The organism is Siccirubricoccus deserti, assembly GCF_014283215.1.
Lineage (GTDB): Bacteria > Pseudomonadota > Alphaproteobacteria > Acetobacterales > Acetobacteraceae > Siccirubricoccus > Siccirubricoccus deserti.
In genome coordinates, this window is the sequence record NZ_JACOMF010000013.1 from 1 (window position 1) to 54,320 (window position 54,320).

56 protein-coding genes, 1 tRNA gene and 2 pseudogenes (1 of these 59 running past the window's edge) are annotated in these 54,320 nt (G+C 69.0%); 36 read left to right on the forward strand and 23 right to left on the reverse strand.

From position 1 onward, the window contains the following. A partial coding sequence (locus tag H7965_RS12565) for an IS5 family transposase (protein WP_186770933.1) occupies positions 1 to 754 on the reverse strand: 754 nt, incomplete at its 3' end. A gap of 373 nt (positions 755 to 1,127) precedes the next feature. Here H7965_RS12565 and H7965_RS12570 point away from each other — a divergent pair. Beyond that, positions 1,128 to 1,952, forward strand: a complete 825-nt coding sequence (locus tag H7965_RS12570; RefSeq protein ID WP_186770934.1) for a class I SAM-dependent methyltransferase — start codon at positions 1,128 to 1,130, stop codon at positions 1,950 to 1,952. Between the two features lie 44 nt (positions 1,953 to 1,996). Here H7965_RS12570 and H7965_RS12575 read toward each other — a convergent pair. Beyond that, positions 1,997 to 2,206 (reverse strand): annotated as a pseudogene (locus H7965_RS12575) (transposase); the annotation flags it as partial. On the opposite strand from H7965_RS12575, the gene H7965_RS30350 reads away from it, so the two are divergent. Next, the gene (locus H7965_RS30350) at positions 2,192 to 2,710 is read left to right on the forward strand and encodes a hypothetical protein (protein ID WP_222440585.1); all 519 of its coding nucleotides are present in this window, start codon (positions 2,192 to 2,194) and stop codon (positions 2,708 to 2,710) included. The pseudogene H7965_RS12575 and the gene H7965_RS30350 overlap by 15 nt on opposite strands. Before the next feature lie 1,334 nt (positions 2,711 to 4,044). On the opposite strand, the gene H7965_RS30355 is transcribed toward H7965_RS30350, so the two are convergent. Together H7965_RS30355 and H7965_RS12590 are read right to left on the reverse strand one after the other, a co-directional pair. After that, a complete protein-coding gene (locus H7965_RS30355; protein WP_222440586.1) occupies positions 4,045 to 4,254 on the reverse strand; it encodes a hypothetical protein in 210 nt (69 codons plus the stop codon). An 819-nt stretch (positions 4,255 to 5,073) separates the two neighbouring features. Further along, positions 5,074 to 6,021 carry an aldolase/citrate lyase family protein gene (locus H7965_RS12590; RefSeq protein WP_186770935.1) on the reverse strand — a complete coding sequence of 316 codons (948 nt, stop codon included), beginning with the start codon at positions 6,019 to 6,021 and terminating at the stop codon, positions 5,074 to 5,076. Between the two features lie 135 nt (positions 6,022 to 6,156). On the opposite strand from H7965_RS12590, the gene H7965_RS12595 reads away from it, so the two are divergent. Further along, positions 6,157 to 6,618, forward strand: a complete 462-nt coding sequence (locus H7965_RS12595; RefSeq protein ID WP_186770936.1) for a nitroreductase family deazaflavin-dependent oxidoreductase — start codon at positions 6,157 to 6,159, stop codon at positions 6,616 to 6,618. 200 nt (positions 6,619 to 6,818) lie between these two features. Here the strand turns inward: H7965_RS12595 and H7965_RS12600 are convergent, their stop codons facing one another. Continuing rightward, positions 6,819 to 7,814: a Bug family tripartite tricarboxylate transporter substrate binding protein gene (locus H7965_RS12600; RefSeq protein WP_186770937.1), complete on the reverse strand. Its 996-nt coding sequence runs from the start codon at positions 7,812 to 7,814 to the stop codon at positions 6,819 to 6,821. A gap of 528 nt (positions 7,815 to 8,342) precedes the next feature. Continuing rightward, on the reverse strand, positions 8,343 to 9,608 hold the full coding sequence (locus H7965_RS12605) for a family 1 glycosylhydrolase (protein WP_186770938.1): 1,266 nt from the start codon (positions 9,606 to 9,608) through the stop codon (positions 8,343 to 8,345). 133 nt (positions 9,609 to 9,741) lie between these two features. Here H7965_RS12605 and H7965_RS12610 point away from each other — a divergent pair, with 133 nt between their 5' ends. From H7965_RS12610 to H7965_RS12625, 4 genes are all read left to right on the forward strand, one after another. Beyond that, the gene (locus H7965_RS12610; protein WP_186770939.1) at positions 9,742 to 10,146 is read left to right on the forward strand and encodes an AtzH-like domain-containing protein; all 405 of its coding nucleotides are present in this window, start codon (positions 9,742 to 9,744) and stop codon (positions 10,144 to 10,146) included. Further along, complete coding sequence (locus H7965_RS12615; protein ID WP_186770940.1) at positions 10,143 to 11,423, forward strand: NAD(P)/FAD-dependent oxidoreductase; 1,281 nt, start codon at positions 10,143 to 10,145, stop codon at positions 11,421 to 11,423. The genes H7965_RS12610 and H7965_RS12615 overlap by 4 nt, the downstream gene beginning before the upstream one ends. Positions 11,424 to 11,520: 97 nt before the next feature. After that, positions 11,521 to 12,282, forward strand: coding sequence for a cold-shock protein (locus H7965_RS12620; RefSeq protein ID WP_186770941.1), 762 nt, complete (start codon positions 11,521 to 11,523; stop codon positions 12,280 to 12,282). A gap of 99 nt (positions 12,283 to 12,381) precedes the next feature. Beyond that, positions 12,382 to 12,666: a hypothetical protein gene (locus H7965_RS12625; RefSeq protein ID WP_186770942.1), complete on the forward strand. Its 285-nt coding sequence runs from the start codon at positions 12,382 to 12,384 to the stop codon at positions 12,664 to 12,666. Here the strand turns inward: H7965_RS12625 and H7965_RS30870 are convergent. Together H7965_RS30870 and H7965_RS30875 are read right to left on the reverse strand one after the other, a co-directional pair. Beyond that, positions 12,656 to 13,087 carry an aspartate/glutamate racemase family protein gene (locus H7965_RS30870; RefSeq protein WP_229682604.1) on the reverse strand — a complete coding sequence of 144 codons (432 nt, stop codon included), beginning with the start codon at positions 13,085 to 13,087 and terminating at the stop codon, positions 12,656 to 12,658. The two genes, H7965_RS12625 and H7965_RS30870, sit on opposite strands and share 11 nt — an antisense overlap. Further along, the gene (locus tag H7965_RS30875) at positions 13,069 to 13,413 is read right to left on the reverse strand and encodes an aspartate/glutamate racemase family protein (protein ID WP_229682605.1); all 345 of its coding nucleotides are present in this window, start codon (positions 13,411 to 13,413) and stop codon (positions 13,069 to 13,071) included. Before H7965_RS30875 ends, H7965_RS30870 begins: the two co-directional genes overlap by 19 nt. 151 nt (positions 13,414 to 13,564) lie before the next feature. Here H7965_RS30875 and H7965_RS12635 point away from each other — a divergent pair, with 151 nt between their 5' ends. From H7965_RS12635 to H7965_RS12645, 4 genes are all read left to right on the forward strand, one after another. Continuing rightward, the gene (locus H7965_RS12635) at positions 13,565 to 14,542 is read left to right on the forward strand and encodes a Bug family tripartite tricarboxylate transporter substrate binding protein (protein WP_186770943.1); all 978 of its coding nucleotides are present in this window, start codon (positions 13,565 to 13,567) and stop codon (positions 14,540 to 14,542) included. A gap of 72 nt (positions 14,543 to 14,614) precedes the next feature. Continuing rightward, a complete protein-coding gene (locus tag H7965_RS12640; protein ID WP_315898690.1) occupies positions 14,615 to 14,794 on the forward strand; it encodes an FAD-dependent oxidoreductase in 180 nt (59 codons plus the stop codon). A 27-nt stretch (positions 14,795 to 14,821) separates the two neighbouring features. Next, positions 14,822 to 14,947, forward strand: coding sequence for a hypothetical protein (locus tag H7965_RS31715; protein ID WP_315898691.1), 126 nt, complete (start codon positions 14,822 to 14,824; stop codon positions 14,945 to 14,947). A gap of 26 nt (positions 14,948 to 14,973) precedes the next feature. Further along, positions 14,974 to 15,276 (forward strand): hypothetical protein, encoded by a 303-nt coding sequence (locus tag H7965_RS12645; RefSeq protein ID WP_186770944.1) that lies wholly within the window; start codon positions 14,974 to 14,976, stop codon positions 15,274 to 15,276. A 230-nt stretch (positions 15,277 to 15,506) separates the two neighbouring features. Here H7965_RS12645 and H7965_RS12650 read toward each other — a convergent pair whose 3' ends face one another. The 7 genes from H7965_RS12650 to H7965_RS12680 form a co-directional block, all read right to left on the reverse strand. Beyond that, the gene (locus H7965_RS12650) at positions 15,507 to 16,166 is read right to left on the reverse strand and encodes a TetR/AcrR family transcriptional regulator (protein ID WP_186770945.1); all 660 of its coding nucleotides are present in this window, start codon (positions 16,164 to 16,166) and stop codon (positions 15,507 to 15,509) included. 39 nt (positions 16,167 to 16,205) lie between these two features. Next, on the reverse strand, positions 16,206 to 16,925 hold the full coding sequence (locus H7965_RS12655; protein WP_186770946.1) for an alpha/beta fold hydrolase: 720 nt from the start codon (positions 16,923 to 16,925) through the stop codon (positions 16,206 to 16,208). Positions 16,926 to 17,092: 167 nt separating this feature from the next. Beyond that, positions 17,093 to 17,515 (reverse strand): PaaI family thioesterase, encoded by a 423-nt coding sequence (locus H7965_RS12660; protein WP_186770947.1) that lies wholly within the window; start codon positions 17,513 to 17,515, stop codon positions 17,093 to 17,095. Positions 17,516 to 17,603: 88 nt separating this feature from the next. Then, entirely contained in the window at positions 17,604 to 19,103 is a 1,500-nt protein-coding gene (hutH, locus tag H7965_RS12665; protein WP_186770948.1) for a histidine ammonia-lyase, read from the reverse strand. Next, on the reverse strand, positions 19,100 to 20,767 hold the full coding sequence (gene hutU / locus H7965_RS12670; protein ID WP_186770949.1) for a urocanate hydratase: 1,668 nt from the start codon (positions 20,765 to 20,767) through the stop codon (positions 19,100 to 19,102). The genes hutH and hutU overlap by 4 nt, the downstream gene beginning before the upstream one ends. Beyond that, positions 20,764 to 21,657 carry an alpha/beta fold hydrolase gene (locus tag H7965_RS12675; protein WP_186770950.1) on the reverse strand — a complete coding sequence of 298 codons (894 nt, stop codon included), beginning with the start codon at positions 21,655 to 21,657 and terminating at the stop codon, positions 20,764 to 20,766. Before H7965_RS12675 ends, hutU begins: the two co-directional genes overlap by 4 nt. 62 nt (positions 21,658 to 21,719) lie before the next feature. Continuing rightward, positions 21,720 to 22,412, reverse strand: a complete 693-nt coding sequence (locus tag H7965_RS12680) for a phosphatase PAP2 family protein (RefSeq protein WP_222440587.1) — start codon at positions 22,410 to 22,412, stop codon at positions 21,720 to 21,722. Between the two features lie 45 nt (positions 22,413 to 22,457). On the opposite strand from H7965_RS12680, the gene H7965_RS12685 reads away from it, so the two are divergent. From H7965_RS12685 to H7965_RS12695, 4 genes and pseudogenes are all read left to right on the forward strand, one after another. After that, positions 22,458 to 23,369 (forward strand): lipid kinase, encoded by a 912-nt coding sequence (locus tag H7965_RS12685; protein WP_222440602.1) that lies wholly within the window; start codon positions 22,458 to 22,460, stop codon positions 23,367 to 23,369. 185 nt (positions 23,370 to 23,554) lie between these two features. Next, positions 23,555 to 24,196 (forward strand): annotated as a pseudogene (locus H7965_RS12690) (Bug family tripartite tricarboxylate transporter substrate binding protein); the annotation flags it as partial. A 76-nt stretch (positions 24,197 to 24,272) separates the two neighbouring features. Next, positions 24,273 to 24,503, forward strand: a complete 231-nt coding sequence (locus H7965_RS31945) for a hypothetical protein (protein ID WP_390624565.1) — start codon at positions 24,273 to 24,275, stop codon at positions 24,501 to 24,503. Positions 24,504 to 24,587: 84 nt separating this feature from the next. After that, the gene (locus H7965_RS12695) at positions 24,588 to 25,391 is read left to right on the forward strand and encodes a class II aldolase/adducin family protein (protein WP_229682606.1); all 804 of its coding nucleotides are present in this window, start codon (positions 24,588 to 24,590) and stop codon (positions 25,389 to 25,391) included. Here the strand turns inward: H7965_RS12695 and H7965_RS12700 are convergent. After that, entirely contained in the window at positions 25,379 to 26,275 is an 897-nt protein-coding gene (locus H7965_RS12700) for an alpha/beta fold hydrolase (RefSeq protein ID WP_186770953.1), read from the reverse strand. The two genes, H7965_RS12695 and H7965_RS12700, sit on opposite strands and share 13 nt — an antisense overlap. A 135-nt stretch (positions 26,276 to 26,410) precedes the next feature. Here H7965_RS12700 and H7965_RS12705 point away from each other — a divergent pair, with 135 nt between their 5' ends. The 3 genes from H7965_RS12705 (at position 26,411) to H7965_RS12715 (ending at position 29,210) form a co-directional block, all read left to right on the forward strand. After that, the gene (locus H7965_RS12705; protein WP_186770954.1) at positions 26,411 to 27,202 is read left to right on the forward strand and encodes an SDR family NAD(P)-dependent oxidoreductase; all 792 of its coding nucleotides are present in this window, start codon (positions 26,411 to 26,413) and stop codon (positions 27,200 to 27,202) included. A 143-nt stretch (positions 27,203 to 27,345) separates the two neighbouring features. After that, the gene (locus H7965_RS12710) at positions 27,346 to 28,302 is read left to right on the forward strand and encodes an ABC transporter permease (protein ID WP_186770955.1); all 957 of its coding nucleotides are present in this window, start codon (positions 27,346 to 27,348) and stop codon (positions 28,300 to 28,302) included. After that, positions 28,299 to 29,210 carry an ABC transporter permease gene (locus H7965_RS12715; RefSeq protein WP_186770956.1) on the forward strand — a complete coding sequence of 304 codons (912 nt, stop codon included), beginning with the start codon at positions 28,299 to 28,301 and terminating at the stop codon, positions 29,208 to 29,210. Before H7965_RS12710 ends, H7965_RS12715 begins: the two co-directional genes overlap by 4 nt. A 6-nt stretch (positions 29,211 to 29,216) precedes the next feature. On the opposite strand, the gene H7965_RS12720 is transcribed toward H7965_RS12715, so the two are convergent. Beyond that, entirely contained in the window at positions 29,217 to 30,218 is a 1,002-nt protein-coding gene (locus H7965_RS12720) for an ABC transporter ATP-binding protein (protein WP_186770957.1), read from the reverse strand. Beyond that, positions 30,215 to 31,267 carry an ABC transporter ATP-binding protein gene (locus H7965_RS12725; RefSeq protein WP_261394177.1) on the reverse strand — a complete coding sequence of 351 codons (1,053 nt, stop codon included), beginning with the start codon at positions 31,265 to 31,267 and terminating at the stop codon, positions 30,215 to 30,217. Before H7965_RS12725 ends, H7965_RS12720 begins: the two co-directional genes overlap by 4 nt. A 154-nt stretch (positions 31,268 to 31,421) precedes the next feature. Here H7965_RS12725 and H7965_RS12730 point away from each other — a divergent pair, with 154 nt between their 5' ends. The 9 genes from H7965_RS12730 to H7965_RS12770 all read left to right on the forward strand — a co-directional run bounded on the left by H7965_RS12730 (position 31,422) and on the right by H7965_RS12770 (position 41,259). Then, positions 31,422 to 33,107 (forward strand): ABC transporter substrate-binding protein, encoded by a 1,686-nt coding sequence (locus H7965_RS12730; RefSeq protein ID WP_186770959.1) that lies wholly within the window; start codon positions 31,422 to 31,424, stop codon positions 33,105 to 33,107. 94 nt (positions 33,108 to 33,201) lie between these two features. Continuing rightward, a complete protein-coding gene (locus H7965_RS12735) occupies positions 33,202 to 33,615 on the forward strand; it encodes a Rieske (2Fe-2S) protein (protein ID WP_186770960.1) in 414 nt (137 codons plus the stop codon). Positions 33,616 to 33,663: 48 nt separating this feature from the next. After that, positions 33,664 to 34,602, forward strand: a complete 939-nt coding sequence (locus tag H7965_RS12740; RefSeq protein WP_186770961.1) for a carbohydrate ABC transporter permease — start codon at positions 33,664 to 33,666, stop codon at positions 34,600 to 34,602. After that, entirely contained in the window at positions 34,602 to 35,450 is an 849-nt protein-coding gene (locus H7965_RS12745; protein WP_186770962.1) for a carbohydrate ABC transporter permease, read from the forward strand. The genes H7965_RS12740 and H7965_RS12745 overlap by 1 nt, the downstream gene beginning before the upstream one ends. A gap of 39 nt (positions 35,451 to 35,489) precedes the next feature. Beyond that, entirely contained in the window at positions 35,490 to 36,791 is a 1,302-nt protein-coding gene (locus H7965_RS12750) for an extracellular solute-binding protein (RefSeq protein ID WP_186770963.1), read from the forward strand. A 9-nt stretch (positions 36,792 to 36,800) separates the two neighbouring features. Then, a complete protein-coding gene (locus H7965_RS12755) occupies positions 36,801 to 37,904 on the forward strand; it encodes an amidohydrolase family protein (RefSeq protein ID WP_186770964.1) in 1,104 nt (367 codons plus the stop codon). Beyond that, positions 37,901 to 39,001 (forward strand): amidohydrolase family protein, encoded by a 1,101-nt coding sequence (locus H7965_RS12760; protein ID WP_186770965.1) that lies wholly within the window; start codon positions 37,901 to 37,903, stop codon positions 38,999 to 39,001. The genes H7965_RS12755 and H7965_RS12760 overlap by 4 nt, the downstream gene beginning before the upstream one ends. Positions 39,002 to 39,079: 78 nt before the next feature. Then, a complete protein-coding gene (locus H7965_RS12765) occupies positions 39,080 to 39,832 on the forward strand; it encodes an SDR family NAD(P)-dependent oxidoreductase (protein ID WP_186770966.1) in 753 nt (250 codons plus the stop codon). Positions 39,833 to 39,936: 104 nt separating this feature from the next. Beyond that, positions 39,937 to 41,259, forward strand: a complete 1,323-nt coding sequence (locus H7965_RS12770; RefSeq protein ID WP_186770967.1) for an LLM class flavin-dependent oxidoreductase — start codon at positions 39,937 to 39,939, stop codon at positions 41,257 to 41,259. 79 nt (positions 41,260 to 41,338) lie between these two features. Here H7965_RS12770 and glnA read toward each other — a convergent pair whose 3' ends face one another. Next, a complete protein-coding gene (gene glnA, locus H7965_RS12775) occupies positions 41,339 to 42,760 on the reverse strand; it encodes a type I glutamate--ammonia ligase (RefSeq protein WP_186770968.1) in 1,422 nt (473 codons plus the stop codon). 240 nt (positions 42,761 to 43,000) lie between these two features. Further along, positions 43,001 to 43,339, reverse strand: coding sequence for a P-II family nitrogen regulator (locus H7965_RS12780; protein WP_186771042.1), 339 nt, complete (start codon positions 43,337 to 43,339; stop codon positions 43,001 to 43,003). A gap of 380 nt (positions 43,340 to 43,719) precedes the next feature. On the opposite strand from H7965_RS12780, the gene H7965_RS12785 reads away from it, so the two are divergent. From H7965_RS12785 to H7965_RS12795, 3 genes are all read left to right on the forward strand, one after another. After that, complete coding sequence (locus H7965_RS12785; protein ID WP_186770969.1) at positions 43,720 to 44,940, forward strand: aminotransferase; 1,221 nt, start codon at positions 43,720 to 43,722, stop codon at positions 44,938 to 44,940. A 90-nt stretch (positions 44,941 to 45,030) separates the two neighbouring features. After that, positions 45,031 to 45,106 (forward strand) — tRNA-His (locus H7965_RS12790). Positions 45,107 to 45,177: 71 nt separating this feature from the next. After that, positions 45,178 to 45,963, forward strand: a complete 786-nt coding sequence (locus tag H7965_RS12795) for an SDR family oxidoreductase (RefSeq protein ID WP_186770970.1) — start codon at positions 45,178 to 45,180, stop codon at positions 45,961 to 45,963. Between the two features lie 69 nt (positions 45,964 to 46,032). Here the strand turns inward: H7965_RS12795 and H7965_RS12800 are convergent, their stop codons facing one another. Next, complete coding sequence (locus tag H7965_RS12800; protein WP_186770971.1) at positions 46,033 to 46,386, reverse strand: hypothetical protein; 354 nt, start codon at positions 46,384 to 46,386, stop codon at positions 46,033 to 46,035. Between the two features lie 146 nt (positions 46,387 to 46,532). Here H7965_RS12800 and H7965_RS12805 point away from each other — a divergent pair, with 146 nt between their 5' ends. The 3 genes from H7965_RS12805 to H7965_RS12815 all read left to right on the forward strand — a co-directional run bounded on the left by H7965_RS12805 (position 46,533) and on the right by H7965_RS12815 (position 49,697). Continuing rightward, complete coding sequence (locus tag H7965_RS12805) at positions 46,533 to 47,345, forward strand: aspartate dehydrogenase (RefSeq protein ID WP_222440589.1); 813 nt, start codon at positions 46,533 to 46,535, stop codon at positions 47,343 to 47,345. A gap of 120 nt (positions 47,346 to 47,465) precedes the next feature. After that, positions 47,466 to 48,566 (forward strand): MFS transporter, encoded by a 1,101-nt coding sequence (locus tag H7965_RS12810; RefSeq protein WP_186770972.1) that lies wholly within the window; start codon positions 47,466 to 47,468, stop codon positions 48,564 to 48,566. A 216-nt stretch (positions 48,567 to 48,782) separates the two neighbouring features. Further along, positions 48,783 to 49,697 (forward strand): Bug family tripartite tricarboxylate transporter substrate binding protein, encoded by a 915-nt coding sequence (locus H7965_RS12815; RefSeq protein ID WP_186770973.1) that lies wholly within the window; start codon positions 48,783 to 48,785, stop codon positions 49,695 to 49,697. A gap of 108 nt (positions 49,698 to 49,805) precedes the next feature. Here the strand turns inward: H7965_RS12815 and H7965_RS12820 are convergent, their stop codons facing one another. Further along, a complete protein-coding gene (locus H7965_RS12820; RefSeq protein ID WP_186770974.1) occupies positions 49,806 to 50,981 on the reverse strand; it encodes a M20 aminoacylase family protein in 1,176 nt (391 codons plus the stop codon). A 373-nt stretch (positions 50,982 to 51,354) separates the two neighbouring features. Here H7965_RS12820 and H7965_RS12825 point away from each other — a divergent pair, with 373 nt between their 5' ends. Then, positions 51,355 to 51,573, forward strand: coding sequence for a hypothetical protein (locus H7965_RS12825; RefSeq protein WP_186770975.1), 219 nt, complete (start codon positions 51,355 to 51,357; stop codon positions 51,571 to 51,573). A gap of 63 nt (positions 51,574 to 51,636) precedes the next feature. Here the strand turns inward: H7965_RS12825 and H7965_RS12830 are convergent, their stop codons facing one another. Further along, entirely contained in the window at positions 51,637 to 51,780 is a 144-nt protein-coding gene (locus tag H7965_RS12830) for a hypothetical protein (RefSeq protein WP_186770976.1), read from the reverse strand. A 294-nt stretch (positions 51,781 to 52,074) separates the two neighbouring features. On the opposite strand from H7965_RS12830, the gene H7965_RS12835 reads away from it, so the two are divergent. Continuing rightward, positions 52,075 to 52,338 carry a hypothetical protein gene (locus tag H7965_RS12835; protein WP_186770977.1) on the forward strand — a complete coding sequence of 88 codons (264 nt, stop codon included), beginning with the start codon at positions 52,075 to 52,077 and terminating at the stop codon, positions 52,336 to 52,338. A 543-nt stretch (positions 52,339 to 52,881) separates the two neighbouring features. Continuing rightward, positions 52,882 to 54,320, forward strand: partial view of an acyl--CoA ligase gene (locus H7965_RS12840; protein ID WP_186770978.1) — the 5' portion only. 79 nt of this gene lie beyond the right edge of the window; 1,439 of the gene's 1,518 nt are visible here — the first part of the coding sequence; the start codon lies at positions 52,882 to 52,884; its stop codon lies off the right edge, out of view.

Below are 54,320 nucleotides of genomic sequence, written 5' to 3' on the forward strand. Positions count from 1 at the left end.
GGGCGATGAGCCCGAGTGGCCCGGCGACGGCAGCCTGGATGGCCGCATTGTGCGCGATCTTGCGGCCGATGTCGCGGACCAGGCGCCCCAACCAGGTGCGGAGGTGTCGGACCTGCCGCTCGGCCTGACGGCGGCGGCCAGCGTGGATCAGCTTGGCGGCCTCGCGCCTCGCCCGCTTCGCCACCCGCAGATAGGACTGGCGCAGCCGGACCCCATGCCGCCGGGCCAGGCGCACCAGGGTCTCGATGCCGCGCTGCAGCAGCTTGCTGTCGGTCGGGTGCGTCACCGCCTTGGGCTGAACGGTGGTGTCGATGCTCACCCGCCGCAGGTGCTTCTCCTGGACCGCGCCGCCGCGCTGCGCGGCAGCCAGGCTCTCAGCCAGCAGCAGCTCCAGCCGCTCGGGCCCGATGCGCTGGCGCCAGCGCGTCATCGAGGAGCGGTCCAGCGGCAGGGCATGCTGGAAGAACGCCTCGCCGCAGAACAGCTGGACATAGGGGCTGTCGAGATATCGCGCACAGGTGGCTTCGTCGGACAGCCCGTCCATGTGCTTCAGCAGGTGCAGGCCGACCATGAGGCGCGTCGGCAGCCCGGGACGGCCACCGTCCGTGTAGAGCGGCCCGAACTCGGCCTCGAACCGGCCCCAGTCGATCAGCCCGGCAAGGCGCACCAGCGCATGCCGCGGGTCTACCAAGTTCTCCAGCCGAGCGCGGAAGAGGTCCTCCTGCGGTTCGGCCTTGGGCTGCTTGGGGCGCATCGGCAGGCTCCCGTCTAGGGCGCCGCCGAGCGAATCACGCTCCCTCCCGGGCCGCAACCAACATGCCAGTTTGCAAGGTTTTCGCCCCCAACCCTGGCCGATCTTGCAAATCCGGATACTTCCCAAGCACCCAAAAACCGCGGAACGCTGCCCCATTCAGCCAATTTCACGGCCGACTCCGTAGGCTCGGCCGGGGAGGTCTCCGCTCGGCGTTGACCGGGCCGGCCTCCGAGGCGCAACCTGGCACCGCCGCCGAGGTAGAGGCTGGGACCAGCCCCGCCGGAACGATCGGCCGCGCGGCTCTCTGGGGGGTGCCCGACACCGCCCGCCCGTGCCGCGCGCCCGCCCCGGCGCGAGGACAGGAGGGTGTCGCATGGACGACAACGCGGCCGGCTTCATCGGCAGCATCCCCGAGGAGTACGACCGGGGCCTCGGCCCGATAATCTTCGCCGATTACGCGGCCGACCTGGCGCGCCGCGTGGCGGCATCCCGACCGTCGCGGGTACTGGAGACGGCGGCGGGTACCGGCATCGTCACGCGGCTCCTGCGCGACCTCCTGCCCGCCGACGCGCACCTGACCGCGACCGACCTCAACTCGCCGATGCTCGCGGTGGCGCGGGGCAAGTTCCGGCCCGACGAGCTGGTCGAGTTCCGCCCCGCCGACGCCACCGCGCTGCCCTTCCCGGACGGCGCCTTCGACGCGGTAGCATGCCAGTTCGGGGTGATGTTCTTCCCCGACAAGGCGGCCTCCTTCCGTGAGGCGCGCCGCGTGCTGGCCCCGGGTGGGCGGTACCTGTTCAGCGTCTGGGACGCGCACGCGCACAATCCCTTCGGGCGAATCGTGCACGAGGTGGCGGGCTCCTTCTTCCCCTCCGACCCGCCGGGCTTCCATGCGGTGCCGTTCAGCTACCATCGCATCGACCCGGTAAAGGAGGCACTGGAGGGGACGGGCTTCGGCGGGATCAGGGTGGACGTCGTACGGCTGGAGAAGGAGATCCCGAGCACCGCGGCCTTCGCGCGCGGGCTCGTCCTCGGCAACCCGCTGGTCGAGCAGATCAGGGCGCGCGGCGGCGACCCGGATCGCGTGGTCGAGGCGGTGGTCGAGGCGCTGCGGCGGGAATTCGGACCCGACCCGGGGCGGATGCTGCTCCAGGCGATCGTCTTCGAAGCCGGGCGCGGCCCAGGGGCCGGAGGCTGACGCGGAGCGAACTCCCGGCTCGCCGGCGGCGCTCGCTCATCGGCTCTGAGCCAGTCCATTGTCGCCGCCATGCAGAGCACGCCGAGGAAGGGGCGGGCGGTCTTTTCGTAGCGGGTCGCGACGGCGCGCCATTCCTTCAGCCGTGCCCAGAGGGTCTCGACGAGGCGGCGGTTGGCGTAGATCCAATCCGGGCTGACGACCAGCGGATCGGTGCGCTTGAGCCTCACCATGTTGGGCCGATGTCGCGCACCAGCCTACGCAGCACTGCCAACCTGCCTCCGCCTTTTGACCGCCGTGTGCCCCGCCCCAGCCGTGGTGACGGCTGGAACGCGCTGGCCGACATCGAGGTCTTCGTCTACGCAATCGAGGCTGAGTTGGAGGCCATGGATCGCAAGCGGACCGGCGTGCACCGCCGCGGCCGCAAGCCGGACCTCACGCTGCGCCGGCGGCTGATCGGGCTGATTTGGACCCTGACCTTCGGCGGCCTGAAGTGGCGCGTCGCCGGCTGGCTCTCGGGTGTTCCATTCACCACCCTGCACAGCACTTTCGCGCGCTGGACCCGCCTGGGGCTGTGGCGCCGGCTGGGCCAAGATCTCGCGCTCGACGGGCGGCTGGCCTGCGGCGACGAGGTGCTGCCCTCGGCGGTGGTGGCCGACAGCCGCTCCCTGCGGTCAACGCCTCCTGCACACCAAAGGCCAAAATCAGGCCTGTTTCGCAGGGGTCTCCAGAGGAAAACCACCGGTTGTGCGTCAGCGTGAGCGTGAGCAGACCTGTTGTGTCTCGTTAGCAATGCTTGATGCCGCGGATGTGGTCCCAGGGGCTTGCCATACCTATGTCAAATGCCCGCCATGATCCGGCGGGACAATGCAGACAGTTGAGACTTTGCCTGGGAGCACGGCTATGCGGATGTTGAAGGCAGCATTTGCTCTGGGCGGCGCGCTGGGCCTGGTGCTTGCGGCCGCTCCCGCCAAGGCGCACTGGGATCGTTGGGGGTGGGGGCCACCGGTCTACGGTTATGCCCCGCCGCCACCCCCGGCCTACTATGTACCGCCTCCGCGGGTAATCTATGGCCCACCACCTTTGGTGTACGTGCCGCCGCCTGTGGTCTACGCCCCGCCGCCGGCGTTCTATCCGCCGCCACTGCCCCCGCCTGTCTACAGGCCGGGCTTCAGCATCGGCTTCAGCTTCCGCTGAGGCGCTCGAAGTGGCCAAGTGCTACCGCATACCACCGGGTCTAACGGGCAACTCCCGAAAGGGCAGATTGCGAGCAATGTGGGGCTGAATGCGGGGTGGATGATTATGCTGCGCCAGAAGCAGGTATTTCTGTGCATGTTGGGCTGACATCCCCTCCGCCAGTTCCCATGCGACCCGTGCTCTCCGCCTGACCGAGCGGCACGTTGATCGGCAGATTTCCCAGGGTTTTCGGGGCTGACCTGTTGACTGGCTTGGCGCGAAGACGCTCAAGAGGCGCTCTCCGGAGGCCCATTCTCTCCGAACCTGTTGACCCGTCTGATTCAGGGCGCCCGAAAACTTTGAGGTTTAACAAGAACTTGCGGCAGGTCGAGCAGAGGGCAGTTCGTGTTTCCACTCGGCATCCGAGTAATCAGGATGACCAACTCCGCGCCTCACGCTAACGGCAAGGCCGCGATCAGTGCAAGGGTCGGTCTGCTCCAAGCCCGTCTGCCATGTCCGCGGGCCCCGATAAATCAAGTTCGCCCGTCACTACCAGGATCCAGCCCTCCACATGGCCCACAGCCAATTCAGGCGCGGACAGCTTGGGCTGAAGGAACCCGCCGCGGGTCCCGTTGCGGTCTGCCATCGCAAGCCAAACAGCGATGCTGAAGGAGTCATGCTGAATCGCCGGTCCGCTCTGCCCGAGCGAAGCCGCAGCTCCAGAGGACGGGATAGACTTCGGTGATCGCAGACCTGCCGGGCGGGAGCTGCCACCCGTCGAACGGCCAGAAATGCACGCGCCACCCGAGGTGCTGGCGCAGAAAGCGGAGCCATGGGATGCTGGGATGCGTGGATTTGGCCACCGAGCCCTGCACGTCGAAATGGAGCACGGACTTTGCGCTGCCGGCCCGCAACTCCGTCATTCGCCGCCATCGCGCACCCCCATCCGCGCGGCGCCGTTTCCAGCGCCGCCATCGCGGACGAAATTGATATAGGTGTGATCCTCATCGGTCAGCCAGTGCCGCTGGAAGTCGTCGAGGAAGCTCGGCCAGTTCAGCGGGAGGCCGTGCGCCTCGAAGTAGCGCATCGGGAAGGAGAAACCGTGGCCGATGCCGACCAGCGTCGGCACATCCTCGGCCAGGCGCTCAACGAGCCATTCCGCAATGCCGCGCCGGGTCCAGTATTTGCGGGGGGGGGCTCGGCGCCGGTAGGACTTCCACCGGCGCGGCGTTGCCTCGGCCAGATAGACGGCGCAGCCCCTTCAGGCTGGAGGTCGGGATCTCGGCACCGGAGTAGTCGATGCCGATGGTTCGCCGGAAAGCACACATGCTCTGGTCGTGCCGATCACGCTGACCTAGCGCCGCCGGCCTTCCTCCTCTGTAGTCGGGCGGTCCGGGATCGCAGATGAAGCTCGTTATGGTTCGTCTTTAATTCGTTCCACGGCCTCTTCAATCGCAAACAACGGCACCAGGAACCATTCGCGTGGGATCACCGATGCGCCGGACAGCCTGTGGGGCGTGACCTGGAGGGCGCCCAACATGGCTGCCAGCCATGCCCGGCTGGAGGCGACGGGGGTGCCGGTCTCTCCCTGCGGGTAGGGCGCAAGCCGGGCACTCGGCTCTTCACCATCCGTGACGATGCAGCCGGAGTGCCTACTGCCTTCATCGGGGCTTAAAGCTCCTTGCGGAACCGCTTCGCGGTTTTGCCGGGGAGGGGGGGCGATAATCCCTCCCGATCGGTGCTGCGGCTCGCCTTCCACGGCGCAGCCACGGAAGGACACCAGCAACTGCCCGGATCTGGTAGGCCCTGATCAAGCAAACTCCGATCAGGTGGAACCGCCAGACCGGAGTAATCCGCTCGTCCAAACAGAAGGCTGGGGTGGCTTCCATGAGCAAAGGCGAATGAAAGCCGCTGCGGCAAGGGGCCAATTCTCGCCTGCCGCCGAGTGTCAGACCGGCATCGCGCGGCGCTGATGCAGCCGCCCAGCGCGTGCGGTGTCCTCCCGTCCGCCGGCGATCACGCGCACGCCTTCGTCGATGCGGGCAGCGACATTCTCCGGCGTACAGGATTCCAGGAAGGCGACTCTGTTCTTCCGGCAGGCGGCGAGGACGCGGTCGCGTGCCTCCTGCATCTCCGGCGGATAGGGGGAAAGTGACAGGCGGGTGCGGCCGAGGAGCGAAAGCCCGAGGTCGCCCGGCCCCATTTCCGCGAAGCCGATCCCAGGTACCGCCAGGATCTCCTCGCAGCGCGCCACGCCCTCCGGGCTTTCGATCTTCACCCCGAGCAGCAACTCGCCTTCGGGGTTGAGCGGCCAGGGCTCGCAGCGGCGAAAATATGCCTCCTCGTCGATGCCCCAGACCGGCGCGGCCGAACGCTCCGAGCCACGCCCGCGGGTGCCGGGGCCGAGCAGCCCCCGCGCCGGCCTGGCGGGCGCTGCTCCGCGCATCCGCGCGATGGTTGAGGGCAGCGACGGATCCATCCCGAGCGTGTGGTGCGGGTAGCGGCAGGACTCGACGAAGGCGCGCACCGCATCGGCGGCCTCGGCCTGGCACAGCAGCACGCCATGAACGCCGCGGCCGAGGATCTGGCGGAACTGCCAGGCGTTGTGGCGGAGGTGCGCTTCATCGATGCCATTCACCGGCGCTTCGACGATCACGGCCGGCGTGCGGTGGCCGGACCGGGTCGGCCCGCCATCGGCCAGGCCGCGCATGTACGAGGCCAAGCCGGCCATGTCGAAGGCGCCATGCTCCATGCCGATGTTGATGTAGTCCGCCCAGCTCCGCGCATCCTCGCGCCCCTGTGCATCGTCCAGGATGTGGCCGGTATGATGGCCGGTGTAGTAAATTGCCTGGTCCTGACTCAGCAATTCGATCGCCCTGTTGATCCGGCTTGCCATGGATTCTCCTCCCGCACCGGGTGTCCGCGGCACATCATTCGCCCGAACGGGACCGGGCCGTGCTCGCGTGGCACAGCCCACCATACCCGGCCTGTTTCGTGATATGCTTTCATTGGCTGAATGGGAGACGCAACGATGACCGAGGCAAAGCTCGCTCCGAACCTTCCAGAATGGATGGTGGAGCACGCGAACCGCTACCTCTCCAGCGGCGGCACGGACGGCCATATGTACAAGATAAGCCAGCCAGACCGGCCGGAGATGACGGTGCCGTCGCTGCTGTTGACGACGACCGGCCGGAAGTCCGGAGAGAAGTTCATATTCCCGCTGTTCTACGGCAAGGACGGGGACAGCTACATCATCGTCGCGTCGAAGGGTGGTGCGCCTGAGCACCCGGGCTGGTACCGGAACATCCTTGCCAACGCCGATGTCGAGGTTCAGGTCGGCACCTTGAAGACGAAGGCGCGGGCCAGGACCGCAACCGGCGCGGAGCGCGCCCGGCTCTGGGAAAAGGCGCTGGAATTCTGGCCCCCCTACGCCGACTACCAGCGCAAGACCGAACGCGAGATCCCGGTGGTCGTGCTCGATCCCGTGCGATAGAGCGGATCGCGAAGAGGCGCGATCGCCTTGGAGTGTGAATCCTCTCTACAAACAACCGGCTGCAGCGGGGCATGGCCGCAATCGGCCGTGCCTCTTGCAATGCTGTCCGGCTCCTGGTCACTGGCCGGATGGCGCAGCACGACCTGCAAATGCAGAATGGCGGCGGTGCTATCTGTCGTGCCGCCGTGGCGCAATGAGGGTCAGTCCACCGTCACATTGGCCTTCCGGATGACCTCGGCCCAGCGCGTGATCTCGCGATCAATATAGGCCTGGAACTGCGCTGGCGTGTCGCCGACGGGCTCGGCGCCCTGTTCCTCGATCTTCGCGCGCACCGCGGGATCACGTACGATCGCCTGGATCTCGGTTGCCAGCTGCTCGATCACCAGAGGCGGCATGCTGGCCGGCGCCTGGATACCGAACCAAGCCACCGCATCCACGGTCGGGAACCCTGCCTCCCGTGTCGTTGGCACGTCCGGCAGGGCTGGACTCCGCCGTTCACTGGTCACCGCCAGCGCGCGAAGCCGGCCATCGCGGATATGGCCGAGCGAGGACGGTAGATTATCGACGGCGATGTCGACCCGGCCGGCTATCACATCGATCAGCATGGGGCCGGAGCCGCGGAACGGCACATGGATCATGTCGATGCCGGTCGCCTGCCTCAGCAACTCGCCCGTCAGGTGCAGGCTGCTGCCATTGCCTGAACTGCCGATGGTCAAGCCGTCCCGCCGGCGCCTGGCCAATGCCACCACCTCCTGCAAGGTCTTCGCCTCGAGCCGCGGCGTCGAGATGAAGACGTTCGGCACCACCGCCATGTTCGAGACCGCCACCAGATCCGTTGCCTTGTAAGGCATGGTGCTGCGGTAGAGCCCGTAGTTGATGGCGGCAGTCCCGATCGTGGTCATGAGGATGGTGTGGCCGTCGGTCGACTTGGCCACGACATCGGCGCCAATGTTGCCGCCCGCGCCCCCCCGATTCTCGACCACCACAGGCTGGCCGAGCCTTGCGCCCAGCGGATCGGCCAGGATGCGGGCCAGGAGGTCGGTCGTGCCGCCCGCCGGAAAAGGCACGATGAAGCGCACCGGCCGGCTCGGCCAGGCCGCGGCACCCTGGGCGAGCGCAACGCCACTTCCTGTTGCGGCGGCGGCCCCCAGGGCAACGGCACCCAGCAAGGCATGGCGGCGTGACAGGGCATCCATGGCGTGTTCCCGCTTCCGATAGACCGCCGACGCTGCCGCTGATGAACGGATGCTCGGCCAGGGTCGAGCGGTTGAGGGCGCAGGAAGTTCCAGCTACGGCGCTGGCAAGCGGGCCGTCCAGCCGTCATGGCCGGGATCGGTGCTGCACCTGTCGCACCGTTGGCATGACCACCAGGCCTGATCCGTTCCGCAAGCCCGGTGAATTGCCAGGCCAGGGCGAGGCGCAACGCTTTTGGCGGAACCGTTCAATGCTCGCTTCTGCACGGTGGCTGCCTTCAGCGGCAGCTGGCGGCGACCGTGGAGTTGCCCGTGGAGACGCCGTGGCCTCGCCGGATGGCGGAGCGGGTCGGCCACGGCCATGTCGTGTCGGTGACCCCGGCGTTATCGCGGCTTAGGGCCCAGCGGGCCGGGTGGACGCCCGCAGCGCGAGCGTCGACCCGGTGGCGGGGGCAGGGGGCCTCATCCGCATCTTGGCGGCAGTCGCAGTCCGGGCGGGACGAGCACGGAGGGGTGCCTGGGCAGCCGAGCCTACTGCGCCGTGACCGGCAGCCGGAGGCAATGCCCCTGCTGCGCCAGCACCGGCTGCCAGGTGGCGATCAGCCGCTGATAGGCCTTGCCCACCGTGCGGATGTTGCGGTCCAGGTCGAACAGCCCACGCGGGTTCACCCGGCCGTTGCGCTCGCGCAGCGCGCTGTCCCAGTCGATCTGGTCGGTCAGCGAATACCAGGTGAAGCCCAGCACCGGCACGCCGTCCTGCCGCAGCCGCATCAGCCCTGACCACTGCTTCCAGAGCCAGCGCTCGCTCTCATCGCCGCGCGGGCCCTCGTCCATGTTGGTCTCGGTGTGCATGACCGGCAGGCCGTAGCGGGCGTGGTAGTCGCGGGTGACGGTGTCATAGCCGAACACCTCTCCGGCCCAGCGGCTGTGGCCGTCGGCGCCGATCAGGTGCTCGTTGGTGACATACCAGTCATTGCCCATGACGCAATGGCGCTTCAGATCCTGCCGCAGGAAGAAATGGTACTCCTCCCGCGTCATGCCGTTGTCCATGAGGTATTCGTACATGGAGGAGCAGACGCGCCGGCCGTAATTCAGGTCGAGGGTCAGGAAGCGCTCGGCGTTGCGGTGCTCGGCATGCGGCAGGGAGAGCGGGCATTCCGGGTGGAAATGCTCGGTCGATTCCGATTGGATGAAGATGGCGTCGGGCCGGATGCGCAGGATCGCCTGCATCGCCAGCACATTGGCGCGGACGATGTTCTTGATGGCGGTGATGTAGCTGCGGTCGTCGTGCCGCTGCTCGTTCCACCAGCCGTATTTCGCGCTGAAGACGGCGGTGATGAACATCTCGTTCACCGGGGTGTAGAGTTGCACCCATGGGAAGCGGGCGGCGAAGGCGCCGGCGTAGTCGGCGAAGAGCTGAGGGAAATCCGGGTTCTGGAAATCGCCGATGAAATCGGGCACGCCGAAATGGCAGAGATCGACCACCGGCAGGATGCCGAGGCGCCGGATCTCGGCGAAGCTTTCATCAGCGAAGGACCAGTCGTGCACGCCAGGGGCGCGCAGCGTGGTGTGCAGTTGCGGGCCATAGCGCAGCACGCCGCAGCCGATCGCCTTCACCAGGGCGAGATCCTCCCGCCAGCGGTCGTAATGACCGCATTCGGCCATCTGGTCGCGGCGGAACCGGCCCCCCTCGATCCGCGGGGCGCTGTTCTCGATTCCGGTAGCGAAGAGGAACCCCTCGGCAGCCAAGTTGTGTAGGGCGAAAGGCGCGGCGGAGGGGGTAAGGGCGTCCAGCATCTGCGTCGGTCCAACGAAAGCGTGATGGAGAACGTATTCAGTATTTCGTGATCGTCAACGTGAACTCGGTGTCATTTTTGCGGTCGGCCCGGCAACGCGGCATTCTTGTCACGCTCCCGACCGGAGGCTTCCCATGGACATCGACGACCCCGCTGTGATCGCCGAAGCGCGTGCCGTTTTCGACCGTTACGAAGCAGCCATCGCGGCCAACGACTCCGCTGTCCTGGACGATAGCTTCTGGGCAGACCCCCGCACCGTGCGCTTCGGCACCACGGAGATCCTCTACGGGATAGAGGCGATCCGCGGCTTCCGCGCCTCGGTGGCGCGCTACGCGCCGCGGGCGACCCGCAAGGTGCACATCACCACCTTCGGGCGGGATTTCGCCTGCACCCATCTGGAGTACCAGCGCACCGACAGCGGGCTGATCGGGCGGGAGACAAAGATCATGGTCCGGCTGCCGGAGGTCGGCTGGAAGGTGGTCTCGGCGCATGTCTCGCTGCTGGCGCCGAGCGACCCTGGCAGGGTGCAGAAGGCGTGAGTGCCTCGGATGCCCCTGGCCTCCACACCGTCGTCATCGGCGCCGGCGTCGTCGGCGCCTGCACGGCGCTGGAACTGCTGAAGGCCGGCCACCGGGTCACCATCCTCGAGCCCGGCCCGCCCGGCGGCGAGCAGGCCGCCAGCTATGGCAATGGCTGCTGGCTCAGCCCGATGTCGGTGATCCCGCCGGCCGTCCCTGGCCTGTGGAAGAAGGTGCCGGGGTTCATCGCCGACCCGCTCGGGCCGCTGGCGATCCGCTGGTCCTACCTGCCGCGGGTGCTGCCCTGGCTGGCGCGGTACCTCGCCTCCGGCTGGACCGAGGCGCGGGTGCTGCGCACCGCCCGGGCGTTGCGGGCGCTGCTGGAGGACGCCCCGGCGCTGCATGCGTCCCTGGCCGGGGAGGCCGGCGTCGGCGCCCTGATCGAGCGGCGCGGGCTGATGTACATCTATCCCTCCCGCGCCGAATTCGAAACCGAGGCGATGGCCTGGCGCATCCGCCGCCAGGTCGGCATCGACTGGATCGAGCTTTCGGCCGATGAACTCCGCCAGCGCGAGCCCGCGCTGGACCGGCGCTATGGCTTCGCCGCGCTGGTGGAGGAGGGCGGCCACTGCCGCGATCCCGGCGCCTATGTCGCGGCGCTTGTGGCGTTGGCCGAAATGCAGGGCGCCAGGCGCGTCACCGCCCGCGCCTCCGGCTTCCGCATCGAGGCCGGGCGGCTGCGCGCGGTGCGGACCGAGACGGGCGAGATCGCCGCCGACCGCGCCGTCATCGCGGCAGGGGCGCATTCCCGGGTGCTGGCGGCGGCGGCCGGCGACCGCGTGCCGCTTGAGACCGAGCGCGGCTACCACGCGATGATCGAGGGGGCCGAGATCGGGCCACGCACGCCGATGATGCCCTCGGACGGCAAGATGTCCATCACCTGGACCAACCGCGGCCTGCGCTGCGCCGGGCAGGTGGAGATCGCGGGCCTGGAGGCGATGCCGAACTGGCGGCGGGCGGAAATCCTGCGCGACCACCTCCTGCGCAGTTTCCCAGGCCTGCCGCGTGACCTACCGGCGGAGCGGGTGCGGTTCTGGATGGGCCATCGGCCGAGCATGCCGGACGGGCTGCCCTGCCTCGGCCCGGCGAGCGCCACTGCGGATATCGTGCACGCCTTCGGGCATGGCCATGTCGGGCTGGTGGCGGCGCCGCGCTCCGCCCGGGTCGTCGCGCAATTCCTGGCGGAGGTTGCACCGGAGATTGATACCAAACCGTATGATGCGCGCCGATTCCACTGATTTAGCACTCGCCTTGCGACAAGCAGGGTGCCAAACTAAGGTGTAGTGGCCCACCATCCCGTCGGGTCGCGCGACACTGGTACGGATTATTCAGCAAGTGCCTTCCGACATCGATCCGCAGGGCGGAACCGGGCCCATAGAGGCCCAGGTGAAGTGGTACAATGCCCGCAAGGGATTCGGCTTTGTGCTGGGTCCGGACGGACAGGACGTGTTCTTCCACGCCTCGGCGCTGACCGAAGCGGGAATCGAGCCGCCCGAAACCGGCGACACGCTGGTCTGCGAGATCGGCTCGGACCGCCAGGGCAGGCGTCTTGTCACCCGCATCACCGAACGCAAGCTGGGCGATGGCGGCGGCGCGCGGCCGCCACGGCGCGACTTCGGTGGCGCGCCGGGTGGCTTCGGCGACCGCCCGCCGCGGCGCGACTTCGGTGGCGGTGGCTTCGGCGACCGTCCGCCGCGGCGCGACTTCGGCGGCGGTGGCTTCGGCGACCGCCCGCCGCGGCGTGACTTCGGCGGCCCTCCGGGAGGAGGCTTCGGTGCGCCGCGGCGCGACTTCGGCGGCCCCCCGGGGGGCGGCGGCTTCGGTGGCCCGCGGCCGGCCTTCGGCGACCGTCCGCCGCGGCGTGACTTCGGCGACCGTGATGCGGGTGGCCCGACCTATGGGCTGACCGGCACGGTGAAGTGGTTCGACCAGGTGCGCGGCTTCGGCTTCGTCACCCCGGATGATGGCGGCCAGGACGTCTTCCTGCATTCCTCCGTGCTGCAGCGCGCCGGCCGGCAGGATGTGCAGCAGGGCGAGAAGGTCGACCTCGACGTGCGTGACGGGCAGCGTGGCCGCCAGGCCGTAAACCTGAAATAGGCTGCGGCGACCGGCGACGGTTTGCGGGGGCTCCGGCCGATGGCCGGGGCCCCTTTGTACTTCAGGCTTTCTTCACCGCCCGTGGTGCAGGCTGCAGCGATGCGCCTGCTGCTGCTCCTCGGTCTGCTGCTCGCCGCGTCTGCCACCAGGGCGCAGGAGACACCGCGCGGCTGCGTCTTGGAGCGCGAGGGCACGACCGCATGCTTCGGGGAGAAGCTCTGCCTCTGCCGCTTCGTCCCGGGCGGGCAACTCAGCGTGCGGCCGGCCGGGCATCACTGGGATTGCGGCGCGCTGCGGCCGGGCTGCGGGATCGCCCCGGCCGGGCCACCGCCGGTGATGCCGGATTACCTGCCCTACCTGCCGCAGCGCCGGTTCAGCCGGTGAATCGCTGTGGCCGCAGCCCGGCGTGGAACCAACCGATCATGCTGTAGATATCATACACCGGCAGCTCCAGCGCCGCCCGTAGCGCCGCCGCATAGGGCGGCATGTTGGTGCATTCCAGCACGATAGCGCCCACCTCCGGGTGCGCCGCCACCAGGGCGCGGCCGGCGTCGAGGATGTCCTGCTCGGCCAGGACTACATCCATGTCCACCGCCTCGGCCTTGATGAGCACACGGAAGAACTCGCGCCCGCTCTCGGTGCCGGCCACCGGCGTGTCCAGCGGCATGCCGACCGCCGCAAGATGCGCCGGCGTCAGCCCGCTGCGGCTGACCGTCACCACACCCACCGCCGGCCCGGCGGCCCGGCGGCCCGGCGGCAGGGTGGCCTGGACCCAGGGCACCTGCATCAGCGAGGAGGTCGCCACGGTACCTGCACCGCCTCAGCCACCTCCCGCTGGAACAGCGAGAGGAAGCCGTAGTTGGTGGTGATCGCCTCGGCGCCGAGGTCGACCAGCTCGCGCGCTGCGGCAACGAATTCCGGAAGCAGGCCACCCGCACCCTCCAGCACCACCCGCTCCGGCGTCGCTCCGCGGACCACGCGGAACAGCACCGGAAAGGGCCAGGTGGCGGCATTACCCATGTCGCCGGGGATGCGGGGGAAGCGCGCCTCCAGCATCAGTATGCCGAGCGGCGCGCCGTAGATCGATTTGCCGCCACGGGCGAGCCGCGGCGCGTCGGGGGCATCGTTCATCCGTCCAGGCTAGAGCGGATCGCGGCGGAGCGTGAACGCCGGAATGCAAACCCGTTCTGGCAACAACAGGATCAGGCGAACCACGGTCCCAACTGGACGGCGATCCGCTCCAGGGCACACCATGCCGGGCTGGAACGGAAAGGACTCCGGGATGCCTCGTCGTCTTGTCCTGTTGCTGATTCTGCTTCTTGCCGGCCCTGCGGCGGCGCAGGCGCCATGGCCGCATCGCCCTATAACCATCCTCGGCGGCTTCCCGGGCGGTGCGGGCACCGACATCTATGCTCGCCGGCTGGCGGAGCCGCTGGCCCGCGCCCTCGGTCAGCCGGTGGTGGTGGACAACCGCTCCGGCGCCGGCGGCAACATCGCCTCGGACGCCGTCGCCAAGGCGCGGCCGGATGGCTACCTGTTCCTGATCGGTACGGCGGGGACGCATGCAATCAACGCGACGCTCTACCGCAGCCTGCCTTTCGACCCGCTGCGCGACGTCACCCATGTGACGCTGCTCGGCGACGTGCCGAACGTTCTGCTGGTCAACCCGGAGAAGCGGCCGCAGTACCGCAACTGCCAGAAGCTGATCGCGGCGGCGCGGGCACGGCCGGGGCAGCTCAACTACGCCTCCACCGGCAATGGCGCATCGACGCATCTCGCCGGCGCACAATTCACCGCGGCTACCGGCCTCAACATCGTCCATGTGCCCTATCGCGGCCAGCCGGGCGCGATGCAGGCGCTGCTCGCCGGGGATGTCGACTTCTTCTTCAACCAGACCGGACCCTCGATCGCCCCGGTGCAGCAGGGCCAGCTCCGCGCGCTGGGGGTGACGCTGCGGCAGGCGGTGGAGGCTCTGCCCCAGGTGCCGACGGTGGAGCAGGCCTGCGCCCTGCCGGGCTTTGAGAGTAGCACCTGGTACGGGCTGCTTGCTCCACCCGGCCTGCCGGCGCCGATCCTGGCGCGGATGAATGCCGAGGTGGCGCGAATCTTGGCGACGCCGGAATTCCGGCGCTGGCTGATCGACAGCCAGGGCATCACCCCGCCCACCGACACCTCGCCGGAAGGCTTTCGCCGGGTGCATGAGCGGGACATCGCCCGCTGGGCGGCGATCGTGCGGCGGTCCGGCGCGAGCGTCGATTGAGGCGCAACCGGATGGGTTGCCGCGGCTGCGGCGCCCGTCCACCATCGGCGGATGAATGCCCTGGCGCCCGCCATGCCGAACAGCCTCTGGGCCGCGACCGCGCCGCCGCCGCCACCGACCCGGCCGCTCGCCGGCGGGGCCCGCACCGATGTGGCGGTGGTCGGTGCCGGCTTCACCGGCCTCCTCGCCGCATTGCATCTGGCCGAGGCGGGCATCGCCTGCACCGTCCTTGAAGCCGCGGAGATCGGCTGAGGCGCCTCCGGCCGCAACAATGGCCAGGTGATCCCCAACCTGTCGCGGATCGACCCCGACGCCATCGTCGCCTCCATCCCGGCCGAGCTCGGCAGGGCGGAGAAGTGGGAGGCGTTGGTCCCGCATGTCTACGAGCTTGGCCCGGGCTGCTGAGTTGGACCGGCTGCAACGGCCGCGGCGTGGGGCTGGCGACGGCGCTGGGGCAGGAGCTGGCCAAGGCCAGCGCCGGCGTGCCGCTGCGGGAGATCGCGGCACCAGTCGAGACCCGGCCGAACCGGGTGTTCGAGCACGAGTGGCAGGCGCTCGGCATCGCCTGGCAGATGGCAAAAAGCCGGATCAACGACCGGCGGGATTGGGCGGGGCGCTCCGAAGCGGCCAGCCCACGCCAGGGGGGCGGGGAGATGTTCATCCCTCCGGTGGAGGTTCTGGGGCCAAACCCCGATTCCTTCGACAGATTAAGCTCAACTTTGGCCAACTCGTGAAGAAACTCTATTAATATCAAGGCCTTATTCTGAACGAGGCAAGGCAAGCTAAGTCACTGACCTTGCAGGCGTTTTCCCGAAATTGGCCAAAGCCGAGTTAAGATTGCCTGTCGATACCGTTGACGCGTCCTGATGTCCCTCCACGGCTTTGCCTCGGAAGCGTACTGAAGCGCCGATCGGGAGGGATCATCGGTATCCCCGCAAGACTGCGAAGCGGAATCTTGGGGAGTTCAAGCCGGCTCCGCCCCCCTTGGGCCGGTGCCTAACGCCGCGTCGCCAACGCCCTGCCGGCCAAGCAACGCCGCCACGCCATTCTCCAGCACCACCTCGGGCGGTGGCGCGCCGTCGCCGTGTATCGGCATGCCGGCGCGTTCCAGCATCGCCACGCCATGGCTCAATGCCCAGACCTGCAGCGCCACCAGCCGCGGCGCGCGCCCGCCCTCCGGCAGCTGGCTGGCGACGGCCTGAGCGAGAATGGCGAAGGGGCCGGGTCGCGCGGGCTCCGGCGCTGCCGTGCCGGCGCCATGGAAGGCGAACATGGCGGCGTAATAGCCCGGTTCCTCACGGGCGAAGCGCAGATAGGCCGGGCCCATGCGGGACAGCGCCTCGGCCGAAGAGGCTCCGGCACCGGCGGCGGTCTGCAGCCGCTGGCCGAACAATGCGAAGCCGCGCTGGCAAAGCTCCGACAGCACCTCCTCACGGTCCTTGAAATGGCGGTAGGGGGCGGAGGGCGACACCCCAGCGCGGCGGGCCGCCTCCGTCAGGGTGAAGCCTTGCGGCCCGCGTTCGGCAACCAGGTGCCGGGCGGCTTCCAGCAGGGCCTCCCGCAGGTTGCCGTGATGATAGCCGCGCCGGGCAGCGGGGTCGAAGCTCGGTACTGATTGTCCCATGCTGCTCACAACTCCGCGCGGCGGGTTTTGCTGCAAGCGCTAAGTGATCGCCGCCAGCATGCGGGTGAGTTCGGCCGGCGCGGTCACCATGGCGTCATGCCCGGTGGCGATCTCCTGCCACGTCCAGCCGGGCCGCCCCTTCACCCAGTCCCGCGCCCAGGCCAGCGCCGGATACCAGGGGGCGGTGCAGGCGATGTAGGTGCAGGGCAGCCCGTTGCCGACCGGGTGCTCGAGCCGCAGCGGGGTCTGGTAGGTGTTGATCGGGTGGGGGGTCAGCCGGCGGCGGACCCAGGGGGCCAGCGGGTGATCCTCCGACACCCCGAAGGCCGAGACCTCCGGGTTCGGCCCGGCGATGGTGTTGCCGGAGGCCTCCAGCCGCCTGCGACGTTCGGCGACGATCTCCGGCGGCATCCGGCTCCAGGGGCTTTGACCATCCTCCAGCACCATGGCGTCCAGGTAGACGAGGTGGCGCAGCCGGGCCGGGATGCGATCCGCCGCGCCGGTGATGCCGATGCCGCCGAAGCTGTGGCCGACCAGGATGACATCCTCCAGTTCCTCCGCCTCGATGTGCTCGACGACGTCGGTGACGAAGGTCTCCAGCGTGATCTCCGCCGAAAGCAGGTGGCGCCGCTCGCCGAGGCCGGTCTGGGTCGGCGTGGTCACCTGATGGCCAAGGGCGCGCAGCCCCGCCGCGACCTCCCGCCAGCACCAGCCGCCATGCCAGGCGCCATGCAGCAGCACATAGGTCTTGCCGGCCATGTCTCTTCCCCCTCGGTCGGGCCGCAGGCTGCCCCGGTCTCGGCAGCGCGGCCAGCCCGGATTCGCGGTTGCGCGAAATCGGCGCCTGGTGACATTGGGCGGCTTCCCGGGCCGGCCCGGGCGCGCATCCGCGCCCGCGGCAACGCCGGTGCCGCGGCATCGTTGTCTCAGCCTGCTGGTGCGATCACCGCCCAGGTGGTGGTCACATGGGCGGTGATGTCGTCGCTGCCCTCGGCCCGCAGGATGATCTCGCCAAACACCATGCGACGGCCGCGCTTCACCAGCCGCGCCTCGGCGAGCACCGGCACGGCGCCGGCAGGGCGGAGGAAGTTCACGGTCATGGTCGAGGTCACGCTCTCGTCGCGTCCCTCGGTGACCGAGAGCAGCGCCGCCCACATCGCCACATCGGCAAGGCCCATCAACGCCGGGCCGGAGACGGTATTGCCCGGCCGCAGCAGATCGGGGCGAAAGGGCAGGCGGACCAGCGCCACGCCGGCCTCGGCCGCCAGCACCTCGATTCCCCAGGCGGCGGCGAGCGGTACGCCCTCCCGCATGATGGCCTGGATGGCGGCGACGCTGGGTGCGGGCATTCGGTATCCTCCGGCCGCGCGGCCGACGCAGGGGGTTGCCGCCATCCTGTAGCAGAGCCCGGCCAGACGGGCGATGCGGTACGGATGTTCAGCCCCACTCCACCAGCGCGGCGAATCGGCCGTGCTCGACCAGGGATTTCACCGCGGCGATGTCGGGCGCCATCATCCGGTCGGTGTCCCAGGCGGCGGCGACGCCGCGCACCAGCCCATGCGCGCGTTCCAGCGGCTGCGCGCTCTGCAGCGGGCGGTGGAACTCCAGCCCCTGCGCCGCCGCCAGCAGCTCGATCGCCAGGATGCCGGCGAGGTTGTCGGCCATGTCGTGCAGCCGCAGCGCCGCGCCGGTCGCCATGCTGACATGATCCTCCTGGTTGGCGCTGGTCGGCAGGCTGTCGGTGCTGCGCGGCACCGCCAGGGCGCGGTTCTCGGCGGCCAGCGCCGCGGCGGTCACCTGGGCGAGCATGAAGCCCGAGTTCAGCCCGCCCTCGCGCACCAGGAAGGCCGGCAGGCCGGAGAGCGCCGGGTCCATCAGCAGGGCGATCCGGCGCTCGGCGATGGCGCCCAGTTCGGCCAGGGCCAGGGCCAGGGTATCGGCGGCGAAGGCCACCGGCTCGGCGTGGAAATTGCCGCCCGACATCACCTCGCCGCCCTCAACCACCAGCGGGTTGTCGGTGACGGCGTTGGCCTCGATCTGCAGCACCTGGGCGGCATGCGCCATCAGATCGAGGCAGGCGCCGGCGACCTGCGGCTGGCAGCGCAGCGAATAGGGGTCCTGCACCCGTGGGTCGCCGATGCGGTGGCTCTCGCGGATGGCGCTGCCGGCCAGCAGCCCGCGCAGCGCGGCGGCGACGCGGATCTGCCCGGGCTGGCCGCGAAGCGCCTGGATGCGGGCGTCGAAGGGGGTGTCGCTGCCGCGCGCCGCATCCAGGCTCATCGCGCCCGCGACCAAGGCTGTACGCAGCAGATCCTCGGCGGCATAGAGCGCGGCCAGGGCCAGCGCGGTGCTGACCTGGGTGCCGTTCAGCAGCGCCAGCCCCGCCTTCGGGCCGAGGATGAGGGGCGCAAGGCCGGCGCCGGCCAGGGCCTCGGCACCGGGGCGGATGGCGCCGCCGGCGAAGGCCTCGCCCTCGCCAACCAGCACCAGGGCAAGATGGGCAAGCGGCGCCAGATCGCCCGAGGCGCCGACCGAGCCGCGCGCCGGGATGGCGGGGATGATGCCGGCATCGAGCAGCGCCAGCAGCGCCTCCACCACCACCGGCGGCACGCCGGAGGCGCCACGCGCCAGCGACAGCGCCTTCAGCGCGATGACCAGCCGCACCACCGGCGCCGGCAGCAGCGGCCCGGTACCGGCGGCATGGCTGCGCACCAGGTTGAGCTGGAGCTGCGCCAGCTGCTCCGCCGGGATATGGGTGCCGGCCAGCTTGCCGAAGCCGGTGTTGACGCCATAGAGCGGGTCGCCGGTCGCCAGGCGTGCGACCAGGCTGGCAGCAGAGGCGTCCATCGCCTCGCGCCAGCCCTCCGCCAGGGTAAGCGGCGCGCCTTCCATCACCGCGCGCAGCGCCAGCAGCCCGGCCTGGCCGGGCGCGATCACGCGCGGATCATGGGCAGGTCCAGCCCATGCTCCCGCGCGCAGTCGAGGGCGGCCTCGTAGCCGGCATCGGCGTGGCGCATCACGCCGGAGGCGGGGTCGTTCCAGAGGACACGTCTGAGCCGCCGCGCCGCATCCGCGCTGCCATCGCAGACGATGACCATGCCGGCATGCTGGCTGAACCCCATGCCGACGCCGCCACCATGGTGCAGCGACACCCAGGTGGCGCCGGAGGCGGTGTTGAGCAGCGCATTCAGCAGCGGCCAATCGGAGACAGCGTCGGAGCCGTCGCGCATCGCCTCGGTCTCCCGGTTCGGGCTGGCGACGCTGCCGCTGTCCAGATGATCGCGGCCGATGACGATGGGCCCGATCTCGCCGCGCGCCACCATCTCGTTGAAGGCGAGGCCGAGCCGGTCGCGCTGACCGAGGCCGACCCAGCAGATCCGCGCCGGCAGCCCCTGGAAGCTGATCCGTGCGCGGGCCATGTCGAGCCAGCGATGCAGATGCGGGTCATCCGGGATCAGTTCCCGTACCTTCGCATCCGTCCGGTAGATGTCCTCGGGGTCGCCGGAGAGCGCAGCCCAACGGAAGGGGCCGATGCCGCGGCAGAACAGCGGGCGGATACAGGCCGGCACGAAGCCGGGGAAGCCAAAGGCATTCACCAGCCCATCCTCCTTCGCCATCTGCCGGATGTTGTTGCCGTAGTCGAGCACCACGGCGCCGCGCGCCTGGAAGTCCAGCATCGCCTGGACGTGCTGCGCCATGCTGCGCCTCGCCGCGGTGGCAACCGCGGCCGGGTCGCGTTCCCGCAGCTCCGCCCATTGCGCCAGGGTCCAGCCGGCGGGCAGGTAGCCATTCGCCGGGTCATGTGCGCTGGTCTGGTCGGTGACGATGTCCGGCACCACGCCGCGGCGCACCAGCTCCGGGAACACCTCCGCCGCATTGCCGAGCAGGCCGACGCCGATCGCGCGCCGTTCCGCGCAGGCTGCGCGGATCATCGCCAGGGCGGTGTCGAGGTCGTCGGCGCGATGGTCGAGGTAGCGCGTCGCCAACCGCTTCTCGATGCGCGAGGGTTGGCATTCCACCGCCAGCACGCAGGCGCCGGCGAAGACGCCGGCCAGCGGCTGCGCCCCGCCCATGCCGCCGAGGCCGCCGGTCAGGATCCAGCGTCCCGCGAGATCGCCGCCGAAATGCTGCCGCCCGCATTCAGCGAAGGTTTCGTAGGTGCCCTGCACGATCCCCTGGCTGCCGATGTAGATCCAGGATCCCGCGGTCATCTGGCCGTACATCATCAGCCCACGGCGGTCGAGTTCGGAGAAATGCTCCCAGCTCGCCCAGCGTGGGACGAGGTTGCTGTTGGCGATCAGCACGCGCGGCGCGTCGGCATGAGTCTCGAAGACGCCGACCGGCTTGCCGGATTGCACCAGCAGGGTCTCCGTCTCCTCCAGCCGCCGCAGCACCTCGATGATCGCTTCGTAGCTGCGCCAGTCGCGCGCGGCGCGGCCGATGCCGCCGTAGACCACCAGCTCCCCGGGCTTCTCCGCCACCTCGTCATCGAGGTTGTTCATCAGCATCCGCAGCGGCGCCTCGGTGGTCCAGTGCTTCGCCGATTTCTCCAGCCCGCGCGGGGCGCGGATCGCGGGGGCGTTGCGGAAGCGGTCGCTCATCGCGGCACCTGCCAGAGGCGGTCGAAGAAGCCGGCGATCTCGGCGGCGGCGCGGTCCGGGTCCTCGCGGTGGGGGAAATGCCCGAGGCCGTGCAATGGCTGCGCATCCACATCGGTGAAGAACCCGCCGATGCGGTCCATCCATTCCACCCTCAGCACCGGGTCCAGCGCGCCCCAGCGGATGCAGCTCGGCACCGTCACCGGTGGTGGTGGCGGCAATTCGCCGCGCATCATCGCCAGCCGCGCGGCGTTCTGGCTGATGTACCAGTTGAAGCCGCCCTGGAGGTTGCCGGGCTGGAGGAAATTATCGACCCACGCCTCCAGCACATCGTCGAAGGCCGAGGGATTTCCGGCCGACCAGTGGCGCAGGAAATGGCCGAAGTAGAGCCGGCAGGCCTCGCGCGAGGAGCCAACCAGTGCCGCCGCGAAATCCTTCTGATGGAAGGATTGGTACCAGATCTCCTTCAGATGGTCCGGCGCCGCCCAGCGGGCGCCGACGCCGGGATAGGGGCAGTCGAAGAAGAACAGCCCGGCGAAGCGGTCTGGCGCCTGCCGCGCCATGACCTGGGCGACGAAGGCCCCGACGTCATGGCTGACCACCCCGGCGCGGGGGATATCCAGTGCCTCCAGCAGCGCCAGCATGTCGGCGGCGTGAACCTCGGCGCCGGCCTGGTCGGAAGGGCCAACGTCCGGCTTGTCGGTCGCGCCGAAGCCGCGCAGGTCGGGGGCGATCAGCTCGAACCGCCCGGCCAGGCGCTGCATCACCGGCTCCCAGCTCAGCCAGAACTCCGGCCAGCCATGCAGCAGCAGCAAGGGGCGGCCGGCCCCGACGCGGGCGAGGTGGAAGCGCAGGCCGCGGAGGGTGAGTTCGGCGTGGCGAATCCCGGTCATGGCGCGTTCGCTCCCTTGGCTTCCCCGAGAGCGGAGCATAGCGCAGTTCAGGCTCGGCCAATTCACGCCTCCGGGGGCGGCGGCTTCCGGTCGCGCCGCGGCCAGGCCCGCAGCAGCAGCCAGCAGCCCATCGCCCAGGCGGCGCCGAGACACCAGCCGGCCAGCACGTCGCTCGGCCAATGCACCCCGAGGAACACCCGGCTGGACCCCACGAGCAGGGTCAGCGCCACCGCCACGCCGAGGATGTAGCCGCGGTCCCGCCGCCGCTCCGCCGCCGCCGCCAGCAGCGCCCCAAGAGTGAGGTAACCCACCGCCGACAGCATGGCATGGCCGGAGGGGAAGCTGGAGGTGGCCACCTCCGCCAGCCGGCTGACCAGATCAGGACGGGGCCGGTCGAAGCCCTGTTTCAGCAGGGTGTTCAACAGCATCGCCCCGGGCAGCGACAGCAGCAGCAGCCACACCGCCCGCCAGCGTCGCCGCAACGCCAGCGCGCCGAACGCGACCAGCCCCGCCAGGGTCAGCACCGCCATACCGCCGAGCGCAGTAATGTCGCGCATCGCCAGCGCCAGCCAATGGGGCCCGATCGGCTCGCCATTCGGCTGCCGCAGCGCCAGCAGCACGGTGGTGTCGAAATGGTGCGGCTCGCCGCTGGCCAGGCCGAGCAGCAGGGCAAAGCCGAGCAGCCCGGCGGCGCAGATCGCCAGCGCCGCCAGGACCGCCCCTTGCTCGACCATCCGGGATCGCATGTTCAGCATCGCCCGGTCACAATCCCTTTTGGCAACCCGCGTCGGTTTCGGCGGTTGCAGCCGCGCAACAGCGGCAGGAGACCGACCATCGCCAGCGCCCTGCTCATCGTCAACCGCCGCGCCCGCAGCGGCGCCGGGGCCGCGGAGGAAGCGCAAGCCGCGCTGGAGGCGGCCGGCCTCACCGTCCTGTCCTTCGAGCCGCCGGAGCGCATGAGTTGCGCTGAGGCCATCATCGCCGGTGCCCGGGCGCATCCGGTCGACCGGGTGGTGCTCGGCGGCGGCGATGGCACGCTGAACGCCGCCATCCCCGGCCTGCTGGAGCTTGGGCTGCCGTTCGGCATCCTGCCGCTCGGCACTGCCAACGACCTGGCCCGAAGCCTTGGCATTCCCTTCGACATTGCTGCGGCGGCGCGGGTGATCGCCGAGGCGGCGCCGCGCCCGCTCGATCTCGGCGAGGTGAACGGCCATGCCTTCTTCAACGTGGCGAGCATAGGTTTCAGCGCCGAACTCGCCACAGAGCTGAAGGCGGAGGCGAAGCGGCGCTTCGGTACTCTCGGCTATGCCATCGCCGCCTTCAGCCTGCTGCGCCGCGCTCGGCCCTTCACCGCGGTCCTGACGCATGACGGGGTGGTTGAGCGGGTGAAGACGATCCAGGTCTCGGTCGGCAACGGGCGGCATTACGGCGGCGGGATGACGATTGCCGAGGATGCGCGACCGGATGATGGCGTGCTGGATGTGTACAGCCTGGAGGTGACGCATTGGTGGCGGCTGGTGGCGCTGCTGCCCTGGCTGCGCCGCGGTACCCAGGGCCGCTGGCGCGACGTGCGCGCCTTCCGCACCACGGCGCTGGAGCTGCACACGCGCCGGCCCCGGCCGATCAACACCGATGGCGAGCTCACGGCCTGGACGCCGGCGGTGTTCCGGCTGCGCCCGGCGGCGCTGCGGGTCTTCGCCCCGGCGCCCTAGTCGGGTAGCAGATCGGGTCGGCCTTGCAACAGCGCGGATGGGATGCAAGCTGCGGCAAGGCAATGCCATTGCCGCACTGGGCGGCATAAGGCGGACTACGACCGGCAGGATGCACCGCCGGCACCATGAGGAAACGCAGCATGCGACTGACCCGCCGGGCCTCCATGATGATCCCGTTCCTGGCTATGCCGGCGGTGAGGCCGGCCCGAGGCCAGGGTTATCCGTCGCGCGCGGTGCGCATCGTCGTTGCCTATCCGCCGGGCGGCGCGACCGACATCGTCGCGCGCAAGGTGGCGGAGGCGATCGCGCCGACGCTCGGCCAACCGGTGATCGTCGAGAACCGTCCCGGTGGCAGCGGCACCATCGGCACCGGGGAGGTGGCGCGCGCCCAGCCGGACGGCCACACGCTGCTGGCGATGGACAGCAGCTACTGCATGCTGCCCTACGTCTTTGCCCGGCTGCCCTGGGACCATGCCCAGGACCTGCTGCCGGTCACCGTGTGCAATTTTGCCCCGGTGGTGCTGGCGGTGAAGGCCAATGCGCGCTGGCCCGACCTGGCGGCGCTGATGGCCGAGGCCCGCGCCAACCCCGCCCGCATCACCTATGGCACCGGCGGCGTCGGCAGCTCCCTGCATTTCGCGGGCGAGGATTTCCAGCATGACGCCGGCATCGAGCTCTACCATATCCCCTTCAAGGGCGCGGGCGAGGCGACCCTCGGGCTGCTCTCCGGCACGGTTGACCTGGTGATGGGCTCGACCCCCTCGGCGATGGCCAATCTGCGCGCCGGCACGATCCGCGCGCTTGCGGTCTGCGGCCGCCAGCGGGTCGCCGCCCTGCCGGAGGTGCCGACCTTCGCCGAGGCAGGTGCCGACCTTCGCCGAGGCCGGGGTGCCGGGTTTCCAGATGGTCAACTGGACCGGGCTGGCCGCGCCGAAGGGCACGCCGGAGGCGAACATCAACCGGCTGCAACTGGTGGTGAGCGAGGCGCTGGCGACCGAGCGGATGCAGCAGTTCTTCCTCGCGCAGGGGGCGACCACGGGCGGCATGCTACCGGCGGAGTTTAGCAAGCTGATCCGAGACGAGGTGGCGCAGTGGCGCGGCGTGGCCGAACGCGTCAAACTGGTGCCGCAATAGCCGGGCGCGGGCAGCGCGGCCGCCGCCTGCCAGCATGGGCTGCCGGACGCGCCCGGCCCGATACCAGAAGAAGGCATAGCCACCATGGGGAACATGGCGTCCCGCTACACGACGAACTGGCCGACCATCCGCGACCAGGTCAGCCCCGAGGAATGGCAGGCGCGGCTCGATCTCGCCGCCTGCTACCGGCTGGTCGATGCCTATGGCATGACCGACATGATCTACAACCACATCACCCTGCGGATCCCCGGCACCGAGCACCTGCTGATCAACCTCTACGGGCTGCTCTACAAGGAGATCACCGCGACCAGCCTCGCCAGGATCGATGTCGAGGGGAACATCATCTGGAAGCCGGACACCGAATACGGCATCAACAAATCCGGCTACGTGATCCATGGCGCCATCCACAAGGCGCGGCCGGATGTGGCGGCGGTGATCCACACCCATACCCGCGCCGGCATGGCCGTTGCCTCGATGAAATGCGGGCTGCTGCCATTGACCCAGACGACGATGCGCTTCGTTGGCCACCTCGGCTACCATGACTACGAGGGCCCGGCGGTGGATCTGGCCGAGCGCGAGCGGATCGTCGCCGACCTTGGCCCGCATGACGCGATGATCATGCGGAATCACGGGCTGCTGACCTGTGGCGCCACGGTTCAGCAGGCCTTCAACACGCTGTACCAGCTCGAGATGGCCTGCCGCGCCCAGGTCGATGCAATGGCCGCGCGCACCGAGCTGGTCATGCCTTCGGCGGAGATCCTGGAGAAGACCGCGCATCTCTACCAGCCGGGCACCCGCCGCCCCTATGGCGTGCTGGAATGGCACGCCATGCTGCGGCTGCTGGAGGCGGAGCAGAAGAACTCAGGCTTTCCGCCCTACTGGGTCTGAGCCTCGGCCCCGAAGAAGCGTAGGAACCAGTCGAGCACCTGTTCCGGCGCTTCCTCGTTGATGTAGTGCCCGCCCGGCAGCGCCTCGCCACGCACATCGGCGGCGCGCTGCTGCCAGAGGCCGAGCGGATCGGCGAAGCGCTTGCCGACGCTGCTGTCCTTTCCCCAGAGCACCAGCAGCGGCATCGCCAGCCTGCGGCCGAGATCGGCAGTGTCCAGCGCGCAGTCGATGGTCGCCGCCGCGCGGTAGTCGCCACAGGAGCCGCGGATGGTCTTCTCGTTGAAGCAGCGGACGTACTCGTCCCAGATCGCCGGTGGGATGTGGTTCAGGTCGGCGGTCAGCTTCAGCAGCTTCTTGCGCATGAACCAGTCGGCCGGCACGCTGCCCAGCATGCGTTCCGGGAAATCGGCGGGCTGCGCCATGAAGGGCCAGTGCCAGCCATTGATCGCCCCCTCCTTGTCCATCGCCGCCCACATGTCGAGCGTCGGCACGATGTCGAGCACCGCCGCCCGGATCACCGCCTGCGGATGGTCGAGGCACATGCGGTGGGTGGTGCGCCCGCCGCGGTCGTGGCCGGCGACGTGGAAGCGCTCATGGCCCAGCGCCCGCATCACCTCGACCTGGTCCTGTGCCATGGCGCGGAAGGAGTAGTTCGAATGGTCCGGCGCCTCGGGCGGTGCCGAGCTGTCGCCATAGCCGCGCAGGTCGGCGGCGACGACATGGAAGTGCTCGGCCAGACGCGGCGCCACCGCATGCCAGGAGACATGGGTCAGCGGATTGCCGTGCAGCAGCAGCAGCGGCGGCCCGCTGCCGCCATGCCGCAGCCGGATGCGCGCCCCGCTGGTCTCGATGTCAGTGAGGGTGAAGCCGGGCATGATGTCCATGGGCAATTTCCGTCCTGCGTTGCGGAAGTGTGTCACCCGGCCGGCGGCAGCGCCAGCCGCATCCGGCATTGAGTCCGCGCGGCATTGCCGCCAGCATGCGGTGTCCAGGACAGAGTGGAACGGGAGGAAGACAGCATGGATTTCACCGGCAAGGTCGCGGTCGTGACCGGCGGCGCCAACGGCATCGGGCGCGCCGTGTCGCTCGGCTTCGTGGAGCGCGGCGCGAAGGTGGTCATCGTCGACCGCGATGCGGCGGCGGGGGAGGCGCTGGCCGCCGAGATCGGCAAGGCGGCGATCTTCCGCGCCGCGGACGTCACCCGCGCGGCGGATGTCGCGGCCTATGTGAAGGCGGCGGTCGACAGCTTCGGCGCGATCGACTGCTTCCACAACAACGCCGGCATCGAGGGCCGCGTGGCGCCGACTGCGGAGTATGACGAAGCGGTGTTCGACGCGGTGATGGGGGTGAACGTCAAGGGCGTGTTCCTCGGCCTGCGCCACGTGTTGCCGGTGATGATCGGCCAGGGGCGCGGGGCGGTGGTGAACACCGCCTCGATCGCCGGGCTGGTCGGCACCGCGGGGATGCCGGCCTATGTCGCCTCCAAGCATGCGGTCATCGGCTTGACCAAGGTGGCGGCGGGGGAGGTTGGCAAGCTCGGCATTCGCGTCAATGCGATCTGCCCCGGGCCGATTTCCACCCGCATGGTGCAGGACATCGCCCGGCAGGTGTCGCCGAACAATCCCGAGAGCGTCGAGGAGACCTATGCCTCCGGCATTCCGCTGCGCCGCTACGGCACGGCGGAGGAAGTGGCGAACCTCGTCCTGTTCCTCTGCTCCGACCTCGCCAGCAACATCACCGGGGCACAGTATGTCGTCGATGGCGGGCGGACGGCGGCGCCGGCCGGTGTGGCCCAGGCGGGCATGCGATAGCCCGCCCGGGCCACGAAACTTCACATTGACCGCCTGGGGCGGCTGACATTAGCGTCTTTCCTCGGCCGGCAATGCCCGGCCAGGGGAGGATGACGCCGAATGGCGCATGATGGTTCCGGCACGACCGTGCCGGCTGCTGGTTGATGCTGCCCTATATCCTGCGCCGCCTCGGCTTTGGCGCGTTGACGGTGCTCGGCGTCTCCATCGTCGTCTTCGTCATCATGCGCATCCTGCCTGGCGATCCACTGGTCGCGATCTTCGGCCCTGACGGCTTCACCCGGCTGAGCGAGGAGCAGCGCGCCCACTACATGGCGGAGCTCGGCCTCAGCGACCCGCTGCCGGTGCAGTACCTGCGCTGGGTCGGCGATATCCTGCGCGGCGAACTTGGCCACTCCTTCTTTCGCTCGGAAAGCGTGGCCGAGATGATCCTCCGCCGCGGCCCGCTGACCGCGCAGATTGCGTTCCTCTCGGTGCTGCTGTCCTGGGTCGTCGGCATCCCGGTGGCGATCGTCAGCGCGCTGCGGCCCAACAGCATCGGCGACAACATCGTCCGCTTCCTCAGCATCCTGTTCCTGGCCGTCCCCGGCTTCTGGCTCGGCATGCTGATCGTGCTCGGTTTGCTCTTTGCCTTCGGCTACCGCGCGCCGCTGACCGGTGCATCACTGCTGGAGGATCCCTGGACGACCTTGCAGATGATCATCGGGCCGGCGATCGTGCTCGGCCTGGGGCAGGCGGCCTATATCGCCCGCATGGCGCGCTCGAGCCTGCTGGAGGTGATCCGGGAGGATTACGTGCGCACGGCCCGAGCCAAGGGGCTCGGCGGCCGCGCCGTCATCAGCCTGCATGCGCTGCCGAATGCGCTGCTGCCGGTCATCACCCTGTCGGGTGTGCTGCTCGGCTTCGTCCTCGCCGGCTCCATCCCGGTGGAGCGGGCCTTCGGCACGCCGGGGCTCGGCTCGGCGATGTTCGCCGCGGTCAGCGAGCGCGACGTCTTCGTCATGCAAAATCTGGTGTTCCTCTATGCCATCGTCTTCGTCGCGCTGAACATCATGATCGATATTCTTATCGCCTGGCTCGACCCGAGGATCCGCTTTCGATGAGCCTGTCGCAGACCACCGCCGAACCCGCCGCCATTGTTCCGCCCGAGCCGACGCTGCTGCGGCGGATCGGCGACACCTTGGCGCTGTTCGCGCGGCGCTCGCCGTTATCGGCCTTCTGGGGCGTGGTTGCTGCGGCGATCGTCCTGGTTGCGGTCTTTGCCCCGCTGGTCGCGCCGCACGACCCGCTGATGGCGAACTTCCGGCAGATGGGCAAGCCGCCGGGCGAGGCCGGGCTGTTCGGCACGGATCAGGTCGGCCGCGACGTGCTCAGCCGGGTGATCCATGGCAGCCAGACCTCACTCACCGTCGCCGCCGCGGCGGTGCTGCTGGGCACGACCTTCGGTGCGTTGTGGGGCATGGCCTGCGGCTTCTTCGGCGGGCGGTTCGACAATCTGAGCCAGCGCGCCATGGAGTTCATGCAGTCCTTCCCGGACCTGATCCTGGCGATGGCGATCGCCATGGCGCTCGGCGCTGGCACTGGCACGGTGATCGTCGCCATCGCCATCACCCGCATTCCCTTCGGCGGCCGGGTGATTCGTTCCGTGGTGCTGTCGGTGAAGGAAATGCCCTTCGTCGAGGCGGCGCGCGGCCTCGGCGCCTCCAGCCGTCGGCTGATGTTCCGCCACATCCTGCCGCAATGCGTCGCGCCCTTTCTGATCCTGGCAACGGCGCATCTCGGCGTCGCCATCATCATCGAGGCTTCGCTCGGCTTCCTCGGCGTCGGCATCCCGCCGCCGACGCCGACCTGGGGCAACATGCTGGCCGATAGCCTGAACGCCGGATTGGTACCGCCCTGGTGGCTGGTGCTGTTCCCCGGCCTTGCCATCACCGTGACGGTGCTGGCGTTCAACCTGCTCGGAGACGGCATCCGCGACATGCTGGATCCGCGGCTGCGCGGCTCCGTCTGACCAGTCTCAATGCGGCTGCGCCAGCGGCAGGCTGGCGCAGCCGTCGTGCAGGTGACAGGCGACGAGATGGCCGTCCCGGACCATGCGCAGCGCCGGTTCCTCGGTGCGGCACCGGCCATGCGCATAGGGGCAGCGGGTATGGAAGTGGCAGCCGCTTGGCCGGTTGATCGGGCTCGGCACGTCGCCGCTCAGGATCACCCGCTGGCGGCGCCGCGCCGTCACCTTGGCGATCGGCACGGCGGAGAGCAGCGCCTCGGTATAGGGGTGCAGCGGCGTCTCGAACAGGCTGGTCCGGTCGGTCAGCTCGACGATGCGGCCGAGGTACATCACCGCGACGCGATGGCTGATGTGCTCGACCACCGCAAGGTCATGCGCGACGAACAGGTAGGAGAGGCCGTACTCCTCCTGCAGATCGGTCAGCAGGTTGATGATCTGCGCCTGGATCGAGACGTCGAGCGCCGAGACCGGCTCGTCGCAGACGATCAGTGCCGGGCTGAGCGCCAGCGCGCGGGCGATGCCGATGCGCTGCCGCTGGCCGCCGGAGAATTCATGCGGATAGGCATGCCGCTGTTCCGGCCGCAGCCCCACCCGCTCGAACAGCTGTGCCACCCGGTCCCGCCGCTCCGCCCGCTCTCCCATGCGGTGGATCACCAGCGGTTCCTCGACGATCTCGCCGGCGGTCATGCGCGGGTTGAGTGAGGCGTAGGGATCCTGCTGGATCATCTGCATGCTGCGGCGGTAGGGCAGCATCGCCGTGCTGTCGAGATTGGTGATGTCGTCGCCGCGGAAGCGGATCTCGCCGCGGCTCGGCTGCAGCAGGCGCAGCAGGGTGCGGCCGGCGGTGGATTTGCCGCAGCCGCTCTCGCCGACCAGCCCGAGCGTCTCGCCGGCCGCGATCTGGAAGGAGATGCCGTCCACCGCATGGACCTGGCCGGTCGTGCCGCCGAACAGCCCGCGCTGCACGGGGAAGTGCTTCTGGAGGTCGCGCACCTCGACGAGCGGCGTCATGCTGCGACCGCCCCGGCAAGGACGCGTTCCGCATGCCAGCACGCCGCCCAATGGCCGGGTCGATGCTCAGCGAGCGGCGGCGGCGCCGCGTGGCATGCCGTGGTCGCGAAGCCGCAGCGCGGGGCGAAACTGCAGCCCGGCGGCAACCGCGTGAGAGAAGGGACCATGCCCTTGATCTCGGTCAGCCTCGGGCGGCGGGCGCCGCCGCGCGCCGCGCCCTCGATGTCCGGGATCGAGCCGAGCAGACCGCGGGTGTAGGGGTGGGCCGGGTGCTCGAACAGATCGGCGACATTCGCCTCCTCGACCTTGCGGCCGGCGTACATCACCACGACGCGATCAGCGGTCTCCGCCACCACGCCCATATCATGGGTGATCAGCACCACGGCGGTGCCGAGCGTCTTCTGCTGTTCGCGGATCAGCGCCAGGATCTGGGCCTGGATGGTGACGTCGAGCGCTGTGGTCGGCTCGTCGGCGATCAGCACCTTCGGATTGCAGGATAGCGCCATCGCGATCATCACCCGCTGCCGCATCCCGCCCGAGAGCTGGTGCGGGTAGCTGGCGGCACGGCTCTCGGCATCGGGGATGGAGACGCGACGCAGCATGGCCACCGCCTTCGCCATCGCGTCCCGCCGCGACAGACCTTGATGCAGCGCGATCGCCTCGCTGACCTGGCGACCGATGGTATAGAGCGGGTTGAGCGAGGTCATCGGCTCCTGAAAGATCATCGAGATCTCGTTCCCGCGGATGCGTTCCATCTCCGGCTCGCTCAGCGCCAGGAGGTCGCGGCCCTCGAAGCAAATCCGGCCGCCGGCGATGCGCCCTGGCGGGCTGGTGATGAGCCGCAGCACCGACAGGGCTGTGACGCTCTTGCCACAACCGCTTTCGCCGACCACGCAGAGCGTCTCGCCGCGGCGCACCGTGTAGGACACGCCATCGACCGCTCGGATGGTGCCGGCTGCGGTACGGAATTCGGTCCGGAGATCTTCGATTTCGAGGACGGCGTCGGCGGGCGCGGGTGCGGGCCCGGCGGCGCCCGCGAGATCGCGCAGCACTGTTTGATTCACGACGTGACTCCTCCCGACGCCGGCGTGTAGCCTGTTGCCGGGACGGTACCATCGGCAGTCGGTCATGCTCAACGGTGATCGACAGCCGCCGCCTTCGGCATCATCGAATAACAAGAATGCCGACCGCAGGGAGGAAACAATGAAACGCAATGATGTGCCGCGTGCGGCGCTCGGTCGCCGTCAATTCCTCGAAGCCTCCGCCGCTTTGGCTGCTTATGGGCTGCTTCCGGGCGAGAGCCTGGCAGCCGATGTGCCGCTGGAGTTCGACGGATCCCGCTTCCAGCTTGCCGCGCCCGAGCCGAACCCGAAGCGCGGCGGCGTGCTGCGCTACGCCATCACCAGCCGGCCGCCGCATTTCGACGTGCATCAATCCGGCACGATCAACAGCCTGGGCGCCCAGGGCTGCATGTTCGACAACCTGATCCGCCGGGACCCGCGCGACAGCGGCAAGACCATCATCCCCGACCTGGCGCATAGCTGGCAGATCGCCCCGGACGGCAAGACCTACACCTTCTTCCTCCGCCGCGACGTGCAATTCCACGACGGTGCGGAGCTGACCGCCGAGGATGTGAAGGCGACCTACGATCGTATCGTCAAGCCGCCCTCCGGCATCAGCATCCCGCGAAGCACGCTGTTCACGGCCGTGAGCGAGATCAACGCGCGCGACAAATACACGATCGAGTTCAAGCTGCAGGAGCCTCGGCCGGCGAATTTCATCATGAGTGCCTTCGCCAGCGGATGGAACGTGATCTTCCGCAAGAAGACGCTTGAGGAGAACGGCTACAACCTGCGCCGCGTCGTCAACATCCCCGGCACCGGCCCCTTCCGCTCCGTCCGCCGGGTGGAGAACGAGGTCTGGGTGATGGAGCGGAATGACAAATACTGGAACAAGGGGCTACCCTACCTCGACGGCATCGAATTCTACCATGCGCTGCCCTTCTCGCCGGAACTTGGCTCAGCACTGCTGTCCGGGCGGGTCGACTACGCCCGCATCATGGACCCTGTCTCCAACCGCCGGGTGCGCGCCACACCTGGCATGTCCGGCACGGACTTCTACCAGAGCGTCATCCAGGCAACCTGGGTCAATGCGAAGAAGAAGCCGCTGGATGATCCGCGGGTGCGCCGCGCCATGCATCTGGTGCTGGACAAGGCGGTGCTGGTGGAGGTGGTGAAGGATGTGGCGCCGATGATGGTCGGTGGGTTCATCTACCCCTTCTCCGATTTCGCCACGCCACGCGCCGAGCTGACCCGCCGACTCGGATACCAGGCCGATCCGGGTGCGGCGGTGAAGGAGGCGCGGGCACTGATGGCGGCGGCGGGGCAGGGAAGGGGCGTCCGCGGCCTCGACTTCATCGTTCGCGACGTCGCCACCTTCAAGCTCTGGGCGCAGGCGATCCAGGCGATGCTGCAGCAGACGCTGAACATTGAATGCCGGCTGCGTACCGTCGTCGAATCGGTGTGGTTCGACGATGTGCGGTCCGGCAATTACGACTTGGCGATCGGCGCCGTCGTCTCCACGCTGCTCGACCCATCCGACTACTTCAACGCCTGGTACAAGGATGGCGGGTCGCAGAATTACTCGAACTGGTCTGATCCCCGGCTGGAGCCGCTGCTGCCGCAGATCGATCGCGAGGTGGATTCCGCCAAGCGCCTGGCGCTGATTCGCCAGGCGGAGGCGATCATGGAGGAGAACCCGCCGCTGCTGCCGGTGGCCTGGGAGAAGATCATGGACGGCTGGTTCAATTACGTGAAGGGCCATGTGCCGGACGAGTATTTCGGCATCTACGACGTTGTCCGCATGGACACCATGTGGCTCGACAAGTGACCCGCCCGGTCGCGGCGTGGCATCGAAATCGATTGCCGCGCCGCGGCGCCGCTCGTTAAGCTTGGTGTGCCATGACGCTGATGAGATACTCCGCATGAGCAAGCACGTCGTTGCCGCCGTTGCCGATCTGCCGCCGGGCAGCCGGAAGCTGGTGATGGTGAAGGGCCGGCCGATCGCGGTCTTCAACATCGGCGGCGACTTCTTCGGCCTGATGAACCGCTGCCCGCACCAGGGGGGCGACCTCTGCGCCGGCGAGTTGACCGGGCTGGTCACCGCTGACCGGCCCGGCGAGTATCGCATGTCGCGACCGGGCGAGATCATTCGTTGCCCGTGGCATGGTTGGGAATTCGACGTGCGCACTGGCCAGTCCTGGTGTGAGCCGGGCCGCATCAGGACCAAGCAGTATCCGGTGGAGGTGGCCTCCGGCGATGCGCTGGTGAAGGGGCCCTACATCGCCGAGACGATCCCGGTAGCCGTCGAGGAGGAGTATGTGGTCGTCGAGGTCTGACGGCTGCGCAGAAAACCCGGCAGGAACCGGGACGCGGAGGAAGGCCACATGGGCGAGAGCAGCAGGGCTGCCCCGCATGGTTTGACGCTTCCTGCCCCGGCTCGCACGGTGGGGCGGGGCGTGCGCATCTCGCTCGACCGATGGTTCACGCCCTTCGCCGTCCTGCCGACCTTCGCCGTCATGCTGCTCGTGTTCGGCCTACCGCTGCTGTTCTCGCTCTATCTCAGCTTCACCGGCTGGTCGCTGAGCCAGGAACTGCTGGGCGGCGAGTTCGTCGGGCTGGCGAATTATCAGGACCTGCTGGACGACCCGGTGTTCATCGGCAGCCTTGGCATCACCTTCGGCTTCACCGCCGCGGCAGTGGCGGCGCAGCTCGGACTTGGGCTGGTCATCGCGCTGCTGTTGAATGTCGACCTGCCTTACATGCGCGTCTTCCGCACCGCGCTGATCGTGCCGATGATGATCACGCCGATCGTCGGAGCGCTGTGCTGGAAGCTGCTCCTCGACCCTTCCCACGGCGTGTTCAACTACTGGATCGGCGAGCGCATCGTCTGGCTCGGCATGCCGGGCACGGCGCTGGCGGCGGTCTGGCTGGTGAATGTCTGGCACAGCACACCCTATGTCGCGCTGATCCTGCTGGCCGGGCTGCGCTCCCTGCCAAGCGAACCGCGCGAGGCAGCCGCGATCGACGGCGCCAGCCGGCTGCAGATGTTCCGGCATGTCACCCTGCCGCTGCTCCGGCCCTATCTGCTGGTGGCGCTGCTGCTGCGGACGATCTTCGAGTTCCGCGCCTTCGACAACATCTACGCCATGACCGGCGGTGGCCCGGCGAACAGCACCATGGTGCTGTCGATGTTCACCTACCTGGTCTCCTTCGTGCGCTTCGACTTCAGCCTCGGTGCCGCGGCCTCCTGGATGATGCTGCTGATGTCAATGCTGCTGTGCCTCGCCTTCATCGCGGTGATCCGCCGCCGGGACGCCAACTGATGGCCGGCGTCGTCGGCTCCCGCCGGGTGCGGCGCATCGAGGCCGCGCTGGTCTATCTGGCGCTGGCCGTGCTGGCCGCCGCTTTCCTGTTTCCGCTGCTCTGGGTGCTCGGCCTGTCCTTGAAGACGCGGCCGCAGATCTTCGCCGACGTGCCGCTGTTTCTCTGGTGGCCGACCTTCGAGCATTACGCGGATGTGCTGTCGCGGGCGGATTTCCTGAAGGCCTTCGTCAACACGCTGATCGTCTCGGCGTCGGCAGTGCTGCTCTCGCTCTGCGTCGGGGTGCCGGCGGCCTATGCCTTTGCCCGCTTCCCCTTCCGCGGCCGCTCCTTCCTGTTCTTCGCCCTGCTGGTGATGCGCATGCTGCCGCCGATCGCGGTGCTGGTGCCGATGTATGTGCTGTTCACCAAGCTGGGCCTGGCGACGACCCGGCTCAGCGTGGTGCTGGCCTATACCACCTTCAGCCTGCCGCTAGTGGTCTGGATCATGCGCGGCTTCTTCGAGGATCTGCCGAAGGAGCTGGAGGAAAGCGCCTGGATCGACGGCGCCACCCGCTACGGCGGCTTCCTTCGCGTGGTGCTGCCGCTGGCCCGGCCCGGGATGGTTGCCGCCAGCATCCTGTGCCTCCAGCTCGCCTGGAACGACTTCCTCTTCGCGGCGGTGCTGACCAACAACGCCACCCAGACCCTGCCGGTGCTGATGGCCGGCTTCTCAGGCGGCGATTCCGGCGTGGATTGGGGCGCGATGACGGCCTCCGGCATGCTGGTGATCCTGCCGGTGATCATCTTCTCCTTCATGGCGCAGCGCCACCTCGTGGCCGGACTCTCATCCGGCTCGGTCAAGGGATGAACCAAGCCCGGACAACCGGGCGAAGCTGGGAGGACGACCATGGACCGGCTGAACCGACGCCGTGTGCTGCAGGCCTCGCTGGCGGCGGGCGGACTGCTCGCCGCCCCCGCAAGGGCGCAGCCGAAGCCCGAGAAGCTGGTCTATATCGGCGAGAACCAGGGCGGCTGGAAGCGCGTGCTGATGGAGGAGGTCGCCCCGGCCTTCGAGCGTGAGACCGGCATCCGGGTGGAGTTCACCATGCTGCCGGTTGATGCCTGGCGGGCGAGGCTGAAGGCTGAACTCGGTGCGGGGTCGAGCGGCATCGACATCGCCCAATGGTCGGTCGGCATGGCCGGCTGGATGGCGCCGCATCTGGTGGACCATGAGGAAGTGGTGGCAAAGATCGCGCAGCGCGACCCCGCCTTCGCCTGGGATGACTTCCTCGCCGGCAGCAAGCGGGCGGCGACTTATGACGGCAAGCTGATCGGCATCCCCTACCGCGTCACCACCGGCATCCTGCACTACCAGAAGGCGCTGCTGGCGCAGGCCGGTTTCGCCCATGCGCCCGCAACCTTCGCCGAGTTCGAGCGGGCGGCGCTGGCGGTGAACACGCCGCCCGACCGCTACGCCGTCGGCATCATGGGCAAGCAGGGCTCCGGCACCTACACCAGCCTCGCCTCCTGGCTGTACTCCGCCGGTGGGCGGCTGGTGGATTTCAAGACCGGCGAGGTCTTCATCAACGAGCCGAAGGCGGTGGAGGCGCTGCAATTCTACGCTGACCTGGTGGTGAAGCATAAGGTCACGCCACCCGAGGTCACCACCTGGGAGTATGACGAGATCATCGCCGGCGGCCAGCGCGACCGCTACGTCATGACCCAGACCTTCGCACCCTACGGCACCCTGATCAACGACCCGGCGAACTCCCGCACCGCCGGCCGCTGGGCCTGGGACACGGTGCCGGGGCACACTGCGAAGGAGCAGAGCCGGACCTGGATCGACGGCCATTTCATGGCGGTGCCGCGCTACGCACGGAATGCGGATTGGTCGATCGAGTTCATTCGCATGGCCTGCAGCCGGCAGTGGCAGTTGCGGTCCATGGAACGCGGCAATGCGCCGCCGCGCGGTACCGTGCTGCGCGATACCGACATGGTGGCGAAGCTCGGCTGGCCGCCGGTCGCCGCCGCGGCGATCGAGACCGGCTTCCCGACGCCGGCGCATCCAGCCTGGGACACGCTGGAGGTAGCCCTGCGCAGCGGCGTCTCCGAGACCCTGCTGGGGCAGAAGACGGCGAAGCAGGCGCTGGATGCGGTGGCGGCGGATTGGCAGCGTGGCCTGCGCCGCGCCGGCATCCGGCGTGGGTGAGGGGCCGCCATGACTGCCGTGACCTTGTCCCGTGCCGCCTCCGGTCCGGTGACCCGTGGCGCCATCGATTGCGACATCCACCCGGGTATCCCCGGCATCGCCACGCTGCTGCCCTACATGAACGAGTTTTGGCGCGACTCCTTTGTGCGCCGCGGCATGGATGGCTTCGACATGGCCAGCTACCCGCCGGGCGCGCCGATCGCCTGTCGCGCGGATTGGCGGCCCGCTGCGGGCAAGCCAGGCACCGATCTGGCGCAGCTGCGCCGCCAGGCGCTGGACGGCTTCGGCACCAGCATCGCCATTTGCAACCCGCTCTATGGCGGGCAGGTGGCGGTCAGCGAGACCATGGGGGCGGCGATCTGCAGCGCCATCAACGACTGGATCGCCGCGGAATGGCTGGATGCCGACCCGCGGCTGCGCGCCTCCATCGTGGTGCCGGCCCAGGCGCCGCACCTGGCGGTGGAGGAGATCGAGCGGCTGGCCGGCGACCGCCGCTTCGTGCAGATCCTGCTGCCCGCGGCGGCCGAGCTGCTCTATGGGAAGAGCTATTACTGGCCGATCTGGACGGCGGCGGAGAAGCATGGGCTTCCGGTCGGGCTGCACGCCGGGTCGATGTACCGCTATGCGCCGACCTCGAATGGCTGGCCCTCGCACTACCTGCACGACTACGTCAGCCAGTCGCAGACCTTCGAGGACCAGTTGCTGAGCCTGCTCTCGGAGGGTGTCTTCCTGCGTTTCCCGAAGCTGCGCCTGGTGCTGCTGGAATCGGGCGTGAGCTGGCTGCCGGGCTTCCTCTGGCGCAGCGTTAAGACCTGGCGCGGCGTGCGTTCCGAAGTGCCCTGGGTGAAGCGCCCGCCGGCCGAGATCATCCGCGAACGGGTGCGGCTGACGATGCAGCCCTTCGACGTGCCGGCCGATGATCCGGTGGCCGTTGCCGACATCATCCGCCAGATCGATGCGGATGAGATGCTGCTCTTCGCCACCGACTACCCGCATTGGCAGTTCGAGGGTGACCGCGCCATCCCGCCCGGCATCCCGCGGGAGACCCTGCGGCGGATCCTGCGGGACAACCCGCTGGCGACCTATCCACGGCTGCAGGAGAGCATCGCATGAGCGAGATTCTCGAAGCGCGCCCGTCCGTGCAGGCGGCGAAGCTGCGCATCATCGACAGCGACATCCACCCCTCGCTGCGTTCGGAGGCGGACCTCAACCCCTACCTGTCGGAGCGCTGGCGGCGGCACATCGCGGAGTACGGCAAGCTCGGCCGCGGCCCCTATGCGGCGCGCAACACCTACCCGCGTTTCCAGCCCTTCTTGGCGCGGCGGGATGCCTTCCCGCCCAACGGCGGGCCACCGGGCTCCGATCTCGATTTCATGCGCCAGCAGCTGCTCGACTTCTACGACATCGAGTACGGCATCCTCGAGCCGCTGATGCCGAGCAATCTGGTGCGCAACCTGGAGCTCAGCGTGGCGCTGTGCAGCGCCATCAACGACTGGCAGGTGGAAGCCTTCACGTCCCGCGAGCGGCGGCTGCGCGCCTCCATCCAGATCCCCTTCGAGGATGCGAAGGCGGCCGTCGCCGAGATCGACCGGCGCGTCGCCAACCGCGACTTCGCCCAGATCCAGCTCACCTCGCGCAGCACCGAGCCGCTGGGCCGCCCGCGCTACTGGCCGATCTTCGAGGCGGCGGCGCATCACGGCCTGCCGATCGGCCTGCATATCGGCGGCGAGGCCGGCTATGCCCCAACCGCCGCCGGCTGGCCCTCCTTCTACATCGAGGATCACCACGGCCTCAGCCACTCCATGCAGTGCCAGGTCACCAGCATGGTGCTGGAAGGCGTCTTCGAACGCTTCCCGAGCCTCAAGATCATCATGATCGAGGGCGGCTTTGCCTGGCTGCCGCCGCTGGCCTGGCGGCTGGACCGGCATTGGGAGAAGATGCGCGGCGAGGTGCCGCAGCTGAAGCGCCCGCCATCGACCTATATGCGGCAGAACCTCTGGGTCTCGACCCAGCCAATGGAGGAGCCGGAGGACCCCGAGGATGTGCGGCGCCTGCTGGCGCGGATCGGCTGGGACCGTGTGCTCTTCGCCACCGACTATCCGCATTGGGACTTCGACGACCCGCGTCACGCCTTTCCCTGCCAGCTCAGCGAGGCCGAACGGCGGGCGATCTTTCGCGGCAATGCGGAGGCGATCTACCGCTTCGACTGAGCCTGGCTCGGCGGCGGCTGCGTGACATGGTGCGATATTCGCGCGCATCATGCCACGAATTTGCGGAGGCTGTTGGGCATGGGCGAAGGTGCGTTGCAGGGGAAGATCGCCTATGTCACTGGCGGCAGCTGCGGCATAGGCCGTGCTACCGCGCTGTGCTTCGCCGAGGCTGGCGCCGACGTGGCGATCTGCCATCTCGGCGATGCCGACCAGGCCGCCTCCCTGGTGCAAGCGGTTGCGGCGCGCGGCCGCCGCGCCTTCGCCGCAGAGGCGGATGTCGCCTCGCCCGCCGCGACCCGGGCTTTCGCCGCCGCGGCGGAGGCCGCGCTCGGCCCCTGCGACATCTTGGTGAACAATGCCGGGATCAACCTGCGCGGCCCCTTCGAAAGCATCACCGAGGAGATCTACGACCGCGTCGTCGACGTGCACCTGAAGGGCATGTTCTTCATGGCGCAGGCGGTCTATGCGGGAATGGTCGCGCGTGGCCATGGTCGGATCATCAACATCGCCTCGCAGATGGCGCTGAAGGGCGGGCCGAATGCGACGCCCTACTGTTCGGCCAAGGCCGGCATCATCGGCTTCACCCGCGGCCTGGCCTGGGAGGCGGCGCCGAAGGGCGTGCTGGTGAACGCCATCGCCCCCGGTCCGATCGACACCGACCTCAACCGTGACCGCGTGGAATGGCGGAAGATGATGGTCGAGACGCTGCCCATCGGCCGGCTCGGCAAGGTGGAGGAGATCGCCGCCACCGCGCTGATGCTGGCCGGTCCGGGCGGCGATTACTATGTCGGGGCGACGCTCTCGCCGAACGGCGGCGACATCATGTACTGAACGCCGGCGAGGCGCGTAATTCCGACATGCCGGATCCGCCCGGCACGCCGGCTTGATATGCGCCACCACCGGGGACATCTTTCCGCGAAAGCGGAGATTTCCCGATGGCAAAGCGTCAATTGCGGCTCGGTGCCTTCATGCGGCCGGTCAGCATCCACACCGGGGCCTGGCGCTACCCGGGCGCCTGGCGCGACGCCAATTTCAATTTCCCCCGGCTGCGCAGCCTGGCCCAGACCCTGGAGCGGGGGAAGTTCGACGCCTTCTTCATGGCCGACCACCTGGCGGTGCTGAACATGCCGGTGGAGGCGCTGAAGCGCAGCCACACCGTCACGTCCTTCGAGCCCTTCACCCTGCTCTCGGCGCTGGCGGTCAGCACCGAGCGGCTGGGGCTGATCGCCACCGCCTCCACCACCTTCGATGCGCCCTACCATATCGCCCGGCGCTTCGCCTCGCTGGACCATCTCAGCGGCGGCCGCGCCGGCTGGAACATCGTCACCACTTCCAACCCCGATGCGGCGCTGAATTTCGGGCTGGAGGAGCATATGGAGCATGGCGAGCGCTACCATCGCGCCCGCGAATTCTACGACGTGGTCACCGGCCTCTGGGACAGCTTCGCCGATGACGCCTTCATCCGCGACGCCGAGAGCGGGGTCTTCTTCGACCCGGCGAAGATGCATGTGCTCGGCCACAAGGGCGAGCACCTCTCGGTGCGCGGGCCGCTCAACATCGCCCGCCCGGTGCAGGGCTGGCCGGTGATCGTGCAGGCCGGCGCCTCCGATGCCGGGCGGCAGCTCGCGGCGGAGACGGCGGAGGTGATCTTCGGCGCGCAGGGCACGCTGGCCAGCGCGCAGGAGTTCTATGCCGATGTGAAGGGGCGGATGGAGAAGCTCGGCCGCGACCGCGACCATATGAAGATCCTGCCCGGCGCCTTCGTCGTGGTCGGCGACACGCTGGAGGAGGCGAAGCGCAAGCGCGCCTTGCTCGACAGCCTGGTGCATGACGAAAGCGCCATCGCCTCGCTCTCCATCGCCCTCGGCACCGACGCCTCGCGCTTCGACCCGGACGGCCCCTTGCCGGAGATTCCCGATACCAACGCCAGCAAGAGCGGGCGGGAACGGGTGATCGCCCTGGCGCAGAGGGAGGCGCTGACGGTGCGCCAGCTTGCCCAGCGGCTCGGCGGCTATGGCGGGCTGGCGATGGTCGGCACCCCGGCCACCATCGCCGACACCATGCAGGAGTGGCTGGAGGAGGGCGGCTCCGACGGCTTCAACGTGATGTTCCCCTACCTGCCCGGCGGCCTCGAGGATTTCGTCGAGAAGGTGGTGCCGGAACTGCAACGGCGGGGGATCTTCCGCCGCGAGTATGAAGGGCGGACCTTGCGCGAGAATCTCGGCCTGCCGCGGCCGACGAACCGCTTCTTCGCCTGAACGCGAGCGGGCCGCGCCCCGAGGGACGCGGCCCGCCGCTGTGCTGGCGCGGCGCAGGGCGCCGCGCCGATACCCGTGCTCAGACCGAGTAGTACATCTCGAACTCGACCGGGTGCGGGGTGTGCTCGAACCTGTACACCTCGCCCCACTTCAGTTCGATGTAGCTCTCGATCTGATCCTTCGAGAAGACATCGCCGGCCAGCAGGAACTCATGGTCGGCCTCGAGCGCGCCGATGGCCTCGCGGAGCGAGCCGCAGACCGTCGGGATGCCGTTCAGCTCCTCCGGCGGCAGGTCATACAGATCCTTGTCCATCGGGTCGCCCGGATGGATGCGGTTCTTGATGCCGTCGAGGCCGGCCATGAGCATCGCCGCGAAGGCGAGGTAGGGGTTCGCGCCCGGATCCGGGAAGCGCACCTCGACGCGCTTCGCCTTCGGGCTGGTCGCGTAGGGGATGCGGCAGGAGGCGGAGCGATTGCGGGCCGAATAGGCCAGCAGCACCGGCGCCTCGAAGCCCGGGATCAGCCGCTTGTAGCTGTTGGTCAGCGGGTTGGTGAAGGCGTTCAGCGCCTTGGCGTGCTTGATGATGCCGCCGATGTAGTAGAGCGCCGTCTCGGACAGGTCGGCATAGCCATTACCGGCGAAGACCGGCTTGCCATCCTTCCAGATCGACTGGTGCACGTGCATGCCGCTGCCGTTGTCGCCGTAGATCGGCTTCGGCATGAAGGTCGCTGTCTTGCCGTAGCTGTGCGCCACGTTGTGCACGCAGTACTTGTAGAGCTGCATGTGGTCGGCCTGCATCACCAGCGGGCCGAATTTGGTGCCCAGCTCGTGCTGCGACTGCGCCACCTCATGGTGGTGCTTCTCGCCGACCACGCCCATCTCGATCATGGTCGAGAGCATTTCGGCGCGCAGATCCTGCTCGCTGTCCACCGGCGGGACCGGGAAGTAGCCACCCTTGACGACAGGGCGGTGACCCATGTTGCCTTCCGGGTAGTCCTTCATGTTGGCGCCCGGGCCCTCGATGCTCTCGAGGCTGTAGTGGCCGAAATTACCGCCGGTGCCGAACTTGACGCTGTCGAACACGAAGAACTCGGCTTCCGGCCCGAAGAAGGCGGTGTCGCCGATGCCGGTGCTCTTCAGATAGGCCTCGGCGCGCTTCGCGGTGGAGCGCGGGTCGCGGCTGTAGAGCTGGCCGGTCGAGGGCTCGATGATGTCGCAGAAGACGATCATCTGCGGCTTCGCCGAGAACGGATCCATGCAGGCGGTCGACGCATCCGGCATCAGGATCATGTCGGATTCGTTGATCGCCTTCCAGCCGGCGATCGAGGAGCCATCGAACATGATGCCTTCGTCGAAGGTCTCCGCCTCGACCGTCGAGACGTGCTGCGCCGTGTGCTGCCACTTGCCGCGCGGGTCGGTGAAGCGGAAGTCGACGTATTCGACGCTGTGCTCCTTGATCATCTCCATCGCCTTGGAGACGGCGGCTGCCTTATCTGCCATGTCGGTTGTCCTGCATCCCTAAGTCTGGTCTTGGACTCCCTCGCGGGAGTCCGCTTCGCCCCCAATACGGCGCAGGCCATCCGGCCCCCGCCGCAAGCCCGGTGCCGCGCCGCCCGCCAAGGGGGCAACGCCGCAGGGACCATGCGCCGCGGGCCGTGGGCTTGTCCCGGCCGCGGCGAAACCTCAGGCCCGCCTGCGGCGAGCGTCCCGTACCCTAGACGTGGTCAGGCCGCGGCCTGATCAGACCGCGTCCTCGCCCCGTTCGCCGGTGCGGATGCGGATCACCTCCTGGATGTCGGAGATGAAGATCTTGCCGTCGCCGATTCGGCCGGTGCGCGCCGCCTGGCTGATCGCCTCCACCGCGCGCTCGACCAGATCGTCCGAGCAGACCACCTCGATCTTCACCTTGGGCAGGAAATCGACGACGTACTCGGCGCCCCGGTAGAGTTCCGTATGGCCCTTCTGGCGCCCGAAGCCCTTGGCCTCGACCACGGTAAGGCCCTGCAGGCCTATCTCGTGCAGGGCGTCCTTCACCTCGTCGAGCTTGAAGGGCTTGATGATGGCCTCGATCTTTTTCATCGGCTCCGCTTTGCGTTCCGGCGTGGTTGGTCCAGCCAGCAGTAAGTTCCAGCTGGACGCGTGCATTCCTGGATTGCCGCTTCCAGGCCGGCGCACACGATCTGCGGCGCCGGCCTGCGGGCTTTTTGCACGCCCCGTGCCACCGGTTCAATCGGCCCGTAAGCTTGATTCATGCGGAATAGTGGGATGGTCTTGCCAATATCAGTAGCATGTCGCCTAAACCATGGGCAAATCATGTCTGGCGCCCGGGTTGCGGCCCGCGACGTCAAATCCCATTATGCCGCGAAGCAACCTGCGGCCCGGACGGCGCGGCGCGCCGGTCTCGAAACGGCCGCGCGGTGCGCCCGGCGGCCGCGACGGCATCGGGAAGGGCAGGGCGCATGCAGCCCCCACTCAGGGACCAGAATTCGCTGCTGTCGGCGACCGGCACCACCATCTTCACGGTGATGAGCGCGCTGGCGCTGGAGCACGGCGCGATCAACCTCGGCCAGGGCTTCCCCGACTACGAGGGGCCGGAGGATGTCATCGACGCCGCCGCTGCGGCGCTGAAGGATGGCCGGAACCAATACCCGCCGCTGACCGGCGTGCCGGAACTGCGCCAGGCGGTCGCCGCCCACAACGCCCGGTTCTACGGCCTGGAGATCGATCCGAATGCCGAGGTGGTGGTCACCTCCGGCGCCACCGAGGCGATCACCGCCTGCCTGATGGCGGTGCTCAACCCCGGCGACGAATGCGTGCTGATCGAGCCGCTGTACGATACCTATCTGCCGGTGGTGAAGCTGCTCGGCGCCGTCCCGAAGCTGGTCCGCCTCAGCCCGCCGAAATGGGAGCTGCCGCGCGCCGAGCTGGCCGCCGCCTTCGGTCCGAAGACCAAGGCCATCCTGTTCAACACGCCGATGAACCCGACCGGCAAGGTGTTCACCGCGGCCGAGCTGGCCTTCATCGCCGACCTCATCGCCAAGCACGGCTGCTACGCCGTCTGCGACGAGGTGTATGAGCACCTGACCTTCGATGGCTGGAAGCACATTCCGCTGATGACCCTGCCGGGGATGCGGGAACGCTGCATGCGCATCGGCAGCGCCGGCAAGACCTTCAGCCTGACCGGCTGGAAGGTCGGCTACATCACCTGCGACCGCTCCCTGTTCGGCAATGTCGCCAAGGCGCATCAGAACCTCACCTTCACCACCGCGCCAAACCTGCAGCGCGGCGTGGCGGTGGGGCTGGCCAAGCCGGATGATTATTTCGCCAGCCTCTCGGCCAGCCTGGAAGCGAAGCGGGACCGGCTGGCCAAGGGCCTGGCCGAGCTCGGCTTCGGCGTGCTGCCGACCCAGGGCAGCTATTTCATTACCACCGATTTCCGGCCGGTCGTCGCCCCCTGGGGCTTCAACGGCGACGATGTCGCCTTCTGCCGGACGCTGACCGAGGAGGCCAAAGTCACCGCCATCCCGGTCACCGCTTTCTATGCGTCCGAGGACGCGCCCAGCCATTACGCCCGCTTCGCCTTCTGCAAAGGGGATGCGGTGCTGGACGAGGCGCTGGCGCGGATGCGGCGCTGGGTCGACTCCCGTGGCGGCCGGCAGTTGACGGCACAGGCCGGCTAGCCCTATCTCCTGCCCCCGTCGCGGGTCATCCCGCGGCGGTCCGGTGGTCCGGCCCCGCGCTGCGGGGGAGGCACCGCCGGCGGCAATGTGGCGGCCTTAGCTCAGTTGGCAGAGCGTCGGCTTGTGGTGCCGAATGTCACGGGTTCGAGCCCCGTAGGTCGCCCCATTCCCCCTCCTTCCGCAATTCGCCGCGACCCGGCAGGATGCGCCCCGAAGACTCCACGGGGGGATGCATCCATGCAGATCACACTCAACGGCCGCGGCGCGCTGATCACCGGCGGCTCCAAGGGCCTTGGCCTTGCCATGGCCAAGACCTTCGCCGCCGCCGGCGGGAATGTCGCCATCGTCGCCCGCGGCGCCGAATCGCTGGCGGCGGCCGAAGCGGAGGTCCGCGCCGCCGGGTCGGGCGTGAAGGTCGCCGCCATCAGCGCCGACATCGGCACCGCCGAGGGTTGCGCCTCGGCCTTCGCCACGGCGGAGAAGGCGCTCGGCCAAGTCGATATCCTGATCAACAACGCCGGCACCAGCCAGCGCGGGCCCTTCCTCGAGGTCTCCGACGCGCTCTGGCAGAACGATCTCGACCTCAAGCTCTTCGCCGCCATCCGGCTTGGGCGGCTGGCCTGGCCGGGCATGCAGGCGCGGCGCTGGGGGCGGATCATCAATGTGCTCAACATCGGCGCCAAGGCGCCGCCGGGCGAGGGCGCGCCCACCGCGGTGACCCGCGCTGCCGGCATGGCGCTGACCAAGGTGCAGGCGAATGAGGGCGCGAAGCACAACATCCTCGTGAATGCCCTGCTGGTCGGGCTGATCGACAGCGACCAGCACCGCCGCCGCTACGCCACCAGCAAGAGCAACGAGAGCTATGAGGAATGGCTGGGGAAACTCGGCGCCTCGCTGCCGATGGGCCGTTACGGCAAGCCGGAGGAATTCGCCGCGACGGCGCTGTTCCTGTGCAGCGAGGGCGGCGGCTACATCGCCGGCACCGCCATCAACGTGGACGGCGGACGCAGCCCGGTGGTCTGAGACTGAGGCCAGGGTCTGGGGGGACGCTTATCCCCCCAGAAAGGGTCCGGGGCTTGGCCCCGGACTTCATCAGCGATGACGCGGATTGGCACCCGAGGTGTTCGACCCGGTCGCTCGGTCGTAGGCCCGCTCCGCCGCGGTCCCCGGCGGATTGCCCGACCGGCCGTCGGACTGGCTCGGGTAGGCGCCCGAGGTGTTGGTCCCCGCCGCCCGGTCCAGCGCCCGCTCCGCCGCCGTGCCCGAGGGGTTGCTAGCGGTGCCGTCTGCCGGGGTGCGGGGGCTGTCGGTCGCCCGGTCATAGGCGCGCTGCATGGCGGTGCTCGGCGGGTTGCCGCGGGTGCCGTCGGGCGGGCCGCCGCAGGCGGCGAGGCCGGTCAGCAGGGTGGCGGCGGCGAGCCCGCGCAGCAGGGGGCTGGACAGCATGCAGAAACTCCTTCGTTCATTGCGGACCCGCGTTGCGGCCGGTCGTTCCGCATAAAGCGCCGCGGGCACGAAGGTTCCGCAGCTCTCGCCCCAAGCATGCGGTTCTGCTAACCGCCAGAAGCACAGCAGCGGACAGCGGGGGCGACATGGCCGGCACAATGACGGTGGCGATCGGCGGGCTCGGCGCCATCGGCGCGCATCTGGCGCGGGCACTGGACGCCGGGGTGGAGGGGCTGCGCCTCACCGCCATCGCGGCGCGTGACCAGGAGAAGGCACGCCGCCTCATCGCCGGCTTCCGCAGCACGCCGTTGCTGGTCGATCTGCGGGGTCTGGCCGAGCACGCCGATATCGTGGTGGAGGCAGCACCTGCCGCGGTATTTGAGCAGATGGCCGAGGCCGCCATCGGCCGCGGCCGGATCTTCATCCCCAGCAGCGTCGGCGCGCTGCTGCCGCGGATGCATCTGGTGGCGCGGGCGCGCGAGACCGGCGCGCGCATTGTGGTGCCGACCGGCGCGCTGCTCGGCCTCGACGCGGTGCGCGCCGCCGCCGAGGGCAAGGTCGAGAGCGTCACCATCGAGACGCGCAAGCCGCCGCGCGGGCTGGAAGGCGCGCCCTATCTGGTCGAGAACAACATCGACCTGCTCGGCATCACCACGCCACGGCTGGTGTTCAAGGGCAATGCCTTCGACGCCGCGCGCGGCTTCCCGGCCAATGTGAACGTCGCCGCCGCGCTGGCGCTGGCGGGCATCGGTCCGGAGCGGACCATGGTGGAGATCTGGGGCGACCCCGGGGTGAGCCGCAACACCCACACCATCCGGGTCGAGGCGGCCGCGGCGCGGCTGACCATGACCATCGAGAACGTGCCGAGCGAGGAGAACCCGCGCACCGGCAAGATCACCCCGCTGTCGATCCTCGCCTGCCTGCGCGGGCTGACCAGCACGCTGAAGGTCGGCAGCTAGAACGGTTTCCGTTCGCCCTGGCTCGCGGAAACCGCTCCGGCCTTTTGTTCGGGCGAGCATAGTACTTCGACCAGGGGGTCTCGCCTGATCGGAGTTTGCTCTAGCGTCGCAGGGTAGCGGGTGCCGCTGCTTCTCCTCGCCTATGTCGCCTTTGTCGGCCTTGGCCTGCCGGACCCGTTGCCGGGCACGCTCTGGCCGGTGCTGCGCGTCGATTACGGGCTGCCGGCGGCGTGGCTTGGGATGCTGTTGCTGGCGGCTTCGCTCGGCACCATGGCGGCGAGCATCCTGGCCGGGTGGCTCATCCAACGCCTCGGCCTCGGCGGCGTGCTGGCGGCGAGCGTCGCCGCGACGGCGACCGCCGCCCTTGGCTTCGCCCTGGCGCCGCCCTGGCCGGTGTTGGTGGCGCTGGCGCTGCTCGGCGGGCTCGGCGGCGGAGCGGTGGATGCTGCGCTGAACGCCTTCGCCGCCGGCCGCTTCGCCCCGCGACACCTGAACTGGATGCATGCCTGCTGGGGCCTCGGCGCCACCCTGGGGCCGGCGGCGGCGACGGCGCTGCTGGCGGCCGGGGCGTCCTGGCGCGCTGCTTGGCTGGTGGTGGGACTTGTGCTGGCGGCGCTGGCGCTCGCCTTCCTGCTGACCCGCGCCCGCTGGGGCGCATCATCCGGCCAGGTCTCGGCGCGGCTGCCTGCGCTCGCAGTGCTGCGGCTGCCGGTGGCGCGGCTCCAGATCCTCGCCTTCTTCCTCTACTGCGGCGTCGAGATCGGCACCGGGCAATGGGTGACGACGGTGATGGTGGAGCACCGCGGCGCCGATCCCGCCAGCGCCGGCGCCATCACCACCCTGTACTGGGCGGCGCTGGCGCTCGGCCGGGTCGGCATGGGCTTCATCGTCGACCGGCTCGGCGCCGACCGGCTGCTGCGCTGGGTGGCGCCAGCGGTGGTGTTGGGCTCGGCCGGCTTCGCGGCGGGGGAGGCCTGGGTCTCGCTCGGCCTGCTGGCGGTGGGGCTGTCGCCGCTCTACCCGACCTTGATGGCGCGGACTCCAGCCCGGCTGGGCGCCGCCGCGGCGACGCATGCGGTGGGCTTCCAGGTAGCGGCGGCAACGCTCGGCGCCGGGCTGCTGCCGGCGCTGCTTGGTCTGGCGCCGCTGGCCTGGGTACCGGGGCTGCTGCTGGTGATCGCGGTCGGGCTGGCGCTGCTGCTGCGGCGCATCGTCGGCTGATACTAGCCGCCGTTGATCGCGACCAATCGACGGTTTCCCTTGGTCGCGGGCGGTTTACTCCACGAACCTTAGCTACGCGCGACGCGGCGCGGCACCCGTTCGGGCGCTCGGCATGAATGGACAATTATGCCGCTGGTATTGAGCGTTTTACCGCCACCCCTGGCCAGGGAGAGCGCCACCCGGCATGCTCCGGCGCAATGAACCGAGGGAACCAGGATGTACCCGACCCGCCGCCTGCTGCTCGCCGCGGGCCTCGGCCTGCCCTCGCTGGCCCGCGCCCAGGCCTTTCCCGAGCGGCCACTGCGGCTGATCGTGCCCTTCGCCGCCGGCACCTCCTCCGACATCCAGGGGCGGTTGGCGGCGGCGCGGATGGCGGAGAAGCTCGGCCAGCCGGTCATCGTCGAGAACCGCGCCGGCGGCGGCGGCACCGTCGGCGCCGATGCGGTGGCCAAGGCCCGGCCCGATGGCCACACCCTGCTGCTCGGCAGCAACGGGCCGCTGACGGTGAATCCGGTGCTGCAGTCCCGGCTGCCCTATGACGTCGAGACCGACCTGGCGCCGGTCGCGCTGCTCAGCCGCAGCCCGCTGACCCTGACGGTGAAGGCCGATAGCCCGCATCGCAGCCTGTCGGAGTTCATCGCCGCGGCCAAGGCGCGGCCTGGGGAGATCACCATCGGCTCCTCCGGCCAGGGCAGCGCGACGCATTTCCTCATTGAGCAGTTCATGGCGCAGGCAGGGATCCGGCTGATCCACGTGCCCTACCGCGGCAGCAGCCAGTCGGTGCCGGATCTCATCGCCGGCAATGTCCAGGTGGTCATGGGCGAGATCTCCACCGTGGTGCCGACCTGGCGCGGCGGGCTGACCCGCATCCTGGCGACCACCGGCCCGACCCGTTCGCCGCTGGCGCCGGACATCCCGACCTTGATCGAACAGGAGCTGCCGGGGCTGTCCGGTGGTTCCTGGGCGGCGCTGATGACGACTGGCGGGACGCCGGCGGCGGCGATCACCGCGCTGAACGCCGCGGCACTGGCCGCGCTCGCCGACCCCTCCTACCAGGCGCGGCAGACCGAGGTGGGGCGCAGCTTTCCGAGCCGGCGGTACGCACGCCGGAGGGCCTCGCCACCTGGCTGAGGGAGGAACGGGCCCGGACCCGCGAGACCGCCACCCGCGCCGGAATCCGGGCCGAATAGTGCCGGTCGGCGCGGGGCGGCATTGCGCCGCTGCCCGCGCCATAGGCCGCTATCCCCGCCGCGGCAGCAGCTGCTCCGCCAGGGTCGCCCAGTAGCTCGCCCCGACCGGCAGCACCGCATCATTGAAGTCATACTTCGGGTGGTGGACCTGCGGATCCTGGGGGCCGCGCCCGGCGCCGAGCATGATGTAGCTGCCGGGCCGGGCGTTCAGCATGAAGGCGAAGTCCTCGCCGCCCATGGTCGGCTTCGGCATCTCCGTCACCTTCGCCGCACCGGCCACTGCCTCAGCCGCGGCCAGCGTCAGCCTGGTGCTCTCCGGCTCATTCACCGTCGCCGGGTAGCCACGGTCGAACACCGCCTTCGCCGTGGCGCCGAAGGCGGCGGGGATGCCGGTGGCGAGCGCCAGGAACTTCTCCTCCAACAAGTCGCCGACCTCCGGCTTGAACCACCGCGCGGTGCCGCGCAGCGTGACGCTCTGCGGAATGACATTCCAGGTGTCGCCGCCCTGGATGTGGCCGATGGTGATGACGCCGGCCTCCACCGGCTCCACATTGCGCGCCACCACGGATTGCAGCGCGGTGACCAACTGGGCGGCGATCACCACCGGGTCGTTGCCCTGGTGCGGCATGGCGCCATGCGCGCCCTTGCCCTCGATGACCACCTCGATCTGCGCCGTTGCCGCCATCACCGGACCTTCGCGCCACCAGAAGCTGCCCTCTGGCGCGCCGGGCCAGTTATGCATCCCGAACACCCTTTCGACCGGGAAGCGGTCGAACAGGCCTTCCTGCACCATGAGGTTGCCGCCGCCGCCTGCTTCCTCGGCCGGCTGGAAGATCAGGTAGACGGTGCCGTCGAAATTACGCGTCTCGGCCAGGTACTTTGCCGCGCCGAGCAGCATGGCGGTGTGCCCGTCATGGCCGCAGGCGTGCATCTTGCCGGGCGTCCGCGAGGCATAGGGCAGGCCGGTCTGCTCCAGGATCGGCAGCGCATCCATGTCGGCACGCAGGCCGATGGAAGGTCCGGCGCCCTGGCCGCGAATCACCCCGACGACCCCGGTCCTGGCGATGCCGGTCACCACCTCGTCGACGCCGAACGCGCGCAGCTTCGCGGCAACGATGCCGCTGGTGCGCACCTCCTCGAAGGCGGTCTCGGGATGGGCATGGAAATCCTGTCGCCAGGCGGTCATCTCGGCGTGGAAATCGGCAATGCGGTTCAGGATCGGCATGGCGGCGGTCCGGATAGGGTGGTGTTCCTATTCCTCCCCCCAGGGCAGATGGGTGGCAAGCATCTTGGAGGATTGCCGAGGCCGCCTCGGGACATTGCCGGCAACAATTTAGGGAACGCTGCCCCGCCCCGGGCCATCGAGGACGGGCAACGGTCGAGCCACGCCCTCCACGAAGGGTGATGAATGGGGCCCCGGACGCACGCGTTCGTTTCGAGACAAGCTGGACCGCACTGCCACACTGCAACCGCTGTGGCGTGGAACGCGGATGCCAGCACGATCATGTGGCGACTGCTGAGCCTTTCGCGTTCCCGTCCAGGCCAGTACCTGCCCCCCGGCACATGCCTCGGGGGCGCTCAGGACGAGCAGGAGCCGGATGTCGCAACACGTCATCGTCGTGGTCAATCCCCAGCCGGAGCAGCCGCGCTACTTCCTCGGCTACAGGGATCAGGGCAATGCCAGCGAGTGCCTGTGGACGCCCGAGCCCTGGATGGCGCTCTGGACCGAGGCCGAGGAGGCAAAGATCGAAGCGCTGCTGCTCGCCGAGCTTTGCCCGAACTATACCGTGATCGCCTGGCCGCTGAGCCTCGTATGACACGCCGCGCCGGCTGCCATGGCGTAGGGGGCACCCGCGTCAGGTCAGAGCGAAGCTGCCGCGTCAGGCATCCTGCCGCTGGCGCGGCTGGTGCGAAACCCGCTGAGCCTCAAGGCTGGCGAGGGCGCGTTGGCCTTCCCGCCAAGCATCCTCGGCGTGGCTGAACACCCTCTCCGAACACTCGACGATGGTGTCGGAACCATCCATGCGCACCTTCCACCCCCAGAGCTTGGGTGAACGTGACTGGAGTTCGACCTTGACGTGCCCAAGGAACACGTTCCCGACCTTAGGTACCATTTTGCCACCCAACATATAACCCTGGCGTTATTAACGCGATTGAGTCTCGTGCAGGAGGCGTAGTCCGATAAAATAAGTGTTAGCCAGAGGTTCCTCAACATTTGCAGCACTGCCGCGGCATCATACGCATTTCTGTCGCAATCCCGTCCGTTGCATTGCTACGCTGTAACTCGGGGGATCTGGCTCCGAGGGAGGACAGCAACGATGCATCCAATCATGTTGCATATCCGGGAACATCTCTGGCTCTGGGTCGCGGGCTTCTCCCTGCTGGGCCTGTGTCTGCTGCTGCTCCGCCTGGCCACTCCGGGTGCCTTCGCCTTCATGATCGTCGGCGTGGTGATCATGCTGAAGAGTCAGGGCACCGATCTGCTGGCCATCATCACCGAGGATCCGCTCATGCAGGACGAGGAGCCGGCGGACTCCAGCACCGAGGCGCTGACGGAGCGCGCCAGGGAGCCGGTTCGGTAAGACAGCGTCCAGCCGTGCCACAGGCGGCCGGAGCCGCACCGCCCTTCATCAAGGGCAAGAAGCCGCTCATTCGGATGTGGGAGTCCAAAGTTGGATGGCCTCAGGCGCCGCGCACCGAACGATCAGGCGCAAAGGCGCTCACGACGGAGGTGGCATTCGCGGCGCGCGGTCGAGACGGGTCCGGCCGAGGCTGGTGGCGTGCCGCCAGCTTCGGTCACTGAAGGCCGCGCTGCTCGCCCTGCCACCCGGCTGCAGGATGCGGTGCTATGCCACGCTGCCGGCGGCGGCCAGCCTCGCGGCGGATCGCTCCGGACCGCCGCTGGCCACCGGCCAATGGGATAACCTCCCGGCGCCGTCGGCCGGGCTCCGCTGCCTCAGCCGGCTTGCCGCGGCGGCGCCGCTGATGCAGAGGTGTCGGCGTCGAGAGCGGATCGCGGAGGGGCGTGACCTCCCCGGAGCGTCAATCCGCTCTGCAAACACTGGCCTGCAGCGGATTGCGTTCCGCCATGGACGCAATCCGCTGCAGGCCCCCAAGGAACTGCCATGACCGCCAGCCGCACCGTGCTCGACCTGATCATTGCCGGCAATGCCGCCCGCCCCGCCATGCGCGCGCCGGAGCGACCGCCGCTTACCTACGCCGGGCTGCGGGCCCTGGCCGAGCGCACCGTCGCGGCTTTGAACGGCATCGGCATCGGCCGGGGCGACCGCGTCGCGATCGTGCTGCCGAACGGGCCGGAAATGGCCGCGAGCTTCGTCGCCATCGCCGCCGGCGCCACCACCGCGCCGCTCAACCCCGCCTACAAGGACGAGGAATTCGAGTTCTACCTGACCGACCTGAAGGCGAAGGCGCTGGTCGTGCTGCAGGGCGCGGAAACCCCGGCGCGGGCCGTGGCGCAGCGGCTTGGCGTGCCGGTGGTGGAGCTGGTGCCGGGCGCGGCGGCGGGCGAGTTCACCCTCAGCGGCGGCAGCCCTGGCAAAGCGGCGAAGCCGGGCCTCGCGGAGGCGGAGGATGTCGCGCTGGTGCTGCACACCTCCGGCACCACGGCGCGGCCGAAGATCGTGCCGCTGACCCATGCCAACGTCACCGCCTCGGCCGATAACATCGCGCGCACCTTGCGGCTCACGGCCGAGGATGCCTGCCTCAATGTCATGCCGCTGTTCCACATCCACGGGCTGATCGCGGCGACCCTGTCCTCGCTGGCCGGCGGCGGCGCCGTCATCTGCACACCGGGCTTCAACGCGCTGCGCTTCTTCGGCCTGCTCGATACTGAGCGGCCGAGCTGGTACACCGCGGTGCCGACCATGCACCAGGCGATCCTGCAGCGCGCCGAGCGCAACCGGGAGATCATCGCCCGGGCGCCGCTGCGGTTCATCCGCTCCTCCTCCGCCTCGCTGCCGGCGCAGGCGATGAAGGATCTGGTCGCCGCCTTCGGCGCGCCGGTGATCGAGGCCTACGGCATGACCGAGGCGAGCCACCAGATGTGCAGCAACCCGCTGCCGCCGCAGGCGCAGAAGCCGGGCCTCGTCGGCCTGCCGGCCGGGCCGGAGGTCGCCATCATGGATGATGACGGCACCATCCTGCCGCAGGGCAGCATCGGCGAGATCGTCATCCGCGGCCCGAACGTCACCAAGGGCTACGAGGCCAACCCGGAGGCGAATGCCAAGGCCTTCACCAATGGCTGGTTCCGCACCGGCGACCAGGGAATGTTCGACAAGGACGGCTACCTGATGCTGACCGGAAGGCTGAAGGAGCTGATCAAGCGCGGCGGCGAGCAGGTCAGCCCGCTGGAGGTGGACGGCGTGCTCTCCGAGCATCCGGCGGTGGCGCAGGCACTGACCTTCAGCATTCCACATCCGATGCTGGGCGAGGAGGTCGGCGCCGCCGTGGTGCTGCGCGAAGGGATGTCCTGCACAGAGCGCGAGCTGCGCGACCATGCGGCGCAGCATCTGGCCGATTTCAAGGTGCCGCGGAAGGTGGTGTT

What these genes read in the sequence shown, in the direction of transcription:
- H7965_RS12570 (WP_186770934.1), top strand. Translation starts at nt 1,128, where the DNA reads ATGGACGACAACGCGGCCGGCTTCATCGGCAGCATCCCCGAGGAGTAC.
- H7965_RS30350 (WP_222440585.1), top strand. Translation starts at nt 2,192, where the DNA reads ATGTCGCGCACCAGCCTACGCAGCACTGCCAACCTGCCTCCGCCTTTT.
- H7965_RS12590 (WP_186770935.1), bottom strand. Translation starts at nt 6,021, where the DNA reads ATGGCAAGCCGGATCAACAGGGCGATCGAATTGCTGAGTCAGGACCAG.
- H7965_RS12595 (WP_186770936.1), top strand. Translation starts at nt 6,157, where the DNA reads ATGACCGAGGCAAAGCTCGCTCCGAACCTTCCAGAATGGATGGTGGAG.
- H7965_RS12600 (WP_186770937.1), bottom strand. Translation starts at nt 7,814, where the DNA reads ATGGATGCCCTGTCACGCCGCCATGCCTTGCTGGGTGCCGTTGCCCTG.
- H7965_RS12605 (WP_186770938.1), bottom strand. Translation starts at nt 9,608, where the DNA reads ATGCTGGACGCCCTTACCCCCTCCGCCGCGCCTTTCGCCCTACACAAC.
- H7965_RS12610 (WP_186770939.1), top strand. Translation starts at nt 9,742, where the DNA reads ATGGACATCGACGACCCCGCTGTGATCGCCGAAGCGCGTGCCGTTTTC.
- H7965_RS12625 (WP_186770942.1), top strand. Translation starts at nt 12,382, where the DNA reads ATGCGCCTGCTGCTGCTCCTCGGTCTGCTGCTCGCCGCGTCTGCCACC.
- H7965_RS30875 (WP_229682605.1), bottom strand. Translation starts at nt 13,413, where the DNA reads ATGAACGATGCCCCCGACGCGCCGCGGCTCGCCCGTGGCGGCAAATCG.
- H7965_RS12635 (WP_186770943.1), top strand. Translation starts at nt 13,565, where the DNA reads ATGCCTCGTCGTCTTGTCCTGTTGCTGATTCTGCTTCTTGCCGGCCCT.
- H7965_RS12640 (WP_315898690.1), top strand. Translation starts at nt 14,615, where the DNA reads ATGCCGAACAGCCTCTGGGCCGCGACCGCGCCGCCGCCGCCACCGACC.
- H7965_RS12650 (WP_186770945.1), bottom strand. Translation starts at nt 16,166, where the DNA reads ATGGGACAATCAGTACCGAGCTTCGACCCCGCTGCCCGGCGCGGCTAT.
- H7965_RS12655 (WP_186770946.1), bottom strand. Translation starts at nt 16,925, where the DNA reads ATGGCCGGCAAGACCTATGTGCTGCTGCATGGCGCCTGGCATGGCGGC.
- H7965_RS12660 (WP_186770947.1), bottom strand. Translation starts at nt 17,515, where the DNA reads ATGCCCGCACCCAGCGTCGCCGCCATCCAGGCCATCATGCGGGAGGGC.
- hutU (WP_186770949.1), bottom strand. Translation starts at nt 20,767, where the DNA reads ATGAGCGACCGCTTCCGCAACGCCCCCGCGATCCGCGCCCCGCGCGGG.
- H7965_RS12675 (WP_186770950.1), bottom strand. Translation starts at nt 21,657, where the DNA reads ATGACCGGGATTCGCCACGCCGAACTCACCCTCCGCGGCCTGCGCTTC.
- H7965_RS12680 (WP_222440587.1), bottom strand. Translation starts at nt 22,412, where the DNA reads ATGCTGAACATGCGATCCCGGATGGTCGAGCAAGGGGCGGTCCTGGCG.
- H7965_RS31945 (WP_390624565.1), top strand. Translation starts at nt 24,273, where the DNA reads ATGGTCAACTGGACCGGGCTGGCCGCGCCGAAGGGCACGCCGGAGGCG.
- H7965_RS12695 (WP_229682606.1), top strand. Translation starts at nt 24,588, where the DNA reads ATGGGGAACATGGCGTCCCGCTACACGACGAACTGGCCGACCATCCGC.
- H7965_RS12700 (WP_186770953.1), bottom strand. Translation starts at nt 26,275, where the DNA reads ATGGACATCATGCCCGGCTTCACCCTCACTGACATCGAGACCAGCGGG.
- H7965_RS12705 (WP_186770954.1), top strand. Translation starts at nt 26,411, where the DNA reads ATGGATTTCACCGGCAAGGTCGCGGTCGTGACCGGCGGCGCCAACGGC.
- H7965_RS12710 (WP_186770955.1), top strand. Translation starts at nt 27,346, where the DNA reads ATGCTGCCCTATATCCTGCGCCGCCTCGGCTTTGGCGCGTTGACGGTG.
- H7965_RS12715 (WP_186770956.1), top strand. Translation starts at nt 28,299, where the DNA reads ATGAGCCTGTCGCAGACCACCGCCGAACCCGCCGCCATTGTTCCGCCC.
- H7965_RS12720 (WP_186770957.1), bottom strand. Translation starts at nt 30,218, where the DNA reads ATGACGCCGCTCGTCGAGGTGCGCGACCTCCAGAAGCACTTCCCCGTG.
- H7965_RS12730 (WP_186770959.1), top strand. Translation starts at nt 31,422, where the DNA reads ATGAAACGCAATGATGTGCCGCGTGCGGCGCTCGGTCGCCGTCAATTC.
- H7965_RS12735 (WP_186770960.1), top strand. Translation starts at nt 33,202, where the DNA reads ATGAGCAAGCACGTCGTTGCCGCCGTTGCCGATCTGCCGCCGGGCAGC.
- H7965_RS12740 (WP_186770961.1), top strand. Translation starts at nt 33,664, where the DNA reads ATGGGCGAGAGCAGCAGGGCTGCCCCGCATGGTTTGACGCTTCCTGCC.
- H7965_RS12745 (WP_186770962.1), top strand. Translation starts at nt 34,602, where the DNA reads ATGGCCGGCGTCGTCGGCTCCCGCCGGGTGCGGCGCATCGAGGCCGCG.
- H7965_RS12750 (WP_186770963.1), top strand. Translation starts at nt 35,490, where the DNA reads ATGGACCGGCTGAACCGACGCCGTGTGCTGCAGGCCTCGCTGGCGGCG.
- H7965_RS12755 (WP_186770964.1), top strand. Translation starts at nt 36,801, where the DNA reads ATGACTGCCGTGACCTTGTCCCGTGCCGCCTCCGGTCCGGTGACCCGT.
- H7965_RS12760 (WP_186770965.1), top strand. Translation starts at nt 37,901, where the DNA reads ATGAGCGAGATTCTCGAAGCGCGCCCGTCCGTGCAGGCGGCGAAGCTG.
- H7965_RS12765 (WP_186770966.1), top strand. Translation starts at nt 39,080, where the DNA reads ATGGGCGAAGGTGCGTTGCAGGGGAAGATCGCCTATGTCACTGGCGGC.
- H7965_RS12770 (WP_186770967.1), top strand. Translation starts at nt 39,937, where the DNA reads ATGGCAAAGCGTCAATTGCGGCTCGGTGCCTTCATGCGGCCGGTCAGC.
- glnA (WP_186770968.1), bottom strand. Translation starts at nt 42,760, where the DNA reads ATGGCAGATAAGGCAGCCGCCGTCTCCAAGGCGATGGAGATGATCAAG.
- H7965_RS12780 (WP_186771042.1), bottom strand. Translation starts at nt 43,339, where the DNA reads ATGAAAAAGATCGAGGCCATCATCAAGCCCTTCAAGCTCGACGAGGTG.
- H7965_RS12785 (WP_186770969.1), top strand. Translation starts at nt 43,720, where the DNA reads ATGCAGCCCCCACTCAGGGACCAGAATTCGCTGCTGTCGGCGACCGGC.
- H7965_RS12795 (WP_186770970.1), top strand. Translation starts at nt 45,178, where the DNA reads ATGCAGATCACACTCAACGGCCGCGGCGCGCTGATCACCGGCGGCTCC.
- H7965_RS12800 (WP_186770971.1), bottom strand. Translation starts at nt 46,386, where the DNA reads ATGCTGTCCAGCCCCCTGCTGCGCGGGCTCGCCGCCGCCACCCTGCTG.
- H7965_RS12805 (WP_222440589.1), top strand. Translation starts at nt 46,533, where the DNA reads ATGGCCGGCACAATGACGGTGGCGATCGGCGGGCTCGGCGCCATCGGC.
- H7965_RS12815 (WP_186770973.1), top strand. Translation starts at nt 48,783, where the DNA reads ATGTACCCGACCCGCCGCCTGCTGCTCGCCGCGGGCCTCGGCCTGCCC.
- H7965_RS12820 (WP_186770974.1), bottom strand. Translation starts at nt 50,981, where the DNA reads ATGCCGATCCTGAACCGCATTGCCGATTTCCACGCCGAGATGACCGCC.
- H7965_RS12825 (WP_186770975.1), top strand. Translation starts at nt 51,355, where the DNA reads ATGTCGCAACACGTCATCGTCGTGGTCAATCCCCAGCCGGAGCAGCCG.
- H7965_RS12830 (WP_186770976.1), bottom strand. Translation starts at nt 51,780, where the DNA reads ATGGATGGTTCCGACACCATCGTCGAGTGTTCGGAGAGGGTGTTCAGC.
- H7965_RS12835 (WP_186770977.1), top strand. Translation starts at nt 52,075, where the DNA reads ATGCATCCAATCATGTTGCATATCCGGGAACATCTCTGGCTCTGGGTC.